The sequence below is a fragment of the Pseudomonas sp. H1_F01 genome, assembly GCF_054681425.1.
The window spans coordinates 922,747-979,343 of record NZ_CP162823.1 but is presented as its reverse complement, the minus strand read 5'-3'; the positions used below and the strand labels follow the sequence as shown (position 1 = coordinate 979,343).

52 protein-coding genes and 1 pseudogene (2 of these 53 only partly in view) are annotated in these 56,597 nt (G+C 63.3%); 23 read left to right on the top strand and 30 right to left on the bottom strand.

Features of this window, described 5'->3' with window-relative positions; all coding sequences use genetic code 11:
* The 5 genes in view from AB4O09_RS04515 to AB4O09_RS04495 are tightly spaced (at most 9 nt apart) and all read left to right on the top strand, a layout consistent with a single transcriptional unit that may run on beyond the window.
* Positions 1–1,753, top strand: partial view of a bifunctional alpha/beta hydrolase/class I SAM-dependent methyltransferase gene (locus AB4O09_RS04515; RefSeq protein WP_003205966.1) — the 3' portion only. Its footprint begins 5 nt before the window's first position; the window shows 1,753 of its 1,758 coding nt (coding positions 6–1,758); its start codon lies beyond the left edge, outside the window; it ends in the stop codon at positions 1,751–1,753.
* Entirely contained in the window at positions 1,753–3,090 is a 1,338-nt protein-coding gene (locus AB4O09_RS04510) for a phosphatase PAP2/dual specificity phosphatase family protein (protein WP_123351429.1), read from the top strand. The genes AB4O09_RS04515 and AB4O09_RS04510 overlap by 1 nt, the downstream gene beginning before the upstream one ends.
* Positions 3,087–3,542 carry a hypothetical protein gene (locus tag AB4O09_RS04505; protein ID WP_013694301.1) on the top strand — a complete coding sequence of 152 codons (456 nt, stop codon included), beginning with the start codon at positions 3,087–3,089 and terminating at the stop codon, positions 3,540–3,542. The genes AB4O09_RS04510 and AB4O09_RS04505 overlap by 4 nt, the downstream gene beginning before the upstream one ends.
* Positions 3,543–3,551: 9 nt before the next feature.
* On the top strand, positions 3,552–4,172 hold the full coding sequence (locus AB4O09_RS04500; protein ID WP_003205972.1) for a lysophospholipid acyltransferase family protein: 621 nt from the start codon (positions 3,552–3,554) through the stop codon (positions 4,170–4,172).
* A 1-nt stretch (position 4,173) separates the two neighbouring features.
* The gene (locus AB4O09_RS04495; protein WP_013694302.1) at positions 4,174–5,106 is read left to right on the top strand and encodes a phosphatidate cytidylyltransferase; all 933 of its coding nucleotides are present in this window, start codon (positions 4,174–4,176) and stop codon (positions 5,104–5,106) included.
* A gap of 22 nt (positions 5,107–5,128) precedes the next feature.
* Here AB4O09_RS04495 and AB4O09_RS04490 read toward each other — a convergent pair.
* From AB4O09_RS04490 to AB4O09_RS04425, 14 genes and pseudogenes are all read right to left on the bottom strand, one after another.
* Positions 5,129–5,254, bottom strand: a pseudogene (locus AB4O09_RS04490) (metal ABC transporter ATP-binding protein); the annotation flags it as partial.
* Positions 5,247–6,404: a glutathionylspermidine synthase family protein gene (locus AB4O09_RS04485; RefSeq protein ID WP_003205976.1), complete on the bottom strand. Its 1,158-nt coding sequence runs from the start codon at positions 6,402–6,404 to the stop codon at positions 5,247–5,249. The pseudogene AB4O09_RS04490 and the gene AB4O09_RS04485, both read right to left, overlap by 8 nt.
* A 12-nt stretch (positions 6,405–6,416) precedes the next feature.
* A complete protein-coding gene (locus tag AB4O09_RS04480) occupies positions 6,417–7,118 on the bottom strand; it encodes a DUF1190 domain-containing protein (protein WP_003205979.1) in 702 nt (233 codons plus the stop codon).
* A 19-nt stretch (positions 7,119–7,137) separates the two neighbouring features.
* On the bottom strand, positions 7,138–7,566 hold the full coding sequence (locus AB4O09_RS04475) for a DUF350 domain-containing protein (RefSeq protein WP_003205981.1): 429 nt from the start codon (positions 7,564–7,566) through the stop codon (positions 7,138–7,140).
* A 15-nt stretch (positions 7,567–7,581) separates the two neighbouring features.
* Positions 7,582–8,244: a DUF2491 family protein gene (locus AB4O09_RS04470; protein ID WP_003205983.1), complete on the bottom strand. Its 663-nt coding sequence runs from the start codon at positions 8,242–8,244 to the stop codon at positions 7,582–7,584.
* Positions 8,231–9,265: an ion channel gene (locus AB4O09_RS04465; protein WP_003205985.1), complete on the bottom strand. Its 1,035-nt coding sequence runs from the start codon at positions 9,263–9,265 to the stop codon at positions 8,231–8,233. Before AB4O09_RS04465 ends, AB4O09_RS04470 begins: the two co-directional genes overlap by 14 nt.
* A gap of 259 nt (positions 9,266–9,524) precedes the next feature.
* The gene (locus AB4O09_RS04460; RefSeq protein WP_003205987.1) at positions 9,525–10,223 is read right to left on the bottom strand and encodes a PspA/IM30 family protein; all 699 of its coding nucleotides are present in this window, start codon (positions 10,221–10,223) and stop codon (positions 9,525–9,527) included.
* Positions 10,224–10,245: 22 nt separating this feature from the next.
* Complete coding sequence (locus AB4O09_RS04455; protein ID WP_003205989.1) at positions 10,246–10,827, bottom strand: YjfI family protein; 582 nt, start codon at positions 10,825–10,827, stop codon at positions 10,246–10,248.
* 624 nt (positions 10,828–11,451) lie between these two features.
* Positions 11,452–12,285 (bottom strand): YfaP family protein, encoded by an 834-nt coding sequence (locus AB4O09_RS04450; RefSeq protein WP_003205991.1) that lies wholly within the window; start codon positions 12,283–12,285, stop codon positions 11,452–11,454.
* A gap of 3 nt (positions 12,286–12,288) precedes the next feature.
* Positions 12,289–13,908 (bottom strand): DUF2300 domain-containing protein, encoded by a 1,620-nt coding sequence (locus AB4O09_RS04445; RefSeq protein ID WP_038859012.1) that lies wholly within the window; start codon positions 13,906–13,908, stop codon positions 12,289–12,291.
* Position 13,909: 1 nt separating this feature from the next.
* Complete coding sequence (locus AB4O09_RS04440) at positions 13,910–18,478, bottom strand: alpha-2-macroglobulin family protein (RefSeq protein ID WP_460108406.1); 4,569 nt, start codon at positions 18,476–18,478, stop codon at positions 13,910–13,912.
* Positions 18,475–19,134, bottom strand: a complete 660-nt coding sequence (locus tag AB4O09_RS04435; RefSeq protein ID WP_003205996.1) for a DUF1175 domain-containing protein — start codon at positions 19,132–19,134, stop codon at positions 18,475–18,477. The genes AB4O09_RS04440 and AB4O09_RS04435 overlap by 4 nt, the downstream gene beginning before the upstream one ends.
* On the bottom strand, positions 19,119–20,828 hold the full coding sequence (locus tag AB4O09_RS04430) for a DUF2138 domain-containing protein (protein ID WP_038859011.1): 1,710 nt from the start codon (positions 20,826–20,828) through the stop codon (positions 19,119–19,121). Before AB4O09_RS04430 ends, AB4O09_RS04435 begins: the two co-directional genes overlap by 16 nt.
* Positions 20,829–20,863: 35 nt before the next feature.
* Positions 20,864–21,622: a YfaP family protein gene (locus tag AB4O09_RS04425; RefSeq protein ID WP_043042719.1), complete on the bottom strand. Its 759-nt coding sequence runs from the start codon at positions 21,620–21,622 to the stop codon at positions 20,864–20,866.
* Between the two features lie 298 nt (positions 21,623–21,920).
* Here AB4O09_RS04425 and AB4O09_RS04420 point away from each other — a divergent pair, with 298 nt between their 5' ends.
* From AB4O09_RS04420 to AB4O09_RS04400, 5 genes are all read left to right on the top strand, one after another.
* Positions 21,921–23,057 carry a Fic family protein gene (locus AB4O09_RS04420; protein ID WP_053163468.1) on the top strand — a complete coding sequence of 379 codons (1,137 nt, stop codon included), beginning with the start codon at positions 21,921–21,923 and terminating at the stop codon, positions 23,055–23,057.
* Positions 23,058–23,203: 146 nt separating this feature from the next.
* A complete protein-coding gene (locus tag AB4O09_RS04415) occupies positions 23,204–23,446 on the top strand; it encodes an exodeoxyribonuclease VII small subunit (protein WP_003185917.1) in 243 nt (80 codons plus the stop codon).
* Positions 23,443–24,330: a (2E,6E)-farnesyl diphosphate synthase gene (ispA, locus tag AB4O09_RS04410; protein WP_003206005.1), complete on the top strand. Its 888-nt coding sequence runs from the start codon at positions 23,443–23,445 to the stop codon at positions 24,328–24,330. The genes AB4O09_RS04415 and ispA overlap by 4 nt, the downstream gene beginning before the upstream one ends.
* Before the next feature lie 115 nt (positions 24,331–24,445).
* Entirely contained in the window at positions 24,446–26,344 is a 1,899-nt protein-coding gene (gene dxs / locus AB4O09_RS04405) for a 1-deoxy-D-xylulose-5-phosphate synthase (RefSeq protein WP_013694310.1), read from the top strand.
* 145 nt (positions 26,345–26,489) lie between these two features.
* Positions 26,490–28,370, top strand: coding sequence for a TonB-dependent receptor domain-containing protein (locus AB4O09_RS04400; RefSeq protein ID WP_028237114.1), 1,881 nt, complete (start codon positions 26,490–26,492; stop codon positions 28,368–28,370).
* A 139-nt stretch (positions 28,371–28,509) separates the two neighbouring features.
* Here AB4O09_RS04400 and AB4O09_RS04395 read toward each other — a convergent pair whose 3' ends face one another.
* From AB4O09_RS04395 to nrdR, 12 genes are all read right to left on the bottom strand, one after another.
* Positions 28,510–29,295, bottom strand: a complete 786-nt coding sequence (locus tag AB4O09_RS04395; RefSeq protein ID WP_003206011.1) for a cobalamin-binding protein — start codon at positions 29,293–29,295, stop codon at positions 28,510–28,512.
* Entirely contained in the window at positions 29,295–29,714 is a 420-nt protein-coding gene (locus tag AB4O09_RS04390; protein ID WP_426385846.1) for an MFS transporter, read from the bottom strand. The genes AB4O09_RS04395 and AB4O09_RS04390 overlap by 1 nt, the downstream gene beginning before the upstream one ends.
* Complete coding sequence (gene ribA / locus AB4O09_RS04385) at positions 29,711–30,328, bottom strand: GTP cyclohydrolase II (RefSeq protein ID WP_003206015.1); 618 nt, start codon at positions 30,326–30,328, stop codon at positions 29,711–29,713. Before ribA ends, AB4O09_RS04390 begins: the two co-directional genes overlap by 4 nt.
* A 109-nt stretch (positions 30,329–30,437) precedes the next feature.
* Positions 30,438–31,196 (bottom strand): substrate-binding periplasmic protein, encoded by a 759-nt coding sequence (locus tag AB4O09_RS04380; RefSeq protein ID WP_027912096.1) that lies wholly within the window; start codon positions 31,194–31,196, stop codon positions 30,438–30,440.
* An 11-nt stretch (positions 31,197–31,207) separates the two neighbouring features.
* A complete protein-coding gene (locus tag AB4O09_RS04375; protein ID WP_003206020.1) occupies positions 31,208–31,711 on the bottom strand; it encodes a phosphatidylglycerophosphatase A family protein in 504 nt (167 codons plus the stop codon).
* Complete coding sequence (gene thiL / locus AB4O09_RS04370; RefSeq protein WP_027912097.1) at positions 31,708–32,673, bottom strand: thiamine-phosphate kinase; 966 nt, start codon at positions 32,671–32,673, stop codon at positions 31,708–31,710. The genes AB4O09_RS04375 and thiL overlap by 4 nt, the downstream gene beginning before the upstream one ends.
* Positions 32,674–32,691: 18 nt before the next feature.
* Positions 32,692–33,192 (bottom strand): transcription antitermination factor NusB, encoded by a 501-nt coding sequence (gene nusB, locus AB4O09_RS04365; protein ID WP_003185935.1) that lies wholly within the window; start codon positions 33,190–33,192, stop codon positions 32,692–32,694.
* Positions 33,189–33,665 (bottom strand): 6,7-dimethyl-8-ribityllumazine synthase, encoded by a 477-nt coding sequence (gene ribH, locus AB4O09_RS04360; RefSeq protein WP_003206025.1) that lies wholly within the window; start codon positions 33,663–33,665, stop codon positions 33,189–33,191. Before ribH ends, nusB begins: the two co-directional genes overlap by 4 nt.
* 91 nt (positions 33,666–33,756) lie before the next feature.
* On the bottom strand, positions 33,757–34,848 hold the full coding sequence (gene ribBA, locus AB4O09_RS04355) for a bifunctional 3,4-dihydroxy-2-butanone-4-phosphate synthase/GTP cyclohydrolase II (RefSeq protein WP_003206026.1): 1,092 nt from the start codon (positions 34,846–34,848) through the stop codon (positions 33,757–33,759).
* 16 nt (positions 34,849–34,864) lie between these two features.
* Entirely contained in the window at positions 34,865–35,542 is a 678-nt protein-coding gene (locus tag AB4O09_RS04350) for a riboflavin synthase (RefSeq protein WP_028237110.1), read from the bottom strand.
* 46 nt (positions 35,543–35,588) lie between these two features.
* Positions 35,589–36,722 carry a bifunctional diaminohydroxyphosphoribosylaminopyrimidine deaminase/5-amino-6-(5-phosphoribosylamino)uracil reductase RibD gene (gene ribD / locus AB4O09_RS04345; RefSeq protein WP_003206031.1) on the bottom strand — a complete coding sequence of 378 codons (1,134 nt, stop codon included), beginning with the start codon at positions 36,720–36,722 and terminating at the stop codon, positions 35,589–35,591.
* Positions 36,719–37,183 (bottom strand): transcriptional regulator NrdR, encoded by a 465-nt coding sequence (nrdR, locus tag AB4O09_RS04340; RefSeq protein ID WP_013694316.1) that lies wholly within the window; start codon positions 37,181–37,183, stop codon positions 36,719–36,721. Before nrdR ends, ribD begins: the two co-directional genes overlap by 4 nt.
* Before the next feature lie 127 nt (positions 37,184–37,310).
* On the opposite strand from nrdR, the gene AB4O09_RS04335 reads away from it, so the two are divergent.
* From AB4O09_RS04335 to trxA, 3 genes are all read left to right on the top strand, one after another.
* Positions 37,311–37,775 (top strand): YbaY family lipoprotein, encoded by a 465-nt coding sequence (locus tag AB4O09_RS04335; RefSeq protein ID WP_003206033.1) that lies wholly within the window; start codon positions 37,311–37,313, stop codon positions 37,773–37,775.
* Positions 37,772–38,425 (top strand): class I SAM-dependent methyltransferase, encoded by a 654-nt coding sequence (locus AB4O09_RS04330; protein ID WP_003206035.1) that lies wholly within the window; start codon positions 37,772–37,774, stop codon positions 38,423–38,425. Before AB4O09_RS04335 ends, AB4O09_RS04330 begins: the two co-directional genes overlap by 4 nt.
* Positions 38,426–38,611: 186 nt before the next feature.
* On the top strand, positions 38,612–39,484 hold the full coding sequence (trxA, locus tag AB4O09_RS04325; protein WP_003206037.1) for a thioredoxin: 873 nt from the start codon (positions 38,612–38,614) through the stop codon (positions 39,482–39,484).
* Here trxA and AB4O09_RS04320 read toward each other — a convergent pair.
* A complete protein-coding gene (locus AB4O09_RS04320; protein ID WP_003206039.1) occupies positions 39,481–39,846 on the bottom strand; it encodes a hypothetical protein in 366 nt (121 codons plus the stop codon). The two genes, trxA and AB4O09_RS04320, sit on opposite strands and share 4 nt — an antisense overlap.
* A gap of 120 nt (positions 39,847–39,966) precedes the next feature.
* Here AB4O09_RS04320 and AB4O09_RS04315 point away from each other — a divergent pair, with 120 nt between their 5' ends.
* The 5 genes from AB4O09_RS04315 (at position 39,967) to AB4O09_RS04295 (ending at position 44,178) form a co-directional block, all read left to right on the top strand.
* On the top strand, positions 39,967–40,551 hold the full coding sequence (locus AB4O09_RS04315) for a DUF2796 domain-containing protein (RefSeq protein WP_460107951.1): 585 nt from the start codon (positions 39,967–39,969) through the stop codon (positions 40,549–40,551).
* Between the two features lie 160 nt (positions 40,552–40,711).
* Positions 40,712–41,422, top strand: coding sequence for an ABC transporter ATP-binding protein (locus AB4O09_RS04310; RefSeq protein ID WP_003206042.1), 711 nt, complete (start codon positions 40,712–40,714; stop codon positions 41,420–41,422).
* Position 41,423: 1 nt separating this feature from the next.
* Entirely contained in the window at positions 41,424–42,689 is a 1,266-nt protein-coding gene (locus tag AB4O09_RS04305) for an ABC transporter permease (RefSeq protein ID WP_003206044.1), read from the top strand.
* A gap of 11 nt (positions 42,690–42,700) precedes the next feature.
* On the top strand, positions 42,701–43,219 hold the full coding sequence (locus AB4O09_RS04300) for a DUF3299 domain-containing protein (protein WP_460107949.1): 519 nt from the start codon (positions 42,701–42,703) through the stop codon (positions 43,217–43,219).
* A 260-nt stretch (positions 43,220–43,479) separates the two neighbouring features.
* Entirely contained in the window at positions 43,480–44,178 is a 699-nt protein-coding gene (locus AB4O09_RS04295; protein WP_003206048.1) for an OmpW/AlkL family protein, read from the top strand.
* A gap of 136 nt (positions 44,179–44,314) precedes the next feature.
* Here the strand turns inward: AB4O09_RS04295 and AB4O09_RS04290 are convergent, their stop codons facing one another.
* Both AB4O09_RS04290 and AB4O09_RS04285 read right to left on the bottom strand, forming a co-directional pair.
* Entirely contained in the window at positions 44,315–45,244 is a 930-nt protein-coding gene (locus tag AB4O09_RS04290) for an NAD-dependent epimerase/dehydratase family protein (RefSeq protein WP_003206051.1), read from the bottom strand.
* Positions 45,237–46,121: a sugar nucleotide-binding protein gene (locus tag AB4O09_RS04285; protein WP_003206053.1), complete on the bottom strand. Its 885-nt coding sequence runs from the start codon at positions 46,119–46,121 to the stop codon at positions 45,237–45,239. The genes AB4O09_RS04290 and AB4O09_RS04285 overlap by 8 nt, the downstream gene beginning before the upstream one ends.
* A gap of 293 nt (positions 46,122–46,414) precedes the next feature.
* Here AB4O09_RS04285 and AB4O09_RS04280 point away from each other — a divergent pair, with 293 nt between their 5' ends.
* Positions 46,415–50,728 carry an Lhr family helicase gene (locus AB4O09_RS04280; RefSeq protein ID WP_460107947.1) on the top strand — a complete coding sequence of 1,438 codons (4,314 nt, stop codon included), beginning with the start codon at positions 46,415–46,417 and terminating at the stop codon, positions 50,726–50,728.
* Positions 50,729–50,854: 126 nt separating this feature from the next.
* On the opposite strand, the gene AB4O09_RS04275 is transcribed toward AB4O09_RS04280, so the two are convergent.
* On the bottom strand, positions 50,855–52,942 hold the full coding sequence (locus AB4O09_RS04275) for a mechanosensitive ion channel family protein (protein WP_460107945.1): 2,088 nt from the start codon (positions 52,940–52,942) through the stop codon (positions 50,855–50,857).
* A 323-nt stretch (positions 52,943–53,265) separates the two neighbouring features.
* Between AB4O09_RS04275 and AB4O09_RS04270 the strand changes: the two genes are divergently transcribed.
* The 4 genes in view from AB4O09_RS04270 to AB4O09_RS04255 are tightly spaced (each overlapping or abutting the next) and all read left to right on the top strand, a layout consistent with a single transcriptional unit that may run on beyond the window.
* The gene (locus tag AB4O09_RS04270) at positions 53,266–54,192 is read left to right on the top strand and encodes a DUF72 domain-containing protein (protein ID WP_431092956.1); all 927 of its coding nucleotides are present in this window, start codon (positions 53,266–53,268) and stop codon (positions 54,190–54,192) included.
* Positions 54,189–54,998: an endonuclease/exonuclease/phosphatase family protein gene (locus tag AB4O09_RS04265; protein ID WP_003206060.1), complete on the top strand. Its 810-nt coding sequence runs from the start codon at positions 54,189–54,191 to the stop codon at positions 54,996–54,998. The genes AB4O09_RS04270 and AB4O09_RS04265 overlap by 4 nt, the downstream gene beginning before the upstream one ends.
* Positions 54,995–56,293 carry a cardiolipin synthase ClsB gene (gene clsB / locus AB4O09_RS04260; RefSeq protein WP_003206062.1) on the top strand — a complete coding sequence of 433 codons (1,299 nt, stop codon included), beginning with the start codon at positions 54,995–54,997 and terminating at the stop codon, positions 56,291–56,293. The genes AB4O09_RS04265 and clsB overlap by 4 nt, the downstream gene beginning before the upstream one ends.
* Positions 56,280–56,597, top strand: the beginning of a protein-coding gene (locus AB4O09_RS04255) for a lysylphosphatidylglycerol synthase domain-containing protein (RefSeq protein ID WP_028237105.1). The gene runs 684 nt beyond the window's last position; only the first 318 of its 1,002 coding nucleotides appear in the window; its start codon is at positions 56,280–56,282; its stop codon lies beyond the right edge, outside the window. Before clsB ends, AB4O09_RS04255 begins: the two co-directional genes overlap by 14 nt.

The following is a 56,597-nucleotide window of genomic DNA, read 5'->3' as shown; positions in this document are numbered from 1 at the left end:
CGAAGCCCAGGAACTGACGTTCACCACCCACGATGGCGTGGAGTTGTTCTACCGGCACTGGCCGGCTGTCGACGCGGCGGCGGGTGAGCCCCGCCAGGCTGTGTTGTTGTTTCATCGCGGTCATGAACACTCCGGGCGCATTGCGCACCTGGTGGATGAACTGGACCTGCCCGGGTTCGACTTCTTTGCCTGGGACGCACGCGGTCATGGCCAGTCGCCTGGCGAACGAGGCGACAGCCCGAGCTTTGCCGCCAGTGCGCGGGATGTGCAGACCTTCTGCGATCACATCGGCGTGGCGCATCAGATCGACGAAGCAAATATCGCCGTGGTCGCACAAAGTGTCGGCGCGGTGATCGCGTCCACCTGGGTCCACGACTACGCGCCGCGCATTCGCTCGCTGGTGCTGGCGTCGCCGGCGTTCAAGGTCAAGCTCTACGTGCCATTCGCCCGTCCGGGCCTGGCGCTGATGCGCAAGTTGCGTGGCAACTTCTTCGTCAACAGCTACGTCAAGGCGAAATTCCTCAGCCATGACCCGGAGCGCGTGGCGTCCTACGACAGCGACCCGTTGATCACCAAGGCCATTTCGGTGAACGTGCTGCTGGGCCTGTACGAAGCCGCCGACCGCGTGGTGGCCGATGCCCAGGCGATCCAGGTGCCAACGCAACTGTTGATCTCCGGATCGGACTTTGTCGTGCACCGCAAACCCCAGGAGCAGTTCTTCGAACGCCTGGGCAGCCTGCACAAAGAGAAGCACATCCTGCCGGGCTTCTTCCACGACACCCTCGGCGAGAAGAACCGCGCGCCGGCCGTTGCCAGTGCCCGCCGCTTCATCCTGCAGAACTTTGCCCGACCGCTGGACCGCCCTTCCCTGCTCGACGCCGATCGCCTGGGCGCGACCTGCGCCGAAGCCGAAACCCTGGCCACGCCGCTGCCGCACAACTCGTTGCGCGACCTCTACTGGCGCATGACCCGCGCCAGCATGCGCTTTGGCAGCAAGTTGTCGGCCGGGGTGAAGCTGGGCTTCGACACCGGGTTCGACTCCGGCAGTACCCTGGATTACGTCTACCGCAACCGCCCCACCGGCACCTCGGCGCTGGGCAAGATGATTGACCAGAACTACCTGAACTCCATCGGCTGGCGCGGCATTCGCCAACGCAAGCTGAACGTCGAGGAATTGCTGCGCCTGGCGATGGCCGAATTGCGCGCCCAAGACCGCGAGGTGCGCATCGTCGACATCGCCGCCGGCCATGGCCGCTACATTCTCGAAGCGCTGCAAGGCGTCAGCCCGTTGCCCGAGTCGATCCTGCTGCGCGACTACAGCGACATCAACGTGCGCGACGGCAGTGCGCTGATCGTGGAAAAAGGCTTGGGCGATATCGCCCGATTCGTCAAAGGCGATGCCTTCGACCGCCAGGATCTGGCAGCGTTGGAACCGAAACCAACCCTCGCCGTGGTGTCGGGCCTGTACGAGTTGTTTGCCGACAACCAACTGGTCGGTGGCTCCCTCGCCGGCCTGGCCGAAGCCGTGGAGCCTGGCGGTTTCCTGGTCTACACCGGCCAGCCGTGGCACCCGCAACTGGAGCTGATCGCCCGCGCCCTCACCAGCCACCGCGCAGGTCAGGCCTGGGTGATGCGTCGACGCACCCAGGCAGAGATGGATCAATTGGTTGAGGCGGCGGGCTTCCGCAAGATCACCCTGCGGGTCGATGAATGGGGCATTTTCAGCGTTTCGCTGGCCCAGCGAGTGCAGTAATGAGCGCCGTCATCGCCCCGGCCCGCGAGCCCGCACTGCTGAAACCGGCGGTGCTGTGGCTGCTGTTGCTGGCGCCGCTGTTCTTCACCACCTATGGCTTCGCCACCTGGGTCACGTCCCAGCGTGACGACGTCGGCACGCTGGTGTTCGCCTGGGAAAGCCACATGCCGTTCATGGCCTGGACCATCGTGCCTTACTGGTCGATTGATCTGCTGTACGGCCTGTCCTTGCTGTTGCCCACCAGCCGCGAAGAACTCAAGCGCCACGCCTTGCGCCTGCTCACGGCCCAGGCGATTGCGGTCAGTTGCTTCCTGCTCTGGCCGTTGCGCTTCACCTTCCCCCGTCCGGAAATGGACGGGGTGTTCGGTTGGTTGTTCGAAGTGCTGGCGGGTTTCGACAAGCCGTTCAACCAGGCGCCGTCGCTGCACATCGCGTTGCTGGTGGTGCTGTGGGTCTGCTATCAGCGGCATCTGCAGGGCTTCTGGCGCTGGGTGATGCACGGTTGGTTCGCGTTGATCGGCGTGTCGGTGTTGACCACGTATCAACATCACTTCATTGACCTGCCCACGGGCGCGCTGGCCGGTTGGCTGTGTGTCTGGCTGTGGCCGCTGGACCGTCCGAGTCCGCTGCTGAGTGCGCGGCTGGCGGTAAATCCTGCCCGCCGACGCTTGGCCTTGCGTTATGGCTTGGGCGCGGCGGCGCTGTTCATCCCGGCGTTTGCCTTCGGCGGCGCGTGGCTCTGGCTGATCTGGCCGGCGGTCGCGGTGCTCATGGTGGCGCTGAATTACCTGTTGTTCGGTGCCGACGGTTTCCAGAAGCGTGCCGACGGCCGCTTGAGTCCGGCGGCGCGTTGGTTGCTGGCGCCTTATCTGGCGGCGGCGTGGATCAATTCGCGCAGTTGGACGCGCAGGCATCCGCAGCCGGACCAGGTGGCGGATAACGTCTGGCTGGGGCGCATCCCCACGCCGATGGAGCTGAAGGAAAGTGCGTTTACCGGGGTGCTCGACCTCTGCGCAGAACTGTCCATGGACAGCACGGGCGTCGCCTATCGCTCATTGCCGGTGCTCGACCTGACCGCTCCGACCGCCGAGCAATGCCTGAAAGCGGCAGAAGCCATCGAAAGCCTGCGCCAGCACGGACCGGTGCTGGTCTGCTGCGCCCTGGGTTATTCGCGCAGCGCCACGGCGGTAGTTGCCTGGTTGTTGCACAGTGGGCGGGCAGCGAACGTTGACGCGGCGATCGTGCAAATCCAGCGCGCTCGACCGCGTATCGTCTTGCACGCGGCGCACCGTCGCGCGCTGGAACAGTTATCCACAGCACAGGGGGAATATCCATGATCACTGATATGGAGCTCCACACCGTGGCGAGTCTGTTGCGCCGGGGCCATTCGCTGGATCAGCTGTCCACCGGGCTGACGCTGCTGGCAGCGCTGGTAGGACTGGGCCAATGGCTGGTGGGCGTTATCGATCCGTGGTTGCTGCTGTTGAGTGCCGTACTGATCGTCCTCGGCGTGCTGGAGAAATACTGGGCGCTGCGCGTGGCATTCGATGCCGATCTGTTCCAGCGCATGGCTGACAGCACCCAATCCCTGGCCGAACGCACCTATACCTTGGACCAGGCCCTCACCTCGCTGGGCCTGCAACCGGCCGCACGTGCAGGCCGTCTGTGGACCGAACGCCGGCACGGCGCGTTGTTGCTGCTGCGCCGGCAATCGCGGTTGCTGGCTGCACAAGTTGTCTTGACGCTGGGCTTCATCCTGGCCAGTCCCTGGCTAGCTTTCTCAGGATAAGGAATCCTCATGTTCGAACCCGTGGTCGCCAACCTCATCACCTCCGCCGCCCGCATGGTCACGGGCGCTCGCAGCCTGTGGCTCGGCTGCGCGCCGACGCCGGTGCAGCGGATCTACTTCGCCAACCACAGCAGCCACGGTGACTTCGTGTTGCTCTGGGCCTCGCTGCCGCCGGCGCTACGCAAGCTCACCCGCCCGGTGGCGGGAGCCGACTATTGGCAAACCAGCCCGGTGCGGCGCTACATCATCAACCGGGTGTTCAACGGCGTGCTGGTGGACCGCGAGCGCAAGGATCCTTCCTACAGCCCATTGCAGCCGATGCTCGATGCGCTGGAAAACGGCGACTCGCTGATCATCTTTCCGGAAGGCACGCGCAATCCGGAGGAAGGCCTGTTGCCCTTCAAGAGCGGGATCTATCACTTGATGAAGAATCACCCCGAGGTCGAGGTGATCCCGGTGTGGATCGCCAACCTCAACCGCGTCATGCCCAAAGGTCGGGTACTGCCTCTGCCGCTGTTATGCACCACCAGTTTCGGCGCGCCGCTGTGCATCGAAGAAGGTGAAAGCAAAGAGCAATTTCTTGAACGCAGCCGCGCCGCGCTGCTGGCACTGGCCCCGGAGCACGTCTGACATGGATCGATATACCCTGATGTTGTTTGGCGGGATCGGCGCCATTCTGGTGCTGGCTTCGTTGATCGGTTTCATTCTCAGGCTGCGGACCAAAGGCGCGCCGAATTCCGTCATCGACAACCTCAATGCGCGGATCAATGCCTGGTGGATCATGGTGCTGGTGATCGGCATCGCGTTCTGGCTCGGCAACGCGGCGGTGATCCTGTTGTTCTACGCGGTGTCGTTCTACGCCCTGCGAGAATTCCTGACCCTGACCCCGACCCGGCGCAGCGATTATCCGGCCCTGGTGGCCGCGTTCTACCTGGCGCTGCCGCTGCAATACCTGTTGATCTACTACGACTGGTACGGGCTGTTTTCGATCTTCATCCCGGTGTATGTGTTCCTGCTGCTGCCGATCCTGGCGTCCCTGGGCGGCGACAGCACGCACTTCCTGGAGCGCGCTTCCAAGGTTCAGTGGGGCTTGATGATCGCGGTGTTCTGCATCTCCTTCGTCCCGGCCCTGCTGACGTTGGACATCGCCGGTTTCGAAGGGCGCAACCTGCTGCTGATCGCGTACCTGGTGATCGTGGTGCAGCTCTCGGATGTATTGCAGTACGTCTGCGGCAAGCTGTTCGGCAAACACAAGATCGCGCCGAACCTGTCGCCCTCGAAAACCGTGGAAGGGTTTGCCGGTGGCATTTTCCTGGCCTCGCTGATCGGTGGCGCGCTGTGGTGGATCACGCCGTTCAATCCCTGGCAGTCGTTCCTCATCGCCTTGCTGATCAACTTGCTGGGGTTTGCTGGCGGCATCGTCATGTCAGCGATCAAGCGCGACCGCGGCGTCAAGGACTGGGGCCATATGATCGAAGGCCACGGCGGCATGCTCGACCGGTTGGACTCGGTCTGCTTCGCGGCGCCGATCTTCTTCCACCTGGTGCGGTACTGGTGGACCTGAAAAAGCCTGTGACGAACACCTAAACCTGTGGGAGCGAGCTTGCTCGCGATAGGGCCAGGTCAGTCAACATCGATGTTGACTGGTCCACCGCCATCGCGAGCAAGCTCGCTCCCACAGGGGTTTGGGTGTGGAGGGGGTAATCAGTCAAGGATCAGATGCGGCAAGAACCGGCTTGAATCCTTGGTGATCAGGCTGTTGTCTTCCCGCACGCCAATGCCGGCGGCCTGGTCGCCGATGACCCAGGAGCCGATCAGGGTGTAGCTATCGCCAAAGCGTGGCAGTGGCGCGAATTCCTGGAGGATGAATGGGGCGTCGGTGTAGGGGCCGTCTTCTTTTACGATCAGGCCATCAGCGGTCTGCAGCTCGATGTTGGCACCTTCCCGGGAAAAGAACGGCTTGCGCACCCAGCCCTTGGGCACCGCTTTGCTCGTGTCGGTATCCAGGTGGGCCGCGAGCAGGTTCGGATGGCCTTTATTGAATTCCCACAGCAGCGGCAGGATGCCTTTGTTCGAGATGATCGACTTCCAGGCCGGCTCGAAAAACTGCGTATCGCACTGGGCAATCGCTTCACCAAACGGCTCGTGGAAGATGAACTCCCAGGCATGCAGCTTGAACAGGTGCGGAATCCAGCGTTCTTCCAGGTCAACAAAACGCCCGTCACTGTTGAGGCCGATGTCTTCGATATCGATGTGCCGCGATTCAATACCGACTTTTTCCGCGATCAGGCGCAAGTAGTCCGTGGTGCCCTTGTCTTCCACCGAGCCTTTCATCGAGGCGAAATAAAACGGCTCTTTGAGCTGTAACTGGGCAAAGGCCTGGTGCAGCTTGGTGTCGATGCTGTTGAACTGGTCGGCATGCTTGGGCAGCAAACCGCGCTCGATGCATTGCTCCAGCCAACCCCACTGGAACGCCGCGGCCTCATAGAGGCTGGTCGGCGTGTCGTAGTTGAGTTCCAGCAGCTTGGCCGGGCCCGTGCCGTTGTAGGAGAAATCCATGCGCCCATACAGGTGCGGGTGACCTTCGAGCCATGAAGTGCGCACCAGGTCGAAGAACGGCGCGGGAATGCTCAGGCGCTCCAGCAATTCTTCGCTCTGGACCACGCGGGCCACGAGGTCCATGCACATCTCATGGATCTCGCTGGTCGGGTCTTCCAGGTCGTCCTCGATCTGCTTGAGGGTGAACTGGTAGTACGCGCTTTCGTCCCAATAGGGCTCGTCGTCGATGGTGTGGAACAGAAAGCCGAGCTGCTCGGCGGTCTGTTTCCAGTCATGACGTTCTGCGCAATGGATCTTCTTCATGGCGCTGGTTCCTCAACCGCCGGAGCTGCTCGAACCGCCCCAACCGCTGCGGGCACTGGACTGGCTGCCGAAGCCACCGCGAGACGTGGACGAAGCGACGGACATCGCCTTGCTGCTCTTGACGGAGTCGGTGTAGCTGCCATACCGCGCCTGGTTGGACTTGGTAAAGGTCGAGCCACTGGACACCCGCTGGCTGAGCGTCGAGGACCCGAAGTTGCCGCGATCATCACGGTAACGGTAGACCGGCTCGGAGTAATAACTGCTGCGGTGGCCGCTCAACATGTTGCCGATCAGCATGCCGGTCAGCAGGTTGCCGAAGCCTGAACCACCCACGTTCGCTTCCGAAGCCGGCAATTGAGCCCGGGCGGCGTCGACCTCGGTTTGCGTGACCTCGCCATCGGCGCTCAACTCGAAACCGCCCAGCTTGGGGATGAACTTGCCGGCCGAGTCCTGCTGGCACCAATCGGGAACAAAGTCGGCATCGCAATCGGCCTGGCTGTCGTATACCGGGGCAATGCGACGATGCTCAGACAAGGCGCTCATGTAGGCGTTGGAACAAATGTCCACCGGCAGCTTTTCATCGACACATTGCTGGACGGACTGGAAGTTGTACTTCTTCTGCAACTTGTAGGTTTTTTCCGTTGGCCCGCAGCCGGATATCGCCAGGGCGACCGACGCGGCCAGCGAAAGCTGGACGTACTTGCTTCGTTTCATCGGGTTCTCCGTGGCGCAATCAGTTCGTGGAAGGCGTCATGCACGCGGCGTTCAACATGCCGACGCTGATGGCCACGGCAGCGATGTAGATACCGGCGGCGATTTCACCGTTCTTGATGCGCGCGGAAGCGCCCTTGAGCACCAGGCTGGTCACCAGGAACGCCAACAACTGAACGACAGCGGCGATCACTGCCCAGACGACGAAATCCAGCAGGCTGATCGAGTAGGCAATCACGTTGCTGGCCGGGATGGCGAAACCAATGAGGGCACCGCTCAGGGCGATGGCCGCAGCCACGTTGCCCGAACGGATCAGTTCGAACTCTTTGTGTGGCGTGACATGGATGTAGATGAACTGAAACAGCGCGAACAGCACCGCGGCGCCGAGGATGTACAGGACGAAGCCGAACACGGCGGCCTTGTTCAGGGAAATGGAGAGCGCTTCAAGCATGGACTTCTTCCTTATTCAAAGAGTGTTCAGGTCAGTGGTGTACAGCGAAATACCCAGCGAAGTGCTCAGGCTGACGGTGCCTTCGGCGTCCTCTTCGACAGAGAACAGCAGGAACTCCCGGCGATCTGTCAGGCCAGTGTCGCGGGCGTACAGCATCGAACGGTGCTCGACGCTGTAGGACTCATCCGGGTTGCTCACGCGCTCGCTCAACGTCACCAGTTCTGTCTGGCCAGCCTCGGTGCCCCACTCGCGGGTGTACTCGACGCCGTCGTGGGTATAGGTCGGCAGGCCGATCAGGCTTTCGGGGCCGGCCAGGCGACGCAACTCCGCTTCACTGTTGATCGTGACGTAGCTGAGGTAGTTGAACAGGATCACCGACTCGACCTGCCCGGCGATATCGCCACTGGTGTGCACTTGCAGCCAGTAGTCCTCGTCGTTCATGTAGCAGCGCGACAGCCAGTTCGACTGCCCGAGGTCGACGATGCCCAGGCTCCAGATCTGTTGGGAGGCCGGGATGACCACGGTGCTGTTGCCGTCGAGCAACAACTTGAGCGTGGAGTCGAACATGACCTGCTTGCCGGAGGCCAGGCCCAGCGGCCCGGTGACAGGCGCGCTATTACCGGCTGCCGTGTTCGCGTTCGGGGCCTCAAGCCCCATCAACTGTTTAAACCACCCCATGGGAAATTTCCTTGAGACGCGTGGAGGCGATGTAGAAGAGTTCTCCGCCCACGACGCGGGTGGCGCCGGGCGGGTTGATCGACGGGTGTCGGGCGCCCTTGGCGCGGTAACCAATCAGCGTAGCGTTGTGCTGTTCTTTCATCCGGGCATAAAGGTCGCCGAACGTCGCTTCAAACGCCTCGGGTAGCTTCATCAGGTACTGGGTGGCGCCTTGGCCGACACAGAGCAATTCATTGATGACCACGGACGAGCCCGGGTCCTGGGAGGCACGCACCAGCATTTCGATGGCCATGCTGGAGGTGCATTCCAGGCTCGGCGCATAAGCGCTGGCGAGGGCGGCGATTTCGCTGTCATTGAAGTGCGCGACCACATGCCCGGCGGGCTCCAATTGATTGACCGCCAGCACGGTGGCCAGGGTCAGGTCGTCGGAATGGGTTCGCACCAGCACGCGTTCGGCACCCGGCACGCCGGCACGCTGCAACAGCGCGACGGAGGACAGGCTGTCGCCCTTGATGAACGAGGTCTTGCCGGGCATGGGGTTTTCTTCAAGATCGCAATCGCAGATGACGATCAGATTGTCATTGGACGTTTCGTCCTGCAGCAGCAACTCAATGACCCGCTCGCTGGAGGCGCCCTCCCAGCCGATGAGAACCGTGTGGCCGACCTTGCCGGTGAAATCGCCTTTGCCCTTCATGCCTTTTCTCCATACATCAATGACGCTGCTGGTGGTTTTGCCGATGACCGTCGTCAACAGGGCAATGCCCCCGAGCATGATCCAGGTCGCCACAAAAATTCGCCCGGCGGATGTCTGTGGCAACAGATCGCCATAGCCGACGGTGAGCGTGGTGGTGAGATAGAAGTAGATAAACGTGGCGGCGGCGATGAGGTGTTGCTCGCCCAGCAGCACCAGGCCGATCCAGGCCGTGGACAGGTGCACGCCCAACGCTATGGCCAGGCCCGCCCAGCCGAACCGATGGAAGAAGGACGCAGCGTACGTGCGCAACAAAAGGAAAATCGACATTCGTCCCTGACTCCGTGGGGCTTCGTTCCTGGCGGGATCATCGCTCTGGCGTCTGAGGGCTCGAGCGTAGTGGCCGGACAGCATTAAACCTGCTGTGCGGCTTGGATAAAAGTGCTTTGGTGACAATAAATCGGACGATTTTCTGGAAAGCAGGACTCAGACACAAAAAAACCGATGCCGAGCACAAATCCCTCGCCACAAGGTCTGTGCCTGGCCTGGCTTGCCTTGGCGGGTCTTCACCAAGGCAAGCCCCATCCGATTACTCAGCCGATTTTTTCTTCAAGCGTTCCAGGATCGCATTGGCACTGCCTTCGTTCGGCGTGATGCCGGCGTCGCGCAGCTTGCGCTCCAGGTCGGAGCCGGTCGAAGCCTCGGCCAGTTCATCCTGGGCTTGCAGCTCGGCGGCGCGTTGCTGTTGCTTGGCCTGCAGGCGGTTGAGCGTACCGACGGCGGTTTCCAGCTTGCCATTGGCGCCGCCGCTGGCGATCGAAGCACTGACCTGGGCCTTCTGCACGCTTTCGCGGGCCTTGGCCATGTCCACTTGCTGACGCAGGCTTTTGATCCGGCTTTCGGCCTTGGTGATGTCTTTGCGCATGTTGTCCGCGTAACCGCCGAATTCGGTCGCGTGCTTCTGCTCGGCGTCCAGTTCGTTGGTCAGGGTCGAAATGGCTTCGGCCACTTCCAGCGCCAGGTCTTCGCGGTTGGCCTGGATCGCGGCCAGGGCCTTGGCTTCCAGGTCCTTGATCTTGGCGTTGTATTCGCCGACGCGATCAGTCGCCAGCTTGTGCTTGGCCATGATGGTGACCAGCTCACGCTTGGCGTTGGCCAGCGCGCTGTCGGCATCGCGAATTTCCTGGTCGAGGATGCGCAGGGCCTGTTGGTCGACGATCGATTCACCGACTTCGCTGGCACCGCCACGCAGTGCGGTGAACAATTTGCTCCAGATGGACTGAGTCATTGGATAGTTCCTGTTCGGTGAATTAAATGAAGAAGCGTTCGAAGGCTTCGCTGGCGCGCTGGACGTTGTCGACGAGGGTTTTGACCTCGGTCACGACGTTGGTCAGGCTGGAGTCGGAGCTCAACGCACCGAACATGTTGTAGACGACCTGTCCGTTGGGCATGGTCTCGATGCCGATGGACGACAGCGGGAACATTTCCCGGCTGCGCAGCACGGCATCGTTGAAGGCCGCGACGTCGCTGATCGATTCGACGTCCACCAGGACGGTATCGACGATGATCTGGTCGCCCACCACCGCGATGTAGATCGGCAGGCCACCAAAATCATTCATCTCCAGCTTGATGCTGGACTCGGAACCTTGAACGAGAGAAAGAGTGATGTCGTTCGCGACCACTTCGTCCAGGGCCTGAAGGGCGCTGTAGAGGCGATCGATGTTCCAGTTATTACCTGCGCTCATGTAATCCTCCGACATGAATGAGCCAGCCAGAATCGGTTGGCGTAGCTGTTTCTCCATCTGCTTGAGCAGGCTTCGGTTTTCGGGAAGCACCCAAGTCTCGTGTTTCACATACCCGGCGGCACTCAGGCCCGCGCGCATCTGCTTCATGTAGAAGCTCGACGGTTTTTTCGCGGAGGGTTTGGCGCGCTCTCCCGTGCGGCTCGCTGAATCGGTCACAGACCCGTCTGACGGATCTGATGGAGAGCTGGTTGACATGGTACTGACCCCACTGTGAAAAACTCACGCGTGAGAAACACTACAGGTACTTTCCAAACCTCACAATAGCTCACGCGTGAGATTTTTTTAGCGACTGATCCCCCCCCTGTGGGAGCGAGCTTGCTCGCGATAGCGACCTACCAGACACCTCGATGCCGAATGTGCCGCCGTCATCGCGAGCAAGCTCGGCTCCCACAGGTTTTTTGAGCGTTCACAGATCAGGCGTCCACCATCGATCCTCTGTGGGAGCTGAGCTTGCTCGCGATGGCGGTGGGTCAGCTTGCATTGATGCTGGATGCAAGACCGTCTTCGCGAGCAAGCTCGGCTCCCACAGGTTTTTTGAGCGTTCACAGATCAGGCGTCCACCATCGATCCTCTGTGGGAGCTGAGCTTGCTCGCGATGGCGGTGGGTCAGCTTGCATTGATGCTGGATGTAAGACCGTCTTCGCGAGCAAGCTCGCTCCCACAGGGGGATCTCCCCAGGCGGCGACATCAGTTGTGACTGCTGATGGCGCCTTACGGATAGCTGAAGCTTTTGACCAACGTCAGCTCGCCCACCGCCCGCATCGGCACGACGAACGTTTCCATCTTCTCGTTCGGCGTGCCCTCTTCGGTGATCACGGTAACTTGTGCGGTGGTCAGGGCTTGTTGCGCTTGCTCTCCACCGCCCTCGCCCTCTTCGTCGACCTCCTCACTGCGATAACCGCCGCCGTAGTAGTTCACATACACCAGGTACTGGCCTTTGATCGGCGCGGGCATGGCGAAGATTTCCGGGCCGTAGCCGGTGGTGACGTCTACGTCGAGAGCGGCGCCGTTGGCGGCGGCGCGGTCGCCGTACCAGATGTGGGCACCGTCCGGGGTGACCAGGTGCAGGTCCAGGTCGGTGCCGTCGCTGTCCCAGGTCAACAGGACCCGCAGCTTGGCCGGTGTGGCGCCGCCGCTGGTGTTGAGAAATTGCGTGCGGTGGCGCTGCTGGCCATCGGCGCTGCGTACTTCAACGCTGTTGCTGCCGTTGGGGAACGAGAACGGCCGGTCGAAGCGACCTTCCTCGTCCAGCTTCAGCGGCAGGCTGACGCCGTTGACGATGAGTTGGCCCGGTACGTTGCTGTCCTTGGGTGCGCTTTTGATCTGCCCGGTAATGCGTGCGGTGTTGGCTTGGCCCGGGGGCGTGTTGACCGACGAAGCCGGGTAGTTGACGGTCTGGCTGAAACTTTCGCCTTCACCGCCCGGCGCACCGCTGCGCCAGCCGCCAATCGGAGTGTCGAGCTTGATAGTGTCGGCGGCCATGGCCGAAGGCAACGCGGTCAGGGCGCAGAGCAACAGCAAGACCTGTGGATAACGGAGTGTCATGGTCTATTCCAGCAAGAGGTGACGGGCAAGCCCTTCGATATAGGTTTCGTCCTGGCCGTTGGGATGAGCTTCGAAGGCCAGGTGCAGATATTCATGCGTCAGGTCGAGACGATCCTGCAGCGACAGCACGCCGCGCACGTAGATGCGCTGGCGCTCGCGGTCGACATAAGGCCGGCCAAAGGCGACGCGGCAGACGGCGAAAGCGCTGATTTCGTTGTAGCCCACTTCACTTTCCAGCCGCTCGCGCCAGCCCCGGCGCTGTTTCAGCAACCAGTCCTGCGCGGCGGGCAGCGCCTCGCAGGATGCCACCGGGTTGTCCCAGCGGCTGAGGCTGGCGCGCGGGTAGGCGTGCAGCAGGATGGCGTCGTAGCGCTGGCCGGCGTTGGCTTGTTCCACCGCTTGTGCCCAGGACAGTTTGTCCGGCCCAGGCTGGTCGGAGTGGTAGGTAACATCGGTGCCGGCCAGGACCAGGTCGCTGGTCCAGGCGGCAATGGCGCGGGTTTCGGGCGCCGCCGGGCGTGGCGCGACGCGCTGGCGATGGCTGCTGTCGTCGATGCTCAGGCAATCGCCGTTACGCTGGGCGTTCTGCAGCAGGTAGGTGCGGATCGCCACGGCCAGGGCCTTGGCCGCCTCGGCAGGCTCGGCCTTGGCTTCGCGCTGCAAGACCCGGGCGACGTATTCCTCCCGGTCCAGACGCGCCACCAGCTTGCCGGGCATCAGGAACAGCTCGCCATCGCTGTGGATGTCCAATTGATTGCCATTGGTAAATTCGACGCGGTAGTCGCCGCGCAGTTGACCTGGCGAGGCCGGACGGTCACCGGACATCACCCGTTGCAACGGATAGCGGGCAAACAGGCCGACTTCCACACAACGTCCGGTTTCCGCCGGCCAGCGCGCTGGCAATGCCGCCGCCAGACCTTCACCGTAGACCTTCAGGACCTGCTGGCTGGTGCCGCGGCCACCGGCCCACACCGGGGTGCCATCGGCCAGCCAACCGGCGAAACCGCCCTGTCGCGATGAAGGCCCCTGGTCACCCAGCCAGCTCCAGGTCTTGACCCGCAGGCGACTGCCCAATTCGCCGACCAGCCGCCCGTCGGCCGCGCTGAGCGCCACATCCAGCAGCACCCGCCGCGCCTGCTCCTGGGCCGGCAGCGTAGCCAGGGCCTTGAGTAACTGCGCGACGGGCACTTGCGTCTGGGGTTGCAAGGTCGGCAGATCCAACAACCATGCCGGCGCCTGACGGGCCTGCCAGTAATCGCGCCAGTTCGAGGCCGACAGCCCGAGCCGCTGTGGCTCGAAATACAAGCCACAGGATTTCACCAGGGCCTGGTCACGACCGATGCTCTGCCCGGCGTTGCAGCAATAGACTTCTTCCTTCGACTCGCCGCGGCACTCATAGACCGGTTCGCGAGCGTCGGTGTCCACCAGCCAGGCGTAGACAAACAGCTTCCACAGGCTGCCCAGTGGCGCCTGCAAAGTGTCGGGCAATGGTTGGCGATCCAGCACCTGGGTCTGACTCACGCGCAGCAATTGACCGTCGAAGGCCAGGCGCAACGGCTCGTCCTGCGCTGTTGCCAGCGCAGGGATCAAGCACAACAACCACCCAACCCACAGCCTGCGCATGTCAGTTGACCGTGATCTGACCGAGCGCCGGTTTCTGTTCCCGCGCCTGATGTTGCGGCGCGTAGACCTGGGTGAAGCGCACCGGTGGCAAGGTGAACTGGCCTTTCTGGGAGAAGCGCACCAAGTGCCGCAGGCGCAGCTCGCCACTGAGGGCATCCACCGGCACCGCATACGCCATCTGGCCGGGCTCGAAGCGGGCTTTTTCCAGGGACGTCGGCTCGCTGTCGGCCTTGCCCATCAACTGGATGCCCCAGGTAGTGCGCTCCACATCGGCGCCCGGCGGCAGCGGCACTTCGAGCATGCCGTAGCGCAGAGGCGTCGGCGCCTTGCTGTTGATGATCACTTCATCCAGGTAGAGGCTGTCGCTGGACAACGGTTTGTTGCCCACGGCTTCAAGCTTGAAGGTGAAGGCCTCGTCGCCCGGCACCAGACGCGACAGGCGACGGGTGATGGACACGGCCATCGGTGCTACCGGCGGTTGCTGGCTCTGGAAGCTCAGTGCCGCTTGCAATGGACGCTCCTGGGCGCCGGTCAGGGTCAGCATCGTTGGAAGCTGCGCGCCCTGCCACTGCCAGTAGGTTTCACCGGTCGCGCCCTGCTTGGCTACCCAGCCTTCGCCCGGTGCCAGGGCCACGGCCGGTGCTGCCTGTTCGATGCTGCGCTGCAACCAGGTCAGGGCCAGGGCCCGTTCCAGGGTGGACTGCTGCGGCAACACACGCTCCAGCAATGCCGTGGCGCGGGCCTGATCGAAGCTCTGCAACGACAGCACCAGGGCCTCGACGAACGGCTGCGAGCTGAGCTCCAGTTGCTGTTGCGCGGCATCGGCTTGACGACTGAAGGCCGCCGGCAACGGCACCTTGCCTTGTTTCGCCAGGGACGCGGTCAGGACACGGGCACTGGCCAAGCCAAGGGCCGAATCCGGGGCGTTCATGACCAGGCTGTCTTCGCCGCTGTCCAGCACGCTCTCGGTACTGTCTTCACTGGCCTTGGCCAGGTCGTCCATCAAGCCGCTGAGCAGGGTGTTCACCGGCAGTTGCATCTGCTTGGCGAACGACAGGATCAGCGCACGCTGCAGCAGCGGCGTATCGCCGGCCTGCTTGGCGTAGACCTCCAGCACCCGTTGCCAGTGTTCCGGCGGCAGGCTCAGGTCCAGGGCCTTGCTGGCGTGCCAGTCGGCGTAATAGGCATAGGCGGTGAGGAATGCATCCGGCTCACCGTCCTGGCCCCACCAGGTAAAGCTCGCCGAGGGGCCGGCCATCTGCACCAGGCGCAAGCGGCTGTTCTGCATGATCAACCGCAAGCGGTCGCGGATCTGCGGGTTCGACGCCAGGGTCGGATAGGCGATGCTCAATGGCAACAGACGGCTGGCGGTCTGCTCGACGCCACCGTACGGATAGCTCAGCAGGTCATCCAGGGCCGAACGGAACAACGCTTGCGGGCTGTCATCCAGGCGCAGGCGAATATCGCTGGCGTCGGCCGGCAGGGTCAACGGGGTGTCACCGCTCGCCACATCAAGGCGCTGGTTCTGGGTGACTTGCCAGCCATTGCCGCTGGCGTTCAAGCGCATGGCCAGGGCGTCCTGGGTTTCGCCGTTCAATTGCAACTGCACGCTCAAGTCGCCACTGCTCAGTTCCAGGGCCGGCAGCGCCACATAGTTGATGCCGTTTTTCAGGTCCACCGCCATGCGCTGTTCAGCGCCGGCGTAGCGGATCAGCAGCTCGGCCTTCAGTGGTTTTTCAGACTGGCTGAACGCGAACAGGCCCAGTTGCGGCTTGTCGCCCGTGCGGAAACGGGTCGGGCCGCTCCATTTCAGGTACAGCGGTTTTTCCGAGGCGATGAACTGCTTCTTCTGGCCCACTTGGCCGTCGTCGGCAATGGCCTTGGCCGTGATGCGCCAGCGAGTCAGCGAGTCCGGCATCTTGAAGGTGAAACGGGCCTTGCCGTTGGCGTCAGTGACCAGCTCCGGCTGCCATGCAGCGGTGTCGACGTCTTCACGACGTGGCCGCTCCAGTACCTTGACCCCGCGTTCGCTGCGGTTGGCCTTGCCCGGCGCGCCAGGGCTGCCTGGCAGTGCCACGTCGTAGCTGATGAACGACAGGCTGGCACTGGTGCGCACGTTGTTGCGACGCGGGTGATAGAAGAACTGATCGATGGTCGGGGCCACTTCTGGTTGCAGGGCGTAGACCATTTCGTCCACCACGCTGACCGTCAGGTGCGCCGGGATCGCCTTGCCAGCGAACTGGGTACTCAGGTCCACGGTCACCGTGTCGCCCGGGCGGTAGGTGGCTTTGTCAGTGACGACGGCAACGTCGATCTGCGGCGTGACCACCTTGATACCGGCGTTCTGGAAGCTGTACTGACCGCCTTTGGTGTACAGCACCGAGAAGGTCAGGTTCGGCGCGAAGTTATCCTTCACGGCAATGCGCGCGCGGTATTGGGTGTCGCTGAGCTTTTCCATCTTCAGCCAGTCGCCGCCCTTGGACAGCAGCGCCGTGGCCTCGACTTTGTCCCGCTCAAGCGACAGCAGCGCGTCGCTGACCGGCTCCGGGAAGGTGATCAGCGCCAGCGCTTCGTCACCGGTCTTGTATTCAGGCTTGTCGAAGACGATCTCGACAGTGCCCGGCACGGCCTTGATGCCTTCACCGGTCACTGCATGGGCGGCGGCGCCAATGACCCGGCCGTGGTCGTCCTTGAGCGTCAGGTTGTAGGTGCCAGGGCGATCGAAGGTCAGGCTGAAGCCCTTGTCCTTGGCCGCCAGTTTGCCTTCGCCGGTGCTCTGGTCTTCCAGGCGCACCCAGGCGTAGCTGCCTGGCGTCACGGCTTTGGCTTGTTCGTTGCCGCCTTCGTTGGCGTAGCTGAACGACACCTTCTGGCCGGTGGCGCTGAACCGCTGGGGAGCGCTCAGACGGAAATTCGCCGCGCCACGGTCGATGAGGATTTCCTTGGTGGTCTTGACCCGATACGCCGCACCATCGCTGGCGAACACGGTGAGTGTGTAGCGGCTCGGCTTGTCGGCGGCCGGCAAGTCGAGGGTCGCGTTGCCCTTGGCATCGGTGGTCACTTCGCTGCTGGTCAGCTCGACCGGGAATTGCCCCAGGTATTGCAGCTCGTTATCGACCATCGACAATTGCTGGGCGCGCAGGCTCAGGCTCACCGTGGCATTCACCACAGGTTTGCCGTCCGGATACAGCAGCACAAGGTTGCCCTTGACCGGCTCGCCGGTGCGGTAGTCCTGCTTGGCCAGGTTCAGGGCGATCTCGAAGTGCGGCTTGATGTATTCGGCGACACGAAAGGCGCTGCTGTAGAGCTGGTCCTTGTAGCTGAAACGCAGCTCATAACCGCCGGCCACGGCGTTTTCCGGCAGTTGGAAACGGCCTTGGGTGCCGGCCTTGGAATCGAGCTTCAGGGCCAGGGTTTGCAGCTCGGTGCCGGTGGCGTCCAGCACGCTGACATTGACGTCGGCCGCAGTCGGTTGCACCGAATCACGGGCGTTCTTGAACTCACGGCCGACGATTTTCAGCGATACCCAATCCCCTGGCCGGTATAGCGGCCGGTCGGTGAAGGCATAGAGCTTGGTGTCGTAGATTTCGCTGTCGTAGTAGAAGTTTTCCGAGACGAATACCCCGCCCTCCTCATCTTCACCGATGACGAAGGAACGCTCCGGGCTGACGTGCTTGAGGCGCAGCAGGCCGTCTTCATCGGTGGCACCGCTGCTCATCACGCCCAGGCCGTCGGTCCACAGCACGTTGACCTTGGGCACCGAACGCCCTTCATGCTTGCGTGCGGCCCAGACCAGCAATTCATCACCGGCAATCTTGCTTACCGCCACGGTGTTGGAGACGAAGACCATGGTGGTCGCGCGGTATTTGCCGATCAGCGCTTCCACCAGGTACAGGCCTGGCTTCAACTGGCCCAGCGGTACATAGACGTTGCCCGGCGCGACGCTGACGAAGTCACTGGACGAGCCGGCCAGGTTGACGCCCGCGGGCGGCTGGATCGGCTTGGCTTCCCAGAGCGGATAACGGAACTGGCTGACCACCGGCAAGCCCGGGATCAAGGCGAATTGCGGCGGTGCGTCGTACGGGGTCGGCGCGACCAGGGCATCACCGATCTTCAGTTCCGGCACTTCTTCGGTAACTTGCTGGCGGGACTCGTAGGAAAACGCCCGTTGCATCACCCGACGAGACTTGCGGTACCAGTTGTCCCACAGGTACGCGAGGGTGTTCGACAGGCCTTCGCCCTTGAACTGGCCGTCGCTGACCACGCGGTGCAGGTTCTTCTGGCGCTTGAGGAAATCCAGCGGCTTGTCGATGCGATAGACGCGGATATCGGCGCCGCCGTAGGGCTCCATGCGGAATCGACGGTAGTCGCGGCCCGGCGCTTCGAGGCGAACCATGGCCTGCTCGTCGCTGGCAAAGCTGCTGTCGGCCAGCAGGAAGAAACTTTCACCGGACACCGGCGTGTAGCCGCTGGGTTCCACCGTATCTTCGGCGTTCACGACAGGTGCCAGCAACAAGGCAAACAGCAGGGGCAATTTTGAACACAAGCGCAGCATGCGGGCACCGGTCATTGGGAGAGAAAGTTGAGTCGATAGACGCCGATGAAGTTGGGGTTGGCTGCGTCGGGTATCCATCGGGTGTCCTTCCAGTTCATGAGTTGTTGCAGGCTTGCGGAGCGCATGCCGTTGTCGGTAGGGGTTGTGGTGCCGGTGTGATAGGCGATGTAGCGGCCCATCCAGATCATCAGGTGCTGGTCGTCGCCCTGATCGAAGAACATCAGGTCGCCGGGACGGGCCTGGGCGACATCGCGGCCCACCAGGTGACTGTTGAACTGGATCAGCTTGATGGCGTTGACGTAGGGTCCGACCTTGCCGCCGCCCTGCTGCCATTGCTGGGCGAGGCGCCGTTGCGCATCGCTCAGTGGCAGTTCCGGCGGCAGGTAGCGATTGGACAGGCCATTGCTACGCAGCCATTTTTCATCGTGGACCTTCAGCGCTTCGTTGGCGGCAAAGCGCACCAGCCCGGCGCAGTCCTGCTGATACCAGCGCGGGCTCGGGCCTTTGGTCAGCTGTTCCTGGGCGATGCGCACGAACCAGGCACGAAAGACCTGGGATTGCTGCACGTCCAACGCCGGCGCCTCGACGGCAAGCGCAGGCCCGCCGAGCAGCAACGCCAGCAGCAGCGTCAACGCGGGGTTGCGGATCAGTGCTGTCACAGCGCTTTCCATTCCAGCGGCAGCCACTGCCAGTGGCCATCCGGCTCGCTGCCTTCAGGCAACGTCAGGGCGTATTTGCCGTAGCCGCCGAGGGTGCGCAGTTTCGGGATCAGGTAGGTTTGCGCGGCGTTGTAGAACACCGGCTCCATGTCCTGGGGCAAGCTGTCGAGGGTTTCGCGCTGCATCAGTTGCGCCATGGAGTCCGGGCCGAAGTAGACCGGCATCAGCAGGTCCTTGGGCACCACGTCGGCCATGGGCGGGAAGCGTTTGTCGAGGGTGCCGAGGGCCTTGTCCACCAGTTTGTCATCGAGGGAGAACAGCAAGGTCGAACCATGGCGCGCCAGGCTGACCCGCAGGAAGGCCTTGCCGGTAATCGCGTCAGGCTGTTCCGCTTCCTTGGCCAGGTAGGGACCGAAATTGGAGCTGACCTGACGCAGCCACTGGTGCGTCGGGCCTTGCTGCTTCTCGACCACCGGGAATGCATGCTCGGCAACGTTGTTTTCATAGGCGCCGACCATCGAACCGAACAGGTTGCCCAGGTCGGTGTCGAGCTTGCCGTCGTCTTCATTCAGGCTCGCCACCAGCAGCGGCGTGTACAGGCGCGAATCGGCGTACCAGCACAGGCCTGCTGCGCCGGCCACATGGTCGACCATGGCCTGGGCGGCTTTTTCGTCGGCGCCGAGTTTTACCAGCAACGGTTTCTGTTGCTCGGCGGCCAGGGGCAAGGCCACGCAGGCACTGGCGCCCATGGGCATGGCTTGCCAGATCGGCTTGAAGTCGAAGTCCGGCTGGTTTTCCAGCTCGTCCATCGCCAGGAAGCTGTGCCAACCCTTGTCGTCCATGTCGAAACGCAAGCCGGCGAAGTTCGGGATGAACCGCTGGTAGCCCATGGCGAGCACGCTGGCGTTGACCGAGATGCGTTGCTTGACCTCCGGCGCCTTGGGCGGCAGGCCGAAGGCTTCGGGGAACAGTTTGTCGCCATTGAGCAAGGCAGCCAGGGCGGTCGTCGAAACGCTGCCCGGCTCAACCGCGGAGCCGCTGGCCGGGTCATACAGCTTGGTCGGGTTGGACAGCACCACCAGCTTGTCGCCATGGGAGGCGAAGACCAGGGATTTGCTGGCGTTGTAGCTGAGCTGGTAGAGCGCGACGTCGTCACCGCCTACCTTCAGGTCGCTGAGCTTGCTCAACTGAGTGTCGTCCAGGGCGACTTTCGCCAACGGTTCCAGGACCTTGGCCAGGCCACCGCGATCCATCACCAACAGGAAATCCTTGAGGCGACCGTCCGCACCGCGCCACAGCGCGACATCGGCCGGCTGGTCGAAAAGTTCTTCGATCAGGCTGTCCTGCAGATTGAGGTCATGCTCGTAGATGATCCGGCGCAGGCTGCCGATCAGCCCGAGACGGTCGGCATGGGCCTCGTAATAGAAGACGAAGTCCTCGGTGAGCGTGGCCTTGAGGAACGGCACCGCCAACAGGTCCTTGGGCAACTGGCTCAGGGAATGGGCCTCGAGCAAGCCGTCGGGACGGCTCAAGCCGAGTTTCTCCAGCGCCAACTCCATGGGCGGCGCCTTGGGCTTGTTCATGAACCAGCCCAGCCCGGCGGCCACACCGCCTACCAGGCACAGCCCGATCAGTATCGCCGGCCAGCGGCGCACAGGTTTGGCGACAGGTGTCGGCGTGGTCGGGGAAGCAGTGTTGTCGCTCATATTCACAAGGGCCTGTTCATCCGTGGAGCGGATACTTAGTAGTTGAAAGTCTTGACCAGCAACAGATCGCCAATGGCGCGCAGGGGCACGACAAAGGTCTCGCGTTTTTCATCGACGGTGTTTTCGTTGAGCACCAGGTTGATCTGCGAGGTGATCACCTCGTTCTCGTTACTGGTCTCATCGAAGTTGTAGCCACCGCTGCCGTAGTTGCCCCAATAGTTCACGTAGACCAGGTAGGTGCCGTGCATCGGCGCGGTCATGGTGAACATTTCAGGGCCGGGGCCATCGACGCCATCCGGGTCGAGACCACCGCCGTTGCTCAGCGCCGGCTGGCCGAAGAACGCATGTTGGCCGTCGGGTGTGACGATATGCAGATCGAGTTCGGCCTTCGGATCGTCCCAGCCCAGCACCACGCGGATCTGCGCCGGGGTGCGCAGGTTGTTGGCTTCATAGAATTGCACGCGCTTGAGGGACTGGCCTTCTGAGCTGCGCACCTCGACGCTGTTGGAGCCGGCGCCGAACGCATACGGCCGGGCGAAACGGCCGTCGTCGTCGGTATAGAGATTCAGTGGATTGCCGTTGACCGCCAGGCTGTGGGGCTGGCGAGCCGTGCCCATGGCCTTGAGCCGGCCCTCGATCATTGTGCGATTGCGCTGCACCCCCCGGTCGATGGGCGGTGTGGGATAGGCGACTTGCGGGTTTTCGGTGCGATCAAGCAAGCCGCTGTAGCGCCAACCGCCCACCGGCTCCGACATCTCGGCAGAAGGCTGCGCCCACGCCAGCGGCGCGCCCATCAGCACGATCAATAAAGAAAGAAAACGCACGTATGCCTCCTGCCATGCACGACGCAACCCGGCGCCAATCCTCAGCGCGCTTGTCATTATTCAGGTTTCGTCTGAAGGCCCCGTCGCAAGGGGGCCGTAGATGGCGCGAAGGTTAGCGATTCGGCGGATTATTAACAATCGGGGAACGCACGATTCTGTGTGGGAAATCACGTACTGAGGGGGGCGTGAGCCGAATAGAGGGTCTATTCGGCTCACAAAATGAGCCGAATAGCGCTATTATTCGGCTCATTCATCTTTGGACAGGCGCATGACACCCCATTGGATCTGGCAACAGCCCGACTGGCCCGACTTCCGCTGGCAAGCTGAAGCATTGGCCCCCCTGCTACGCGAATGCGTGCAGACACAAGGTCAATTGCTCGGAATGACGGCCGCGGTCACGGCTTCGCTCAGTGCCCAGAACGAACTGGATGCCTTGCTGCAAAACATCGTGACCTCTTCGGCTATCGAAGGAGAACAATTGAATGTCGGCTCGGTGCGCTCGTCCCTCGCTCGCCGCCTGGGCCTCGAGCACGTCGACGACACGCCGGTCAACCAACGCAGCGAAGGCTTGGCGAACCTGTTGCTGGACGCGACCCGGCACTTCAACCAGCCCCTGACGGTCGAACGCTTGCTGGAATGGCACGAGTGGTTGTTTCCTGATCAAACAAGCGACCTTGCCTATCGACAGATCCGCGTAGGCGCGCTGCGCGGTGACGAACCGATGCAAGTGGTTTCGGGCAGGCTGGACCGACCTATCGTTCACTTCGAGGCGCCGCCTCGCCAGGGCCTTGAACAGCAATTGCAAACGTTCGTCGACTGGTTCGAAGCCAGTCGCCATCAGGTCAGCCTCGATCCGCTACTGCGTGCCGGCATTGCTCATTTCTGGTTTGTTACTCTGCATCCATTCGACGATGGCAATGGTCGCCTGACCCGCACCCTGACCGATTTGGCATTGGCCCAGGGTGAGGCTCAGGCGATCCGTTTCTACGCCATGTCCGTGAGCATCCTGGACGACCGCGCCGGTTATTACCGAATCCTGGAAAACAGCCAGAAAGCCACGCTGGATATCACCGGCTGGCTGACTTGGTTCCTGCAGACACTGTTGCGCAGCCTGCATAAAGCGATGACACAGATCGAAAGCGTGCTGGGCAAGACCCGGTTCTGGCAGGCCCATCGCGCTTCGGCACTCACGCCTGAACAGTCCAAAGTGCTGAACCGGTTGCTCGATGGCGGCGAAAAAGGCTTCGGGCAGGGGATCAGCGCCACTCAATATCAAGCCGTGGCCAAGGTCTCCAAGGCGACAGCAACGCGACACCTGGCGGAACTGCTGGAGAAAGGTTGCCTGGAGCGGATGCCCGGCGGCGGGCGCAGCACCCGTTACCGAATAAACTATCCCGCTGATTGAGATCATTTGTGGCGAGGGGATTTATCCCCTCGCCACAGGTTCCGACATCCTTGCTGATCGAGGTGACGCCCGGCGGTCCTGATTTGCCCCAATACCCCATGTCTGCTAGTGTCGCGCCGGTTTAACAGTCAACCGGAATAGCCGCCATGGCCCGCAAAAAAGCTGCACTGGATTTCGAACAATCTCTGGCCGACCTGCAAACGCTGGTCGAACGCCTGGAGAACGGCGAATTGTCGCTGGAAGACTCGCTGACCGCCTTCGAGCAAGGTATCGGCTTGACTCGCGACTGCCAGGCGGCGCTGGCCCAGGCCGAGCAGAAGGTGCAATTGCTGCTCGAACGTGACGGTGAGCTGACCGAAGAGCCTTTCGACGCGGAACAGCCTGAATGATCGGCGCCTATCAGGCCAGCAGCCAGGCCCGGGTCAATGCTGCACTGGAGACGTTGTTCAGCGCCCCGAGCCCGGAGCTGGCGCGCCTGTACGAAGCCATGCGCTACAGCGTGATGAACGGCGGCAAGCGTGTGCGGCCGCTGTTGGCCTACGCCGCGTGCGAAGCCTTGGGCGGCCAGGCCGAGCAGGCCAACGGCGCCGCCTGTGCGGTGGAGTTGATCCACGCGTACTCGCTGGTGCACGACGATTTGCCGGCCATGGACGACGATGACCTGCGGCGCGGCCAGCCCACTACTCACAAGCAATTCGACGAAGCCTGCGCGATCCTGGCCGGCGACGGCTTGCAGAGCCTGGCCTTCACCGCCCTGTTGGATCCAGCCCTGAGCGATTGCCCGGCGCAGGTTCGCCTGGACATGGTCAGCGCCCTGGCGCTGGCGGCAGGCCCTGCCGGAATGGTCGGCGGCCAGGCCATCGATTTGGGCTCAGTGGGCCTGAAGCTGGACCAGAGCGCCCTGGAATACATGCACCGGCACAAGACCGGCGCCTTGATCGAGGCCAGCGTCCGGCTCGGTGCCCTGGCCAGCGGCCGGGCCACGCCCGCCCAGTTGCAAGCCTTGCAGACCTACGCCCGAGCCATCGGCCTGGCGTTCCAGGTGCAGGACGACATCCTCGACGTCGAAAGCGATACCCAGACCCTGGGCAAACGCCAGGGCGCCGACATCGCCCGCGACAAGCCAACCTATCCGGCCCTGCTCGGCCTCGACGCCGCCAAGGCCTACGCCCTGGAGTTGCGCGACCAGGCGCTGGCCGCGCTGCGACCCTTTGACGCGGCGGCCGAGCCGTTGCGCGACTTGGCGCGCTATATCGTCGAACGACGCAGCTGATACAGGGTCAACCCATTCATAAGTGCGTATCGGCCAAGTTCCGGCCTACGCGTGGGCAGCTTGCGATGCATAAGGTAAACTGCCGCCTCTTTCTATACCTATAACGATTCGCCTGATGCCCACGACGTTTCAAGAGATTCCCCGCAAGCGCCCGACCACGCCCCTGCTGGACCGCGCCAACACGCCGGACGGCCTGCGTCGCCTGGGTGAAGCCGAGCTGGAAACCCTGGCCGATGAGTTGCGCCTGGAGCTGCTCTACACGGTCGGCCAGACCGGTGGGCACTTCGGCGCGGGCCTGGGCGTCATCGAGCTGACGATCGCGTTGCATTACGTGTTCGACACCCCGGACGACCGGCTGGTGTGGGACGTTGGGCACCAGGCCTACCCGCACAAGATCCTTACCGGTCGTCGCGAGCGTATGGGCACGCTGCGCCAGAAGGACGGTATCGCCGCCTTCCCGCGCCGCTCCGAGAGCGAATACGACACCTTTGGCGTCGGCCACTCCAGCACCTCCATCAGCGCCGCCCTGGGCATGGCGATTGCCGCACGCCTGCAAAACAGCGAGCGCAAGGCCATTGCCGTGATCGGCGACGGCGCACTGACCGCGGGCATGGCCTTCGAGGCGCTGAACCACGCGCCGGAAGTCGACGCCAACATGCTGGTGATCCTCAACGACAATGACATGTCGATCTCGCGCAACGTGGGCGGGTTGTCCAACTACCTGGCGAAGATCCTCTCCAGCCGCACCTACGCCAGCATGCGCGAAGGCAGCAAGAAAGTGCTGTCCCGCCTGCCCGGCGCCTGGGAAATCGCCCGCCGCACCGAAGAATATGCCAAGGGCATGCTGGTCCCCGGCACGCTGTTCGAAGAACTGGGCTGGAACTACATCGGCCCCATCGACGGCCATGACCTGCCTACGCTGATCGCCACCCTGCGCAACATGCGCGACCTCAAGGGGCCGCAGTTCCTGCACGTGGTCACCAAGAAAGGCAAAGGCTTCGCCCCGGCGGAAGTCGACCCGATCGGCTACCACGCCATCACCAAGCTCGAACCCCTGGACGCTCCGGCGGCCGCGCCGAAAAAGGCCGGCGGACCGAAATACTCCGGCGTCTTCGGCCAATGGCTGTGCGACATGGCCGCCGCCGACCCGCGCCTGGTGGGCATTACCCCGGCGATGAAGGAAGGCTCGGACCTGGTGGCCTTCAGCGAACGCTACCCGCAACGCTATTTCGACGTGGCAATTGCCGAGCAGCACGCCGTGACCCTCGCCGCCGGCATGGCCTGTGAAGGTGCCAAGCCGGTGGTGGCGATCTATTCGACGTTCCTGCAACGGGCCTACGACCAACTGATTCATGACGTCGCGGTACAGAACCTCGACGTGCTGTTCGCCATCGACCGCGCCGGCCTGGTGGGCGAAGACGGCCCGACCCACGCCGGCAGCTTCGACCTGTCGTTCCTGCGCTGCATCCCCGGCATGCTGGTGATGACCCCGAGCGACGAAAACGAGCTGCGCAAGATGCTCACCACCGGCCACCTGTTCAATGGCCCGGCGGCAGTACGCTACCCGCGCGGCACCGGCCCGAACGCGCCGATCTCGACCGACCTCGAGCCAATCGAGATCGGCAAGGGCGTGATTCGCCGCCAGGGCAAGCAAACCGCCCTGCTGGTGTTCGGCGTGCAACTGGCCGAAGCCCTGAAAGTCGCCGAGACCCTGGACGCCACCGTGGTGGACATGCGCTTCGTCAAACCCCTCGACGAAGCCCTGGTGCGCGAGATGGCCGGCAGCCACGACCTGCTGGTAACGGTCGAGGAAAACGCCATCATGGGCGGCGCCGGTGCGGCGGTCAGCGAGTTCCTGGCCCGGGAAAACATCCTCAAGTCGGTGCTGCACCTGGGCTTGCCGGACAGCTATGTCGAACACGCCAAGCCGGCGCAGATGCTCGCCGAATGTGGGTTGGACGAGGTGGGAATCGAAGCGGCGGTGCGCCAGCGGTTGCTGTTGCTGGGCCTGTAAGTTCAGCCCACACAAGCCCCTGTGGGAGCGAGCTTGCTCGCGATAGCGGAAGATCAGTCAATAAACCCATTGGCTGACACACCGCTATCGCGAGCAAGCTCGCTCCCACATTGGTTTTGTGTGAATCAAGCATGATTGGAACCCCATGAAACTCCGCCTCGCCCTCACCCTCTCCCTGCTACCCACCCCCGACCTGCTGGCCGACACCTTCGAGCGCGACCAGGCCCTGAAGCTGCCCGACATCGTGATCAGCGCCAACCGCCAGGTCGAGGCCCGCAACGACAGCAGCGCCGCCAACACGGTGTTCACCCGCGAGGACATCGAGCGCTTGCAACCGGCCAGTGTCACTGACTTGCTCAGCCGTGTGCCAGGCGTGCAGGTGGCACCACTGGGTGGGCGCGGCAGCCTTCCGGGGATTTACATTCGCGGCACCAAATCGGCCCAGAGCCTGGTGCTGGTGGACGGTCAGCGCATCGGCAATGCCACCTCCGGCGACAGCAACCTGCAACGCCTGAACATCAACCAGATCGAGCGCGTGGAAGTGCTGCGCGGTTCGCGTTCGGTGATCTACGGTGCCGATGCGGTGGGTGGGGTGATTCAGATTTTCACCCGTCGCGGCAACGAGCAAGGTCTGCAACCGCGCCTGCATGTGGGCGTTGGCAGCCACCAGACCTGGGAACGCAGCCTGGGCCTGTCCGGCGGCGACGACCAGACCCGCTTCAACCTCGGCGCCAGCCTCGACGAGAGCGCTGGAAGCAATCGGACCCGCGAGTCCTATGCCAGCGACCGCGACGACGATGCCAACCGCAACCAGTCTTTCAGCCTGAGCCTGAGCCATGCCGCCAGCGATGACCTGGAAGTCGGCCTGAACGTGCTGGATAACCGCGGCAAAAGCGAATACGACAACCCGTTCGGCCGCTTCGACCCAGCCACCTTCGAATCCCTGCCCCAGCAACCCTACAGCGAGTTTGCGGTGAGCAGCTTCAGCACCTATGTGGACGGGCGAATCAACGAGGCCTGGAAGTCACGCCTGGAACTGGGCCACAGCGAGAACCGTGAAAAGACCTTCGACAAGCTCAGCGACGTCCGCGAAGTCTTTAACACCTACCGCGATTCAGTGACGTGGCAGAACGACGTGACGCTGGACGAGCGCAACAGCCTGATCGTCGGCGGTGACTGGTATCAGGACCGGGTCAACAGCAGCACGCCGTTCGACGAAGACAGCCGCTGGAACCGTGCCGCGTTCATCCAGCATCGCTTCCAGGCCGAAACCTTCTCCACCGAACTGGGCCTGCGTCGCGACCAGAATCAGCAATTCGGCGGCCAGAACAGTTGGAGCGGCACGATCACCCTACCAATCAATCCGGACAACGACGTATTGCTGACCTACAGCGAAAGCTTCCGCGCCCCGACCTTCAACGATCTGTACTACCCGGACTTCAGCAACCCTGACCTGAAACCCGAAACGGCAAAAAGCTACGAGCTGCAATGGCGCAGCCAACTGAGCGAGAGCGCCCGCCTGGAGACCTCGCTGTACCGCACGGACCTGGAAGACGCGATCATCTTTGGCAGTAACTCACGTCCACAGAACGTTGCCTCGGCGCGGATCAACGGTTTTGAGATGGCCTACCTGCAGGATGTGTTCGGCTGGCAGGGCAACCTGGGCCTGGCCATCATCGACCCACGTGACCGCGACAGCGGCCACACCCTGGCCCGCCGCGCCCGGCGGACCTTGAGCCTGGACCTGGACCGGCAATTCGGCCGCCTGGGCCTGGGCGCCACCTGGCAAGCGGTGAGTGGCAGCTATGACGATGAAAACAACCGCCATGCCCTGGGCGGCTATGCCCTGCTCGGGTTGCGCGGCAACTGGGCGCTGACTCGGGAAGTGAAGCTGGAGATGAAGGTGGATAACCTGCTGGACAAGGGTTACAGCCGGGCGCTGTATAGCCATGATGGGGGCCAGTATGGGTATCGGGAGGAGGGTCGGACCTGGTTGTTTGGGGTTACTTGGACCCCCTCTCTCTGATCCAGAACCTGTGGTGCCTGGACTGACCTCATCGCGAGCAAGCTCGCTCCCACAGTTGATCTTCAGTGGCCACAGGTTTTGTGTTCACAACAAAATCCCATGTGGGAGCGAGCTTGCTCGCGATTGCAGGCGCCACGGTCTAACGATCTGGCGCAATCAACTCGCACAACCGCGCCGTCGCCTCGATCATCTGTCCACTGGGCCGCTCCAGCCCCTTGTCATTGACCAGCAACAACCGCCCCTGCGCCACCGGCCAGGTTTTCCAGGCGTCGAGCTGCGCCTGTTCCGTGGCGAGGATGACCTGCGGATTACGTTGCAGCACCGCTTCCACACTCACCTGCGGGGCCGGCACGCTCAGGTCGGCAAAGACGTTGCGGGCCCCGCACACCGCCAGCGCATCACTGATGATCTGGCCGCCCCCGATGGTGTACAGCGGCCGGTCCCAGACCTGGTAGAACACCGGCAACGGCGGGTCCCGTCGATAGCGCTGGCGTAACGCCGCAAGACGCACACGCAACTGCGCCGCCCGTTGCACGCCCCGCTCCGGGCGGCCGAGCTGCGTGGCAATGTCTTCAATTTGCACGATGAGTTGGTCGAGGCTGCGGGGCTCGGCGACATAGACAGAAATGCCCAAGCCCTTGAGCTGCTCGCGCTGGGCCGGGCCGACACTGCCGGGCCAGAGCAGGAGCAGGTCGGGCTGGAGGCTGAGCAAGCGCTCCATGTCCAGCTGGCCGTAACGGCCTACGGAAGGCAGGTCTTTAAGGATTGGCGGACGATCACCGCCATCCAGCACGCCCACCAAGAGGTCGGCGGAGCCCAGCTCAACGACGATTTCCGACAGCGACGGCGCGAGGCTGACAACCCGCGAAGCCGCCATCGTCGAGGCGCTGACGGCCAGCAGCAAGACCGCCAGCCAGCGGTTCATCAGCCGAGTTGGCGCGGGATGCGGTACAGGTAGAACAACACGGCGGTCGACAAGGCCAGCAGCATCAACGGCACCGCTTCCAGGCCAACGAACACCGCAAGGGCACCGACCCAGGCCGGTAGCCCGGCCACCAGGAAGGCGGCGCGACGACGGGCCGCCAGGTCAATCCAGGCCTGGGGTTCTTCGGGCGTGTCGAGGGCTTTCTGGGTGGCGATCAGGGCTTGCTTGTACGGCCCGAAGAATCGCAGGCTGACAAACATCGACGCCATGCCGGCAATGAACAACGGCATCGCCAGCACCGGCAGATTCGCTTCGCCCTGGCCGAACACCGCGTTGATCACGAACAGTGGCAGCAAGGCCAGGGCCAGGTATTTCCACCAACTGACGGACAGCCGCCGCCGGACCTGACCGCGCGTCACGCCCGGTCAACCTCGCCTTGGTGCTCGTTACCCATCATGTGGTCGAGCTTGCTGGCCTTGGTCGCCAGGTAGAGTTTGTTGTGGGGGTTGTGACCGGTGTGCAGCGGCACACGCTCGGCCACCACGATGCCCATGTCGGTCAAGGCCTTGACCTTGCGTGGGTTGTTGGTCATCAACCGCAGGGACTTGATACCCAGGTGTTCGAGCATCGGCAGGCAAATGCTGTAGTCCCGCAGGTCGGCCGCAAAGCCCAGGCGTTCGTTGGCCTCCACCGTATCGGCGCCGCCATCTTGCAGTTCATAGGCGCGGATCTTGTTCAACAGGCCAATGCCACGACCTTCCTGGCGCAGGTACAGCAACACGCCACGGCCTTCACGGGCGATGGCCTGCAGCGCGGCCTCGAGTTGCGAACCGCAATCGCAGCGCTGGCTGAACAGGGCGTCGCCGGTCAGGCATTCGGAATGCAGGCGGCCCAACACCGGAGAACCGTCGGTAAAATCACCCAGGCTGAGCACGACGTGCTCGCGGCCGGTGGCCTCATCGAGAAAACCATGCATGGTGAATTGCGCAAACGGCGTTGGCAGCTTGGAAGCGGCAACAAAAACGACAGGCACCGGTGTGCTCCTGATCTAGTACTGGAGTTTCGCAGAGGCGGGCATTGTAACAGCACGCTCCTGTAGACGCTTAGGCTGAATTGTCGGCCATAACCATCGAAAAGTTTGATTACGGCTTCGGTGGATTGCCATTCTCGTCGAAAGGATAGGGTTGCTTCCAGCGTTCGAAAATCGGTTTCAACTCGCCGCTCTTCACCAGTACTTCCATGCGTCGGTCGAACAGCGCACGCAACGTACGGCCGTTTTCGTTGTTGGCGAAGCCCAGGTACAGCGGCAAATTGATCAGCGGCGAAAGTTTGAATTGCTTGGGATCGTCGGCCTTGGCGAGCACTTCTTCGATTTCCATCGATGCATCGATGTAAAAGTCCGCTCGCTCATGAATCAGCATCGGCAAGATACCCACCGACCGGTGGATCTCATTGAAACGCCGGATGTTGGGCAGGTAGTTGTTGTATTCGTAGCCGCGCATCCATACCAGCCGATAGCTGCCAATCGTCGCCAGCGTCGGTGACGGCTTGGACGCCAGCCCCAGGGCATAGATGTGATCGACGTCATAGTGCCACTTCGGGTAAAGCACGCCTTCGGACTCATCCCGATAGGCACCGACCTGCACATCGACCTCGCCGCGCTGCACCAACCCGATTGAGCGGGTGTAGGGCACACTGCGGATCTCCAGCTTGACGCCTTCAGGCTCGAACACTGCACGCAAGATGTCCCAGCCCATGCCCTGGCCATCGGCCTGGGTGTAATCGGCCCACTCTTCGCTGGCCGCACGGATCTTGTCAGGCAGCGGAGCCGACTCGGCCACCCTTGCACCCACACAGGCTCCTAAACACAGCAACAGCAGTAGTGCGCGGCTTACGCCCATGCCTGACTCCCTCAGGTGAAACACCACACCAATCCTTGCATTGCCAGCCAGGCGAAAACCCCGGCCAATACATCATCGAGCATGATGCCGACACCTCCGTGTACGTGCCGGTCGATCCAGCGGATCGGCCACGGCTTGAGGATATCGAAGAAACGGAACACCAGGAAACCCGCCAGCAACCAATACCAGCCTTCCGGTACCAGCCACAAGGTGATCCACATGCCGACCATTTCGTCCCAGACGATGCCTTCATGATCGTGCACCCGAAGGTCGTCCGCCACTTTGCCACACAGCCAGAAGCCAAACAGCATGGTGATGCCCAGCATCAACCAGTAGCCCCAGTCCGGCAACATCTGCCACAACGGTATGAAGGGTAGCGCAACCAGCGAGCCCCAGGTGCCCGGGGCTTTAGGCAAAGTACCCGAACCGAAGCCAAATGCCAGGAAGTGCCAGGGATTGCGCCAGACCGAAGGCGGAACGAATTCTGCCGGGACCTGGTTGGGATGATCTGTCACGGTGTCTCCCGAAAATGTTGATAGCCCCGCACTGGCGGAGTGATGTCGTGCCCGACGCTGTCGACCAGCGTGACGCCTTGCCCGGCCAGTACGCTGCCGATCACGTGGATCGGCCAGCCGGCGGCCTGCAACGTCGACAACCGGTTCGGTGGCACGGCGAATAACAGCACGTAATCGTCACCGCCGCTCAGGGCCACCTGCTCGGCATCCGCCCGGCCAAGAAACGCTACCAGAGCGTTGGACAACGGCAGTCGGTCCCGTTCAACCTGCAAGGCCACCCCGGACGCCAGGGCGATATGCCCGCAATCGGCCAGCAGGCCATCGGAAATATCCATCGCCGCACTGGCCTTGCCACGCAATGCCAGGCCCAGGTCGATCTGCGGACGTGGCGACCAGTAATGGGCCAGCAACGGCTCGACAATCGCAGGTTCGGCGCCGCGCTGGCCGAGCACCAGCGGCAGTGCGCCAGCGGCATTGCCCAGCTCGCCGCCCACACACAGCAGGTCGCCGGGCCGTGCGCCGCTGCGGGTCAGGGCTTGGCCGGACGGCACGTGGCCGAACACGGTCATGGTCAGGCTCAGGGGCCCACGTGTGGTGTCCCCACCCACCAGCGCCACGCCACAGGCCTGGGCCATCTGGTTCAAACCGCGGGCATAGGCTTGCAGCCAATCGGTGGTCACCGTCGGCAAGGTCAGGGCAAGGGTAAAGGCGTAAGGGTTGGCGCCCATGGCAGCCAGGTCGCTGACCGCCACGGCCAGCGAGCGCTGGCCGAGCAGGAACGGGTCGCACGGGTCTGGAAAATGCACACCGGCCACGAGCGTGTCGGTGGACACCGCCAGCTGTTCCCCGGCAGGAACGGCCAGCAAGGCGCAGTCGTCGCCAATCCCCAGCGCAACGCCCTCGCCGCCCTGCGCACAAGGCGCGGCAGCGAAGTAATTACGGATCAGCTCGAACTCACCCATGCGGATATCAAGCGCTGACTAGCGCTTGAACGCCTTCACTTCAGCTTCACGCAGACGTGGGGCGAGCTTGTCGAGCACACCGTTGACGAATTTGTGGCCATCGGTGGAACCGAAGACTTTCGCCAGCTCGATCCCTTCGTTGATCACCACGCGGTACGGTACGTCGACGCGCTTGAGCAGTTCCCAGGTGGACAGGCGCAGCACTGCCAGTTCAACCGGATCCAGCTCTTCGATGGTCAGGTCCAGGCAAGGCGTGAGCGCGGTGTCGATTTCAGTCTTGAACTGCGGGACCCCGTGCAGGATCTCGCGGAAGTAAGCGCCATCAACATCACTGAAGTCGTTGTCGACCCGAAACTGCGCTTCGATCTCGTTCAGCGATTGCTTGGCCATGTGCCATTGATACAGCGCCTGGGTCGCGAGCTGACGAGCTTCGCGACGCTTGACGCTTTTCGACGGCTTGCCGGCATCCGCAGGCTTTGGATCGCGCGGGTTGAAACGATCGCTTTCGTCGCTAATCACTTGGCCTCCAACTGCGCCAGCAGGCTGACCATTTCCAGGGCGGACAGGGCAGCTTCGGCACCTTTGTTACCGGCCTTGGTGCCGGAACGTTCGATGGCTTGCTCGATGGAGTCAACGGTCAGTACGCCGAAAGCGACTGGCACGCCGAATTCCATGGACACCTGGGCCAGGCCCTTGGTGCACTCGCCGGCCACGTATTCGAAGTGCGGAGTACCGCCACGAATGACCGCGCCCAGGGCGATGATCGCCGCATATTCGCCCTTTTGAGCGACTTTCTGCGCAACCAGCGGAATTTCGAAGGCGCCAGGGGCACGGATGATGGTGATGTCGCTTTCGCTCACGCCATGGCGAACCAGGGCATCGACCGCACCGCCAACCAGGCTCTCGACCACGAAACTGTTGAAACGGCCCACTACCAGAGCGTAGCGGCCTTTGGGGGCGATGAAGGTACCTTCGATGGTCTTCAGGGTCATTCGTCAGATCTCTTAAAGAGCCGGAGCACGTTCTATAACGCGCTCCTCAGTGATATTAGCCACGAATACAGGGCCGGAAAATCCCGGGCTATTATTCGGAGGGCACGTATTCTACAACTTCCAGATCGAAACCGGATATCGCATTAAATTTCATCGGCGCGCTCATCAGGCGCATTTTACGCACGCCCAGGTCACGAAGGATCTGCGAACCGGCACCGACAATGCTGTAGGTGGTCGGTTTTTTCACCGCCGCCTGGTCACCGGTTTCACGGATGTGCGCCAACAGCACGTCGCCATCGAGCGGGTGGCCGAGCAGCAGCACCACGCCGCTGCCGGCCTCGGCCACCGCAGCCATGGCGGCCCGCAGGCTCCAGCGACCGGGTTGCTTGACCATCAGCAGGTCGCGCAGCGGGTCCATGTTGTGCACGCGCACCAGGGTCGGCTCTTCGGCGCACACGGTGCCCAGGGTCAGCGCCATGTGCACGTCGCCTTCCACCGAGTCGCGGTAGGTCACCAGGTTGAACTGGCCCAGTTCGCTGTCCAGCGGCTGCTCGGCAATCCGCTGAACGGTACGTTCGTGGATCATCCGGTAGTGGATCAGGTCGGCGATGGTGCCGATCTTGATGTTGTGTTCGGCGGCGAAGGTTTCCAGCTCCGCACGACGGGACATGGTGCCGTCGTCGTTCATCACTTCGCAGATCACGCCGCTGGGTTCGAAGCCCGCCATGCGCGCCAGGTCGCAGGCCGCTTCGGTGTGGCCGGCGCGGGCCAGGGTGCCGCCAGCCTGGGCCATCAGCGGGAAGATGTGGCCGGGGCTGACGATGTCTTCGGCCTTGGCGTCCCGGGCGGCAGCGGCCTGCACCGTGCGCGCGCGGTCAGCGGCGGAGATACCGGTGGTCACGCCCTCGGCGGCCTCGATGGACACGGTGAACTTGGTGCCGAAGCCCGAGCCGTTGCGCGGCGCCATCAGCGGCAGCTTCAGCAGCTCGCAGCGCTCGCGGGTCATCGGCATGCAGATCAGGCCACGGGCGTGCTTGGCCATGAAGTTGATGTGTTCGGCCTTGCAGCACTCGGCGGCCATGATCAGGTCGCCTTCGTTCTCGCGGTCTTCGTCATCCATGAGGATGACCATCTTGCCTTGGCGGATGTCTTCAACCAGTTCTTCGATGCTATTGAGCGCCACGCGGCACCCCCTTGGGTCAGGATTTGAGGTAGCCGTTGGCGGCCAGAAAACTTTCAGTGATGTTACCCGCCCGCCGTTGTGAAGAGTCAGGCTCTGCGGCCTTGTCTCCCATAAGCAGGCGCTCCAGGTAACGGGCCAGCAAGTCGACTTCCAGGTTGACCCGGCGACCTGGCCGGTACGAGGCCATGATGGTTTCGCTCAGGGTGTGGGGAATGATCGTCAGCAGGAATTCGGCGCCATCCACCGCGTTGACCGTCAGGCTGGTGCCGTCGACGGTGATCGAGCCTTTGTGGGCGATGTACTTGGCCAGTTCCTTCGGCGCGCGGATGCGAAACTCCACGGCCCGAGCGTTATCAGTGCGCGACACCACTTCACCGACGCCGTCCACGTGGCCGCTGACCAGGTGCCCGCCCAGGCGAGTGGTGGGGGTCAGGGCTTTTTCCAGGTTGACCGGGCTGCCGCTCTTGAGGTCGTTCATGGCCGTGCAGTCGAGGGTTTCGCGGCTGACGTCCGCCAGGAAACCGTTGCCTGGCAATTCGACGGCCGTCAGGCACACGCCGTTTACCGCGATGCTGTCGCCCAACTTGACGTCGCTCAGGTCGAGCTTGCCGGTTTCGACGTAGACCCGCACATCGCCGCCCTTGGGGGTGAGTGCACGGATGCTGCCGATGGATTCGATGATGCCGGTAAACATGGAGTCCTCCTCGAGAACAGGCCGCCGCTTGCGCGAAAGCCGGGAATTATACGCTCGCCTGCGCAACGGGAACGGCGATGACTCGCCAGTCATCGCCCACGGCGCGGATTTCGGTGATTTTCAACTGCGGGGCGTCTTTCATCTGCGCCAGCGGCCAGTCCAGCAGTGGCCGCGCCGAAGAACCGAGGAACTTGCCGGCGATGAAAATCTGGAACTCGTCGACCAGCCCTTGCCGGGCAAAAGCCCCCGCCAGGCGAGGACCGGCTTCCACCAGCACCTCGTTGACGCCACGGCCCGCCAGTTCCACCAGCAGGCGATACAGATCGACCTGGCCGTCATCGCCCGCCACGATCATGCATTCGGGACCGTTGGCGTACTGTTCTTCCACCGCCATGCAGGTAGCGACCAACGCCGGGCCGGCTTTGAAAAACGCGGCATCCAGCGGCACCCGCAGACGCCCGTCCACCAGCACCCGCAGCGGAGGACGGCTCATGATCAGCGCGGTCTGCTCGGCATCGAGCCCCAGTTCATCGGCGCGCACGGTCAGCCGGGCGTTGTCCGCCAGCACCGTGTCGGCGCCGGTCAATACCACGCTGGCCTGGGCGCGCAGGCGTTGGACCGCCGAGCGTGCGGCCGGGCCGGTGATCCATTGGCTTTCGCCGCTTTCCATGGCGGTGCGGCCATCGAGGCTCATGGCGAGCTTGACCCGCACGAACGGCAGGCCCTGCTCCATGCGCTTGAGAAAACCTTCATTGAGCTTGCGCGCTTCGCCCTCCAGCACGCCGCTTTCGGTGGCGATGCCGGCCTGGGCCAGCCGTTGCAGGCCACGCCCGGCGACTTCCGGGTTGGGGTCCTGCATCGCCGCCACCACCCGCGCCACGCCGGCGTTGACCAACGCATCGGCACACGGCGGCGTACGCCCGTGATGGCTGCACGGCTCAAGGGTCACGTAGGCCGTGGCGCCGCGGGCCTGTTCGCCAGCGGCGCGCAGGGCATGGACTTCGGCATGGGGCTCGCCGGCGCGGATGTGCCAGCCTTCGCCGACAATCTGCCCGTCACGCACGATCACGCAACCGACCCGGGGATTGGGGTGGGTGGTGTAGTGACCGCGCCGCGCCAACTCCAGGGCACGGGCCATGTAGTGGGCGTCGAGGATGGCCTGCTGCGCCGAGGCGGTCATTCTTTCACCGGTTCGCGGGCCAGGCGGTCGATTTCTTCGCGGAACTCGTTCAGGTCCTGGAAGCGCCGGTACACCGAGGCGAAACGGATGTAGGCGACTTCATCGAGCTTCTGCAGCTCGGCCATCACCAACTCACCGACCACCAGGGATTTGACCTCGCGCTCGCCGGTCGCCCGCAGCTTGTGCTTGATGTGCACCAGCGCCGCTTCCAGGCGCTCGACGCTCACCGGGCGCTTTTCCAGGGCGCGCTGCATGCCGGCGCGCAGTTTTTCTTCATCGAACGGCTGGCGGCTGCCGTCGGTTTTGATCAGGCGCGGCAACACCAGTTCAGCGGTCTCGAACGTCGTGAAACGTTCGCCGCAAGCCAGGCATTCGCGGCGGCGGCGGACTTGTTCGCCCTCGGCGACCAGTCGCGAGTCGATGACCTTGGTGTCGTTGGCACCGCAGAAGGGACAGTGCATGGTGGCAGGCAACAAAAAAAGGGAGGGCCATGGTAGCGCATCCCACTGGCAAGACAAGCCATAGGGTTTACGGTATACAGACGGGCCTACCGTCAGATCCATGGAATTCACCTTGCTGGAGCCACACATGCCGCTACGATCGCTCGTTTTGCTCAGTCTTTTCAGCCTGCTGATGGCGTGCAGCAGCGACGCCCCCAAGCCCGCGCCCCCCGCCCCGGCCCCAGCGCCGAAACAGGCCCAGGAAAAAGCCCGCCAGGCGGCCGAACTGGGACCTCTGCCGGCGTATCAGCGCGAATTGAGCGGCACCTTGCAAGGCGTGCCGGCCGGGGCCGAGGTCGAACTGGCGTTGCTGGTGATCGATGACAAGGACCGCCCACAGCAATTGCTCGCCAGCTCCAGCCTGATCGGCACCAACCAGGCCCTGCCCTTCCGCCTGCGTTTCAACCCCGATGCCTTCCCGGTCGGCGCCCGCGTCGAACTGCGCGGCCGCGCCAGCCAGTCAGGCCAGTTGATCCTGCACCTGCCGGAGCAACGCATCGGCCAACCGACCACCCAGGCCCTGGGCACCCTGCAATTCGTCAAAGCGCCATGAGTGCACCGCAAGACCTGCAACGGGCGTTGAGTGAATTACTCGGTGACGCGCGCCTGGTGGCCTGCCCGCTACCCGGCGCTGACTTGAAGTTGTGGCTGATCGACGGCGACAACATGGACCGTGCCTTCAGCCCGGAAGAAACCCGCCGCATTCTCCACGAGCCGCCCTATTGGAGCTTCTGTTGGGCCAGCGGCCTGGCGATGGCCCGCTACCTGGCCGAACAGCCGCAGTGGGTCGAGGGCAAGCGCATATTGGATTTTGGTGCCGGTTCCGGCGTGGCGGGCATCGCGGCGGTCAAGGCCGGGGCGCTGGAAGTGGTGGCCTGCGACCTCGACCCGCTGGCGATTGCCGCGTGCCAGGCCAATGCCGCACTCAATGGCGTAGAGCTGGGTTATTCGACGGACTTCTTCGCCGAGGCCGATCGCTTCGACCTGATCCTGGTCGCCGATGTGCTCTACGACCGGGCCAACCTGCCACTGCTCGATCAATTCCTCAGCCGTGGCCGTGAGGCGTTGGTGGCCGACTCTCGGGTACGGGATTTCCAGCATCCGCTGTACAGACGCATCGACATGCTCCAGGCCATGACCTTGCCGGACCTGGCTGAGCCTGAAGAGTTTCGGCATGTGAGCCTGTACCACGCGCGGCGCTAGCCTTAAAAGCATCGCGAGCAAGCTCGCTCCCACAGGGGTCGCCTGAACACTTGAGATCCCTTGTGGGAGCGAGCTTGCTCGCGAAGGCGTCCTATCGGACACCACAAGACGAAAGACCTCCCCGGCTTTCAGCCACCCCCACCAAGCCGTATAGTTGCTCCATTCAAGCGCTCTACGAGATTGCCCATGACTCAGGAAACGCCCTACATCTTCGACGCCACCACCGCCGATTTCGACCAGTCGGTGATCGCGAACTCTTTCCACAAACCGGTGCTGGTGGACTTCTGGGCCGAATGGTGTGCGCCGTGCAAAGCCCTGATGCCGATGCTGCAAACCATTGCCGAGAGCTATCAGGGCGAACTGCTGCTGGCCAAGGTCAACTGCGACATCGAACAGGACATTGTCGCCCGCTTCGGCATTCGCAGCCTGCCAACGGTGGTGTTGTTCAAGGACGGCCAACCCGTCGACGGTTTTGCCGGCGCCCAGCCGGAATCGGCGGTGCGGACCATGCTCGAACCCCATGTGCAGATGCCGCCTCCGGCTGCCGCCGACCCATTCGAACAGGCCCAGGCGCTGTTCGACGACGGTCGTTTCGCCGACGCCGAAGCCGTGCTCACGGTATTGCTGGGTGAAGACAACACCAACGCCAAGGCCCTGATCCTGTATGCCCGCTGCCTGACCGAGCGCGGTGAGCTGGACGAAGCGCAGACCGTGCTCGACGCGGTGAAAAGCGACGAGCACAAGGCCGCCCTCGCCGGCGCCAAGGCGCAGATCCAGTTCCTCGGCCTGGCCAAGCACCTGCCGGACGCTGCCGACCTCAAGGCGCGCCTGGCGAAAGACCCGCAGGACGATGAAGCGGTGTACCAACTGGCGATCCAGCAACTGGCACGCCAGCAGTACGAAGCGGCCCTCGATGCACTGCTCAAGCTGTTCATGCGTAACCGCAGCTACAGCGAAGGCTTGCCCCACAAGACCTTGCTGCAAGTGTTCGAACTGCTGGGCAACGATCATCCGCTGGTGACGACTTATCGGCGCAAGCTGTTTGCGGCGTTGTATTAAGCCTCAGCCCCAACCCAGCTATAGAGCGGCGTATCGGCGCCGCTCAGTACCTTGACCTCGGCACAGTGGCGCAAGCGCACCAACAGGCGCTTGCCCGCCGAGGCGCTGCCGCTCAGGCCTTCGAGCTGTTCCAGCAAGTCCGGGCCGCTCAGTTGCCCGGCCTTGCGCAGCAGTTCCTTGGCAATCTGCCACTGGGCATCGTCCTGACTCACTGGATTGGCCACCGGTTTGGTCGCCGGTACCGCCACACCTTCTGACTTGGCCACTTGCAACTGCGCGCCGAGCTGCGCCCAGTCGCCCTCATCCATTTCGATCGACAAGTCCACCGGCCAATCGCCGACGGTTCCGCGTATCCGCAACATCACCGTGCTCCTGAATATTTCATGTTCGCATGCTCCCATGGCCCTTGCGCGACGCCAAGCAGACGGTCAAACTCTCCGCACTTTCGTTATAAGATTACATAACCTTTTCGGAGACTCGTCATGTGTCGTCTGCTTCTCGCTTTGCCGTTCGCCCTGCTGCCATTGGCTGTCGCTCACGCGGCGGTCGAGCATGATCATGACCACGAACACGGCAGCCTCGGCGCCCATGAACACGGTGTGGGCCGGTTGAACGCCGCCCTGGACGGCCAGACCCTGGAGCTGGAACTGGAAAGCCCGGCGATGAACCTGGTGGGCTTCGAACATGCCGCCACCAGCGATGCCGACAAGGCCAAGGTCGCCGCCGTACGGGCGCAGCTGGACAAGCCGCTGGCGCTGTTCAACCTGCCCGCTGCGGCCAAATGCACCGTGGCCCAGCAGGAACTGGAAAGCCCGCTGTTCGGCGATGAACCGGACCACGAAGACCATGACGACGACGGCGATGGCGACGAGCACCACGGCGAGCACAGTGAGATCCATGCCCACTACCAGTTCACCTGCGCCGCCCCGGGTGCACTGAAGAACCTGGACCTGGCGACCCTGTTCAAAACCTTCCCGGCCACCCAGAAAATTCAGGTACAACTGATCAGCCCGAGCGGACAGCAAGGCGTGGAAGTGACGGCCAAGGCGCCTGCCCTGAAATTCTGATCCACCGCAAAACCCAATGTGGGAGCAAGCTTGGTGGGAGCAAAGCTTGCTCGCGATAGCGGTCCGACAGTCAACATCCAAGTTGAACGTGATGGCCTCATCGCGAGCAAGCTCAGCTCCCACAGGTGTTCCACAGGTTCCACTATTTGAAGCGGCAAACATGACCCAAGCACTCATCGAACTCTCCGACCTGGGCTTCAGTTGGCCCGGGCATCCGCCGTTGCTGGATATCCCGGCGTTTCGCCTGGAGGCCGGTGAGACGCTGTTTCTCAAGGGCCCGAGCGGCAGTGGCAAGACCACCTTGCTGGGGCTGCTGGGCGGTGTGCAGACGCCGGATCGCGGCAGCATCCGCCTACTCGGCCAGGAACTCACCGAACTGGGCGCCGGCAGTCGCGACCGCTTTCGCGTCGACCACACCGGCTACATCTTCCAGCAATTCAACCTGCTGCCGTTTCTCTCGGTACGCGAGAACGTCGAGCTGCCCTGTCACTTTTCCAAGCTGCGTGCGCAACGGGCGATCCAGCGCCACGGCAGCGTCGATCAAGCCGCCGCCACGCTGCTGGCCCACCTGGGGCTGACCGATCCAAACCTGCTGGAGCGGCGCGCCGACTCGTTGTCTATCGGCCAGCAACAACGGGTCGCCGCCGCCCGGGCGCTGATCGGCCAACCGGAACTGGTAATCGCTGACGAACCGACCTCGGCCCTGGACTACGACGCCCGGGAAAACTTCCTGCGGCTGTTGTTCGCTGAATGCCGCGAGGCCGGGTCGAGCCTGTTGTTCGTCAGCCACGACCAGAGCCTGGCGCCGCTGTTCGACCGCAACCTGTCGCTGGCCGATCTCAATCGCGCCACCACGCCACTCGAGGTTTGAGATGTATTTGTTCCGTCTAGCCATGGCCAGCCTGGCGAACCGCCGTTTCACCGCGATCCTCACCGCGTTCGCCATCGCCCTTTCGGTTTGTTTGTTGCTGGCAGTGGAGCGGGTACGTACCGAGGCGCGGGCCAGTTTCGCCAGCACCATCAGTGGCACCGACCTGATCGTCGGCGCCCGCTCCGGCTCCGTGAACCTGCTGCTGTATTCGGTGTTTCGCATCGGCAACGCCACCAACAACATCCGCTGGGACAGCTTCGAACACTTCGCCAGCAACCCGAAAGTGAAGTGGGCGATCCCCATGTCCCTCGGCGATTCCCACCGCGGCTATAGGGTGATGGGCACCACCGAGGCCTACTTCGAACATTACCAGTACGGCCGCCAGCAGCATCTGGAACTGGCCGACGGCCGGGCTTTCGCAACCGATCCGTTCGAAGTGGTGCTCGGTGCCGAAGTGGCCGAGGCGCTGCACTACAAGCTCGGCGACAAGCTGGTGCTGGCCCACGGTGTGGCGGTGGTCAGCCTGGTCAAGCACGACGACAAGCCCTTCACCGTGGTCGGGATTCTCAAGCGCACCGGCACGCCGGTGGACCGCACGCTGCACATCAGCCTCGGCGGCATGGAGGCGATCCACATCGACTGGAAGAACGGTGTGCCGGCCCAGGGCAATGGCCGCATCAGCGCCGACCAGGCCCGCAACATGGACCTCACGCCCCAGGCGATCACCGCGTTCATGCTCGGCCTCAACAGCAAGATTTCGACCTTTGCCTTGCAACGCGAGATCAATGAGTTTCGTGGCGAACCGCTGCTGGCCATCCTGCCCGGCGTGGCGCTGCAGGAGTTGTGGAGCCTGATGGGCACGGCGGAAAAAGCCTTGTTCGTGATTTCGTTGTTCGTGGTGCTCACCGGGTTGATCGGCATGCTCACGGCGATCCTCACCAGCCTCAACGAGCGTCGTCGGGAAATGGCGATCCTGCGTTCGGTGGGCGCGCGGCCGTGGCACATCGCGACGCTGCTGGTGCTCGAAGCCTTCGCCCTGGCGCTGGCCGGGGTCACCGCCGGGCTGGCCTTGCTGTACATCGGTATCGCCGCCGCCCAGGGTTACGTGCAGTCGGCCTACGGCTTGTACCTGCCGCTGAGCTGGCCGAGCGAATATGAATGGACGCTGCTGGCTGGCATTCTAGTCGCTGCCCTGCTGATGGGCAGCGTGCCGGCCTGGCGCGCTTATCGCCAATCGCTGGCCGACGGCCTGTCGATCCGTTTATGAGGACGTTGAAGATGCCCCGCGCCCTGCTTGCGCTGTTGATGATGGTCGCCCTGCCGCTGTGGGCGGCCGATCCGAGGGACCTGGCCTGGTCGGAAATGATCCCGCCGGACGCGCCGCCAGAAGTGCCGAACATGACCCCGCTGCACGACTTGTCGAAGATGAGCGACGCCCTGGCCGCCGAGTCCGCGCCAGCCGCCAAGCAGGATTTGCCCAACGCCCCGGTAGTCAAGGCCCTCGATGGCCAGCAGATTCGTTTGCCGGGCTACATCGTTCCGCTGGAAGTCAGCGAGGAAGGTCGCACCACGGACTTCTTGCTGGTGCCCTATTTCGGCGCCTGCATCCACGTACCGCCACCGCCGTCCAACCAGATCGTGCATGTGAAAAGTGAAGTCGGGGTCAAGCTCGACGAGTTGTACCAGCCGTACTGGGTCGAAGGGCCGATGCAGGTCAAGCCGTCCACCAGTGAACTGGCCGATGCCGGGTATCAGATGGAGGCCGAGAAGATTTATGTGTATGAGCTGCCGGAGTGAGTCCGGTAGTGATGTGTTGTTGATGAGATAGCTATCGCGAGCAAGCTCGCTCCCACAGTTGATCGCGTTTCTTCAGAAAGAATACGGTCGAATAATGTGGGAGCGAGCTTGCTCGCGATGGTTCCCTCAAATTTTCCCATCAGCGCTTTTATTGAGCTGAGTCAATTAAACACCCCCTGACTCATTGAGCTGTGTCAAAAGACCGGAGCAGACGGCTTCGTACCATGGGACATCAAATTTCGATGCCCTCTGGAGCCCTCATGAACAAGTCCTTGCTCTGCGCTTCCCTCGCGGCCCTCGCGCTCGCTGCCCCACTCGCCCAGGCCCACACCGCTGGCGATATTATCGTTCGCGCCGGTGCCATCACCGTCAACCCGGAAGCCGACAGCTCCAGCGTCAAGGTCGACCGTGGCCCGCTGGCCGGCGCCGACCTGGGTGGCAAGGCGACCATGAGCAGCGACACGCAGTTGGGCTTGAACTTCGCCTACATGATCACCAACAACCTGGGCATCGAACTGCTGGCGGCCTCGCCGTTCGAGCACGACGTGAAAATCAAAGGCACCGCCCTGGGCGCGGCCAATGGCAAGCTCGGCACCCTCAAGCACCTGCCGCCGACCTTGAGCCTGGTCTACTATCCGCTCGACGCCAAGTCGGCGTTCCAGCCTTATGTCGGCGCCGGCATCAACTACACCTGGATCTACGACGAACACGTCGGCAGCGAAGCCAGCGCCAACGGCTTCAGCAATTTCCGTGCGAGCAACAGCTGGGGCATGGCGTGGCAAGTGGGCGCGGACTACATGTTGACCGACAACATCATGATCAACGGCCAGATTCGCTACATCGACATCGACACCACCGCGTATGTGGACAACAACGCCGTGGCCGGCGGTACCCGGGCCAAGGTGAATGTCGATGTGGACCCATGGATCTACATGGTGGGGTTGGGCTACAAGTTCTAAGCCGAACCTGAAGGTACGAAAATCCCTGTGGGAGCGAGCTTGCTCGCGATGACGGTGGATCAGCCAGCAATCACGTTGACTGACCCGCCGCTATCGCGAGCAAGCTCGCTCCCACAGTTTTTGGGCGGTGAGAATCTCAGCGTCCCAGCAACCGCGCCAGCCCCACGCTCATCGGGGTTTGCGGGGGAAAGCTGAAGCGCTGCAACAGCCGATGATTGTCGGCCCGCGAATGGCGGATGTCGCCGGAGCGTGCCGGGCCGTAGCTGATCGGAGGCAGATCGCCCACCACGGCGGCCAGGGCCTGGAGCATCTGCTTGAGGGTCGTGGCCTGGTTCCAGCCGACGTTCACCGCGCCCACTTCCACCTCGGGCTTTTCGATGGCCTGCACCAGCAAATCCACCAAATCTTCGACGTAGACAAAATCCCGAGTCTGCTCGCCATCACCGAACACCGTGATCGGCAGGCCTTTCTGCGCCCGTTCGCTGAAGATACTGATGACCCCGGAATACGGCGAGGACGGATCCTGGCGCGGACCGTAGATGTTGAAGAAGCGGAACACCACCGGCTCCAGGTCGTGCTGGCGGCGATAGAAGTCGAAGTAGAACTCGCTGGCCAGTTTGTCCGAGGCATACGGCGTGAGCGGGGCCTTGGGGGTTTCTTCGTCGATGGACTCGCCTTCGCCGTTGTTGCCGTAGACCGCTGCGCTGGAGGCGAACAGCACCCGTTTCACACCGCTCTGGCGCATGGCTTCGCAGACATTCAGGGTGCCGATGAAATTGCTCTGGTGGGTGCGCACGGGGTCGTCCACCGAGGCTTGTACCGAGGCCACCGCCGCCAGGTGCGCCACGGCGCTGCAACCGGCCATGACCCGCGCCACCAGCGCGGCATCGGCGACGTCACCTTCGATCAGTTCGAGCGCCGGGTTGTCCAGCGGCAGGTTGCTGCGCTTGCCGGTGGACAGATCATCGAGGATGCGCACCGAATGTCCCTTGGCGAGCAAGGCGTCGGTCAGGTGCGAACCAATGAAACCCGCGCCGCCGGTGATTAAAACAGGGCCTTCAGCCATGGCGATAAAACCTATCCAGTAAGCTTGGGAGTGCCGCGCGCCAGGCGCGGGGCTTGATCCCGAAAGTGTGCAGAATTTTCTTGCAGGCCAGCACCGCGTGCTGCGGTTCTTCCGCGGCGTCCGGCCGTGCGGCGTGGGCCTGGGGGGTGGGCGACTCGATGGCCAGCGGATGCAGGGCGCGGGCTTCGGTGAGGATCGCCTGGCCCAGCGCCAGCGGCGTAGTCGCCTCGTGGCCGGCGTAATGGTAGGTGCCCCACAGCGGCGCCGCGCAATCGAGTTGCTTGAGCACCGAGATGATCACGCGCGCGGCATCGTCCACTGGCGTCGGGTTACCGCGGCGGTCGTCGGCCAGCAACAGCTCTTCGGGCTGTTCGGCCCGGGCCAGGAAACGCCCGAGGATGCCATCGGCGCTGTCGTCCAGCAGCCAGCCGAACCGCAGCAGCACGTGTTGCGGGCAAGTGGCGCGCACGCTTTGCTCGATCCGCCACAGCGCCTGGCCGCGCACGCCCAGGGGCACGGGCTCGTCTTTCTCACTATAGGCCGTGGCGCGGGAGCCATCGAACACGCGATAGCTCGACGGTTGCAGCAAGACGATGTTGTGATGCTGGCACAGCTCGGCCAGGCGCTCGACAGCGCGCTCCTGGCTGGCCAGGCGCTGCTCGCTGACGGCCTCGGCCTGGAACCAGTCGAAGTAGTACGCCAGGTTGATCAAGGCGTCCGGGCGAGTGTCGTCGAGCAGTTGCGTCAGGCTCGCGGCATCCCAACCGTCTTCGGGCGGGCGGGGGGCAAGAAAACCGATGTCTTCTTCTGCACCGAGGCGAATCAGCGCCTGCCCAAGGGCATTTCCGCCGCCCAGTAACATAAGGCGCATTCGCATAAAGTCAGCAGGCCCAGTCTATTGGCACAAGAATTTGGTCGACAACGCCCGCAGGCGTTGTCGGAATCGTTGCATTTTGCGGGTTTAGTGCGCAACCGTCATCCGTAAAGTGCAGATCGCCGGGTTTGGGTGGGACTTGAGGCCGCTATCGCGAGCGAGCTCGCTCCCACAGGGGATCTCAGGTGCCCATGCTATCCCTGTGAGAGCGAGCTTGCTCGCGATGGCATTCTGGCAGGCAATGAAGGTCTCAAGTGGTACTTGCATCTTGCCCAACCCACCCGCATAACTGCCCCATGAATCTGCCTCTCCCAGCCAACCACGCCATGGCCGGCTTTCACCCCGCCGTTCGCGCCTGGTTCAGCCAGACCTTCCCGGCGGTCACGGCCGCCCAGGCCCGGGCGTGGCCGTTGATCGGCCAGCGTCGTTCGACCCTGGTGGCGGCGCCTACCGGCTCGGGCAAGACCCTGACGGCTTTTCTCGCCGTGCTCGATGACCTGGTGCACCGCGGCCTGGAACAGGGCGGCCTGCCGGACCAGACGCTGGTGGTCTACGTCTCGCCGCTCAAGGCCTTGAGCAACGATATCCAGATCAACCTGCAAAATCCCCTGGCCGGCATCACCGAACAGCTGCGGCAAATGGACCTGCCGCCCCTGCACATCACCACCGCCGTGCGTACCGGCGACACGCCGCAGAAAGAACGCTCGGCGATGCGCAAGACCGCGCCGCACATCCTGGTGACCACTCCCGAATCGCTCTACGTGCTGCTCGGCTCCGACTCCGGCCGACAGATGCTCGCCAGCACCCGCACGGTCATCGTCGACGAAATCCACGCCATCGCCGCCAGCAAGCGCGGCAGCCACCTGGCCTTGAGCCTGGAGCGTCTGCAAGCCCTGTGCGCCGAACCGCTGATGCGCATCGGTCTGTCCGCCACGCAAAAGCCCATCGAAGCGGTTTCACGTTTTCTCGTCGGTGAGGGACGCACCTGTGAAATCGTCGACATCGGCCACGCCCGCCCCCGGGACCTGGACATCGAAGTGCCACCAGTACCGCTGTCGGCGGTGATGGCCAATGACGTATGGGAACTGGTCTACAACCGCCTCGCCGAGCTGGCCGGGGAACACCGCACCACCCTGGTGTTCGTCAATACGCGGCGCCTGGCCGAACGCCTGAGCCGTCATCTGAGCGAGCGCCTGGGCAAGGACGCCGTGGCCGCTCACCACGGCAGCCTGGCGAAGGAGTTTCGCCTCGACGCCGAACAACGCCTCAAACGCGGCGAGCTGAAGGTGCTGATCGCCACCGCGTCCCTGGAGCTGGGCATTGATATCGGCGATGTCGACCTGGTGTGCCAGATCGCCTCGCCCCGCTCGATCTCGGCGTTCCTGCAACGGGTCGGTCGTTCCGGTCACCAGGTCGGTGGCATGCCCAAGGGACGCCTGTTCGCCACCACCCGCGACGACTTGATCGAGTGCGCCGCCCTGCTCGACTGCGTACGCCGTGGCGAACTCGACATCCTGCACATCCCCAAGGCGCCGCTGGATGTACTGGCCCAGCAGATCGTCGCCGAAGTCAGTTGCCAGGAATGGTCGGAGCAAGCACTGCTGGAAACCTTGCGTCGTGCCTCGCCCTACGCCGGGCTGGACGAAGGGCATTACCAGGCGCTGTTGCAGATGCTCGCCGAAGGCCTCAATGGTCGCCAGGGCGTACGCAGCGCCTACCTGCACCGCGATGCCGTGACCCGGACCTTGCGCGGGCGCCGCGGCAGCAAGCTCACGGCGGTGACCAGCGGCGGCACCATTCCGGACAATGCCGACTACGCCGTGCTGCTCGAACCCCAGGGCTTGAACATCGGCAGCGTCAACGAAGACTTCGCGGTGGAGAGCATTGCCGGCGACGTGTTCCAGTTGGGCAATACGTCGTATCGCATCATTCGCGTCGAGACCGGCCGCGTGCGGGTCGAGGACGCCCAGGGACAGCCGCCGACCATCCCGTTCTGGCTCGGCGAAGCGCCGGGGCGCAGCGCCGAACTGTCCCTGGCCGTGGCGCGCCTGCCAGCCCAGCTCGATCAACTGCTCGGCGCCACGCCGGGCAACCTGCAACCGGCCCTCGATTGGCTCACCGGCACCCTGCAACTGAACCTGGCCAGCGCTGAACAACTGGTGGATTACCTGGCCCCGGCGCGCCTGGCCTTCGGCGCCCTGCCGTCCCAGGACACGCTGCTGATGGAGCGGTTTTTCGACGAGTCCGGCGGCACGCAACTGATCATCCACACGCCCTTCGGCAGCCGTATCAACCGCGCCTGGGGCCTGGCCTTGCGCAAGCGTTTCTGCCGCACCTTCAACTTCGAATTGCAGGCCGCGGCCAGTGAAGACGCCATCGTGCTCTCGCTGTCCACCAGCCACAGCTTCGAACTGGACGAAGTGTGGCGCTACCTCAACAGCCACAGCGCCGAGCAGATCCTGGTCCAGGCGGTACTGGATGCGCCGCTGTTCGGCGTGCGCTGGCGCTGGAACGCTGGCGTGGCCCTGGCCTTGCCGCGTTACGCCGGCGGACGCAAAGTCGCCCCGCAGATCCAGCGGATGAAAAGCGAGGACCTGATCGCCAGCGTGTTTCCGGACCAGATCGCTTGCCTGGAAAACCTGGCCGGCGAGCGTGAGATCCCCGACCATCCGCTGGTGGAACAGACCCTCGACGATTGCCTGCACGAAGCCATGGACAGCGAAGGCTGGCTGACGCTGTTGCGGCGCATGGAAGCGGGCGAGATTCGCCTGATCAGCCGCGATCTGCCGGCGCCCTCGCCGTTGGCGGCAGAAATCCTCAGCGCCCGCCCCTACACCTTTCTCGATGACGCGCCGCTGGAAGAACGGCGCACCCAAGCGGTGATCAATCGGCGCTGGAGCGATCCACAGGCCACCAATGACCTTGGCGCACTGGACGCCGAAGCCATTCAGTCGGTCCGCGATGAGGCCTGGCCGACGCCGGCCAATCTCGATGAGATGCATGAAGCGTTGATGAGCCTGGCCTGCATCGCCGACAGCGAAGCCGACGCCCACGCGCCGTGGCTGGATTGGTTGCAGGCATTGGCCGCCAGTGGTCGCGCCAGTCACCTGCAGATCAGTGCCGAGCGGGGTCTGTGGGTGCCGCTGGAGCGCCTGACCTGCCTGCAAGCCGTTTATCCACAGGCCCGCTGGCAACCGCCGCTGACGCCCCTGGCCGGTTTCGATGAAACCTGGGACAGCGACGAAGCCCTGGTGGAAGTGCTCCGCGCCCGGCTCAGTGCCTTTGGCCCGCTGCCGTTGAAGGCCATCGCCTACCCGCTGGGATTGTCGACCCCGCAGGTCACCCAGGCCCTGGCGCAGCTTGAACAACAAGGCTATGTGCTGCGCGGGCGGTTCACGCCGGGCACCGGCCAGGAGGAATGGTGCGAGCGGCATTTGCTGGCGCGGATCCATCGCTACACGGTCAAGCGTCTGCGCCGGGAAATCGAGCCGGTGATGTTGCAGGACTTCATGCGCTTTCTGTTCGACTGGCAACACCTGTCATCGTCCACCCAGGGCCGGGGCAATGCCGTGCTGCCGTCGATACTCGGCCAGTTCGAAGGCTTCCCGGCCGCTGCGTCAGCCTGGGACAGCGACCTGTTGCCAGCGCGGATCAAGGACTACTCGCCCAGTTGGCTCGATGAGTTGTGCCGCAGTGGCAAGTGGGTATGGACGCGCCTGAGTGCGCGCCAGAAGCCTTCCGCCAGCGCCCTGCGCAGCACGCCGGTGGTGTTGTTGCCGCGCAGTCAGGTGGCGCTGTGGAGCAGCCTGGCCGGGCAAACGGCCCTGGATGAGTTGTCGCCCAAGACGCAAAAAGTCCATCAGGCCCTCAGCGAACACGGCGCGCTGTTTTTCGACGAACTGGCCCACGAAGCCCACCTGCTGCGCAGCGAACTGGAAATCGCCTTGCAGGAACTGGTGGGCGCCGGGTTGGTGAATGCCGACAGCTTCGCCGGCCTGCGCGCGCTGATCACCCCGGCCAGTAAACGCCAGGCCCGCAGCAGCCGGCGCGGGCGCGGAGCGTTTGTCGGTGGTATGGACGACGCCGGGCGCTGGGCCTTGTTGCGCCGCAGTCAACCGGCGCCCGTGGACGGCAACCGCGCCGCGCCCACACCGCCCGACACCCTGGAGCACATCGCCATGACCCTGCTGCGCCGTTACGGCGTGGTGTTCTGGCGCTTGCTGGAACGGGAAGCCGATTGGTTGCCGAGTTGGCGCGAGCTACTGCGCACCTTTCATCGCCTGGAGGCGCGGGGCGAGATTCGCGGCGGGCGTTTTGTCAGTGGGCTGGCGGGCGAACAATTCGCCCTGCCCGAAGCCATCCCGCTGCTGCGCGAAACCCGCCGCCGCCCTACCGATGGCAGCCTGGTGGCGGTGTGCGGCGTCGACCCGCTGAACCTGGCGGGCACCTTGCTGCCGGGGGCGAAAGTGCCGGCACTGGCGAGTAATCGGCTGGTGTATCGCGATGGTTTGCCGGTGGCGGCGCAGATTGCCGGCAAGCAGCATCTTTGGGTGGAGTTGGATGCTCAAGGGATGGCTGAGGTCAGGAACAAGCTGATTCAGAAAGGTTGAGGGCGTCTGGGCCGGCCCTATCGCGAGCAAGCTCGCTCCCACAGGGATTGTTCATTCACCACAAACCTACTGTGGGAGCGAGCTTGCTCGCGATGAGGCCATAAGCCCCACCACAGCCCCAGGCAATCATTGAGCTTGATCGGTCAGTTCATCCCCCGCTTTTTGCTCCTCGACCAACCGCTTGGGCAACACCACCTGCTGTGGATAAGTCTGCGCGAAGTGCACCGCCGGATGGTTATCCACAAGCTTCTTCAACTGCTGGTTGAACGCCCGGCTCACCGCATACTGCCCGCCGGATACGGTGCGGAACTGCGCCGTGAGCACCACGCCGTTGAGATCCATCTTGTCCACGCCAAACACATCCAGCGGCCCTTGCAGGTTGAATTTCAGGAACGGGTCTTCGGCGATCGAACGCCCGGCCTCGCGAATCAGCTCGATGGCCTGGTCGACATCGGTGTCGTAAGTGAACTGCACGGAGAAGAACGCAAAGGCGAATTGCCGGGACTGGTTGGTCACGGCCTTGATCTGGCCGAACGGCACCGAATGCACGAAGCCCTTGCCGTCGCGCAGGCGCAGGGTGCGAATGGTCAGGCCTTCGACGGTGCCGGCGTGGCCGGAGCTGAGCACCACCCAGTCGCCGATGGACAGCGTGTCTTCAATGATGATGAACAGCCCGGTGATCACATCCTGCACCAGTTGCTGGGAACCGAAACCGATCGCCAGCCCCACCACCCCGGCACCGGCCAGCAACGGTGCGACGTTGATGCCCAGGTTGGCCATGGTGGTGATTGCGCAAATCACCACCAGGATGATTTTCGCGGCGTTGCGCAACAGCGGCAGGATGGTTTTGACCCGGGTGCTGGGCTGACGGGCCCCGCGCTTGTTCAGCGGCGGTTTCAGGGCTTCCTGGATCGCCGTGTCGAGCACCACCCACGTGAGCCAGGTCATCAGGAAGATCAGGCCGATGCGGCTCAAGGAATCACTGATCGCCCGGCCTATGGCATTGCGCGAGGCGAACTCGAACAGGGAAATCCCCCAGATCCGTCCGAGGACCTCAATGAATACCACCGCCATGACGATGCGCAGCAACGCGTGCAGCAGGCTCAACAGGCGGCCCTTGTAGGCGCTGTCGCGCTGGATGGCCTCGGCCTTGGGCGACTTGAAGACATGCTGGAACACGGTGCTGAGGAACACCGTGGCGATCAGCAGGATGGTGGTGAACAACGCACAGCGCAGGGCTTTCTGGTTGTCCTCGCCGACACCGATCAGGCTCACCGCCGACACCAGCACCATCAACAGGATCGGCCAATACCAGAGCCCGGAGAAAATCCGCAGCGACTCCTGCAAGGCCGGTTGCTTCAAGCGCTGGGCCAGCGGGCGGTTGCGGATCAGGTGCGCCACGGGCCGGCGCATGCGAATCACCAGCCAACCAAAGACCACCGAGGCGAACAGACCGGTGAACACCGCGATGCTGCTGGTGATGTTGCCGCCCAGTTGCCGGGCGATCTGCGGGCTGGTCAGGGCATCGCTGAGGGCGGCGAGAAAACCGATCATGAACAATGGCCGGGGGCTGAAGCGCCGGATCATCGCCACCGCCCGGCGTTTGTGGCCGGCGTTGAACATCACGATCACGCACAGCAACACCGAGGTGGAGAAAATGCCGCTGCTGGTGGCATAGGCGAAGCACAGCGCCAGGGCGCGACCGACCGAGACCTGCAGGAAGTGGCTGACGTACAGGGTCAGCGGCAGGCAGATCAACGCCGCAGCGGTATACGGCAGCAGATAACCGAGCAGGTCGCGCACGCGCTGGTGGGTGCGCAGCCAGCGGCGCCGGCCCAGATGGCGCAGCAGCAGCCGCGCCCCCGACCAGATCAGTGCAAAAGCGCCGATCCAGACGCTCGACAACAACAGGAAATCCCCCGCCACGCGCCAGGACGAACGGGACGTCTGGTCCACCAGCCGGTCCACCTCATCCGCCGCCCGGTCCGCCCGCAGGCGCCAGGCATCCACCAGGCTCTGGTTGAGATCAAGCTTGTCCTGGACGTCATCGATGCTCGAACTGATGGCCCCCAATAAACCGCCCTGCACCAGCGGCGCGGGTTCGGCGGGCGTTTCACTGGGCTGGGAGGTGCCGGGGACAGCGGCGGTCCCGTAGGCGCTGGTGCCGGTCATCGCCAGCAGGAACAGCAGCAATACAGTGCTCAATCGAGACAAAACGCGAGGCTCCTTCACACGGGATCGGTAAGGAACTGATCAACAACGGGCGGGCAAGTTCGCTCGAATGATCAATACAACCCCTGTGGCAAGAGGATTATGTGGGAGCAAGGCTTGCCCGCGATGGAGGCGCTGCGGTCTTTCAGAAATCGAGGCGCCTCCTTTCGCGGGCAAGCCTTGCTCCCACATAGCGGGGATAAATCCCCTCGCCACAGTACTTCACCGTCTGCTCCACCGTCGGTAAGACCATCGAAACTTTCCGGGCCGCGCAACAGTCATCACAAGACACAGGCAGTACGAGGTCATTGGCACGGGAGGGATACATGACGGCGATCCACATTGGTATTTCCGGCTGGCGCTACACGCCTTGGCGGGGGGATTTCTACCCCAAGGGGCTGACCCAGAAACGGGAATTGCAATTCGCCTCGCGAGCGGTCAACAGCATCGAAATCAATGGATCGTTCTACGCCCTGCAACGCCCCGAACGGTATGCCCAGTGGTACGCCGAGACACCGCCCGGCTTCGTGTTCAGCGTCAAGGCCCCGCGTTTCATCACCCACATCAAGCGCTTGCGAGACATCCGCAGGCCCCTGGCCAATTTCTTCGCCTCCGGTGTGCTGGAACTCAAGGAGAAGCTGGGCGCGATCCTCTGGCAGTTTCCGCCCAGTTTCAAATTCGACCCGGAACTGTTCGAAGACTTCCTCAAGCTACTGCCCCACGACACCGAAGGTGCCGCCGCCCTGGCCCGCGAGCACGAGCCGCGCCTGGACGGCCACGCCAGTACCACGACCGATAAAAAGCGCCCACTGCGCCACGCCGTGGAAATCCGCCATGACAGCTTTATCGACCCGCACTTCGTCACGCTGCTCAAGCGCTACGACGTGGCCCTGGTCATCGCCGACACCGCAGGTAAATGGCCCTATCGCGAAGACGTCACCAGCGATTTCGTCTACCTGCGCCTGCACGGTGCCGAGGAACTGTACGCCAGCGGCTATACCGACGAGGCGTTGAAGCGCTGGGGCGACCGGATCGAGGCCTGGAGCCACGGCAAGCAACCCGCCGACGCCCACCTGATCGATCCCGACAAGAAGCCCCGGGCCCGCAAAAGCCGGGAAGTGTTCTGCTATTTCGACAACGACATCAAAGTCCGCGCGCCCTATGACGCACGCCACTTGCTGGAACACTTCCATCTGGACAAGGACCTCGCCACCGCGCCCGGCGAACGCCCGGCCGAAGGGGTGTTGCCATGAACAGCCCGGAAACCAGCGAAGCGACCCACGAGCCGACTCAGCAACAGGCCCAGGATCTCGACCGGGTCAGCCGTTTCACCGTGCTGACGGTCAACACCCACAAGGGCTTCACCGCCCTGAACCGGCGCTTCATCCTGCCGGAATTGCGCGAAGCGGTGCGCAGCGTGTCCGCCGATGTGGTGTTCTTGCAGGAAGTCCACGGCACCCACGAACACCATCCCCAGCGCTACAGCAACTGGCCGAGCATGCCGCAATACGAGTTTCTGGCCGACAGCCTCTGGCCGCAGTTCGCCTACGGGCGCAACGCGGTGTACCCGGCGGGTGACCACGGCAACGCGCTGTTGTCGAAATTCCAGATCATCCGCCACGACAACCTGGACGTGTCCATCAGCGGCCATGAGAACCGCGGCATGCTCCACAGCGTGCTGCGCCTGCCGGGCGATGGACCGCAAGTGCATGCCATTTGCGTGCACCTGGGGCTGCGCGAAGGTCATCGTGTCGAGCAACTCAAGCTGCTTTGCCAGCGCTTGAGCGAACTGCCGCCCGACGCGCCAGTGATCGTCGCTGGCGACTTCAACGACTGGCGCGGCAAGGCCAGTGAACTGCTCGAACCCTGCGGTCTGCGGGAAGTGTTCGCCGAACAGTGGGGCAAACCGGCCCGCAGCTTTCCGGCGCGCCTTCCGATCCTGCGCCTGGACCGCATCTACGTGCGCAATCTCAAGGCCCATCATCCCAAGGTGTTGAACGTACGACCCTGGTCGCACCTTTCCGACCACGCACCGCTGTCGGTGGAGATCGAATTATGAGCGCGACGATGAACAAGGCGACAGTTGAGCAGGTCGAGGCGCCACCCACCGAGCGCAACCCGGCGCTGACGGATATCGAATACGGCTGGCACGGCAACAATCGCGTCACGCTGCTGGAAAACGGTGAAGAGTATTTCCCCAGGGTCTTCGAAGCGATTCGCCGGGCCGAGACAGAAATCCTCCTGGAGACCTTCATCCTGTTCGAGGACAAGGTCGGCAATGAACTACGGGACCTGTTGGTCGAAGCCGCCGCGCGTGGCGTGCGCATCACCGTCAGCCTCGATGGCTTCGGCTGCGGTGAGCTGACCACCGGTTTCCTGGCATCGCTGAGCGACGCCGGGGTGCGCTTGCAGATGTTCGACCCGGCGCCCCGGCGTCTGGGGATCCGCACCAACTGGTTCCGCCGCCTGCACCGCAAGATCGTGGTGGTGGACGGGGTGATTGCGTTTATTGGCGGGATCAACTTTTCCGCCGACCACCTGGGCGATTTCGGCGCCGAGGCCAAGCAGGACTATTCCGTGGAGGTCAAAGGCCCGGCGGTGGTGGATATCCACCACTTCGCGCTGTTGCAGAGTGGCCGGCCCGCCCGGGCCAAATACTGGTGGCAACGCCGCCGTAGCCGCCGCAACGAGCTGGCGTTCAGCGACCACGACGGCCAGGTGCGCCTGGTCTACCGGGATAATCACGAACACCAGACCGACATCGAAGAGGTCTATCTGCATGTGCTGCGCAGCGCCCAGCGGCGGGTGGTGATCGCCAATGCCTATTTCTTCCCTGGCTACCGGTTGCTGCGCGAGATCCGCAACGCGGCACGGCGCGGCGTGGAAGTGCGGCTGATCTTGCAGGGCCAGCCGGACATGATGATCGCCAAGCTCGCCGCACGCATGCTCTACAGCTACCTGCTCAAGGCCGGCGTGGTGATCTACGAATATTGCGAGCGACCGCTGCACGGCAAGGTCGCCCTGGTGGATGAGGACTGGAGCACGGTGGGTTCGAGCAACCTCGACCCACTGAGCCTGTCCCTGAACCTGGAAGCCAATGTGCTGATCCGCGACCGGGCGTTCAACCGCGAGCTGTTCGAGCGCCTCGACTACCTGAGCCGCAACCATTGCACCGCGATGCCCAAGGACCACGCCCCCCGGGGCCTGTTGTGGCGCATGACCATCGGTTTCATGGTGTTCCACTTTTTGCGCCATTTCCCGGCCTGGGCCGGCTGGCTGCCGGCCCATAAACCGCGTCTGAAACCATTTTCGCCGCCGACGGCGGTCCGGAGCGAACCCCATGAACCACTCTGAAGCGCACGCCGCGCCGAGAGATGCCCATGCGCCGGAACAGTCCAAGTCCAAATCCCGCTGGAGCCGCTGGAAAAGACCGCTGACCCTGGCGTTTTTCCTGCTGTTGATCGTACTGTTCACCACCTTGGCCCGACGCATCGACTGGTCGGAAGTGTTCGCCACCCTGGCGGACTTCAAGGTGCGCACCTTGATCATCGCCGCCGCGCTGACCGTCACCAGCTTCATCACCTATGCGTGTTTCGATCTGATCGGTCGCACCTACATCCGCCAGAAACTGGGTTGGCGGCAGATCTTGCCAGTGGGG

Excerpts from the sequence above, each read along its gene's own strand:
- AB4O09_RS04510 (WP_123351429.1), top strand. The coding sequence starts at position 1,753 with ATGAGCGCCGTCATCGCCCCGGCCCGCGAGCCCGCACTGCTGAAACCG.
- AB4O09_RS04505 (WP_013694301.1), top strand. The coding sequence starts at position 3,087 with ATGATCACTGATATGGAGCTCCACACCGTGGCGAGTCTGTTGCGCCGG.
- AB4O09_RS04500 (WP_003205972.1), top strand. The coding sequence starts at position 3,552 with ATGTTCGAACCCGTGGTCGCCAACCTCATCACCTCCGCCGCCCGCATG.
- AB4O09_RS04495 (WP_013694302.1), top strand. The coding sequence starts at position 4,174 with ATGGATCGATATACCCTGATGTTGTTTGGCGGGATCGGCGCCATTCTG.
- AB4O09_RS04485 (WP_003205976.1), bottom strand. The coding sequence starts at position 6,404 with ATGAAGAAGATCCATTGCGCAGAACGTCATGACTGGAAACAGACCGCC.
- AB4O09_RS04480 (WP_003205979.1), bottom strand. The coding sequence starts at position 7,118 with ATGAAACGAAGCAAGTACGTCCAGCTTTCGCTGGCCGCGTCGGTCGCC.
- AB4O09_RS04475 (WP_003205981.1), bottom strand. The coding sequence starts at position 7,566 with ATGCTTGAAGCGCTCTCCATTTCCCTGAACAAGGCCGCCGTGTTCGGC.
- AB4O09_RS04470 (WP_003205983.1), bottom strand. The coding sequence starts at position 8,244 with ATGGGGTGGTTTAAACAGTTGATGGGGCTTGAGGCCCCGAACGCGAAC.
- AB4O09_RS04465 (WP_003205985.1), bottom strand. The coding sequence starts at position 9,265 with ATGTCGATTTTCCTTTTGTTGCGCACGTACGCTGCGTCCTTCTTCCAT.
- AB4O09_RS04460 (WP_003205987.1), bottom strand. The coding sequence starts at position 10,223 with ATGACTCAGTCCATCTGGAGCAAATTGTTCACCGCACTGCGTGGCGGT.
- AB4O09_RS04455 (WP_003205989.1), bottom strand. The coding sequence starts at position 10,827 with ATGAAGCAGATGCGCGCGGGCCTGAGTGCCGCCGGGTATGTGAAACAC.
- AB4O09_RS04450 (WP_003205991.1), bottom strand. The coding sequence starts at position 12,285 with ATGACACTCCGTTATCCACAGGTCTTGCTGTTGCTCTGCGCCCTGACC.
- AB4O09_RS04445 (WP_038859012.1), bottom strand. The coding sequence starts at position 13,908 with ATGCGCAGGCTGTGGGTTGGGTGGTTGTTGTGCTTGATCCCTGCGCTG.
- AB4O09_RS04440 (WP_460108406.1), bottom strand. The coding sequence starts at position 18,478 with ATGACCGGTGCCCGCATGCTGCGCTTGTGTTCAAAATTGCCCCTGCTG.
- AB4O09_RS04435 (WP_003205996.1), bottom strand. The coding sequence starts at position 19,134 with ATGGAAAGCGCTGTGACAGCACTGATCCGCAACCCCGCGTTGACGCTG.
- AB4O09_RS04430 (WP_038859011.1), bottom strand. The coding sequence starts at position 20,828 with ATGAGCGACAACACTGCTTCCCCGACCACGCCGACACCTGTCGCCAAA.
- AB4O09_RS04425 (WP_043042719.1), bottom strand. The coding sequence starts at position 21,622 with ATGGGCGCGCCGCTGGCGTGGGCGCAGCCTTCTGCCGAGATGTCGGAG.
- AB4O09_RS04420 (WP_053163468.1), top strand. The coding sequence starts at position 21,921 with ATGACACCCCATTGGATCTGGCAACAGCCCGACTGGCCCGACTTCCGC.
- AB4O09_RS04415 (WP_003185917.1), top strand. The coding sequence starts at position 23,204 with ATGGCCCGCAAAAAAGCTGCACTGGATTTCGAACAATCTCTGGCCGAC.
- ispA (WP_003206005.1), top strand. The coding sequence starts at position 23,443 with ATGATCGGCGCCTATCAGGCCAGCAGCCAGGCCCGGGTCAATGCTGCA.
- dxs (WP_013694310.1), top strand. The coding sequence starts at position 24,446 with ATGCCCACGACGTTTCAAGAGATTCCCCGCAAGCGCCCGACCACGCCC.
- AB4O09_RS04400 (WP_028237114.1), top strand. The coding sequence starts at position 26,490 with ATGAAACTCCGCCTCGCCCTCACCCTCTCCCTGCTACCCACCCCCGAC.
- AB4O09_RS04395 (WP_003206011.1), bottom strand. The coding sequence starts at position 29,295 with ATGAACCGCTGGCTGGCGGTCTTGCTGCTGGCCGTCAGCGCCTCGACG.
- AB4O09_RS04380 (WP_027912096.1), bottom strand. The coding sequence starts at position 31,196 with ATGGGCGTAAGCCGCGCACTACTGCTGTTGCTGTGTTTAGGAGCCTGT.
- thiL (WP_027912097.1), bottom strand. The coding sequence starts at position 32,673 with ATGGGTGAGTTCGAGCTGATCCGTAATTACTTCGCTGCCGCGCCTTGT.
- ribH (WP_003206025.1), bottom strand. The coding sequence starts at position 33,665 with ATGACCCTGAAGACCATCGAAGGTACCTTCATCGCCCCCAAAGGCCGC.
- AB4O09_RS04350 (WP_028237110.1), bottom strand. The coding sequence starts at position 35,542 with ATGTTTACCGGCATCATCGAATCCATCGGCAGCATCCGTGCACTCACC.
- ribD (WP_003206031.1), bottom strand. The coding sequence starts at position 36,722 with ATGACCGCCTCGGCGCAGCAGGCCATCCTCGACGCCCACTACATGGCC.
- nrdR (WP_013694316.1), bottom strand. The coding sequence starts at position 37,183 with ATGCACTGTCCCTTCTGCGGTGCCAACGACACCAAGGTCATCGACTCG.
- AB4O09_RS04335 (WP_003206033.1), top strand. The coding sequence starts at position 37,311 with ATGCCGCTACGATCGCTCGTTTTGCTCAGTCTTTTCAGCCTGCTGATG.
- AB4O09_RS04330 (WP_003206035.1), top strand. The coding sequence starts at position 37,772 with ATGAGTGCACCGCAAGACCTGCAACGGGCGTTGAGTGAATTACTCGGT.
- trxA (WP_003206037.1), top strand. The coding sequence starts at position 38,612 with ATGACTCAGGAAACGCCCTACATCTTCGACGCCACCACCGCCGATTTC.
- AB4O09_RS04320 (WP_003206039.1), bottom strand. The coding sequence starts at position 39,846 with ATGTTGCGGATACGCGGAACCGTCGGCGATTGGCCGGTGGACTTGTCG.
- AB4O09_RS04315 (WP_460107951.1), top strand. The coding sequence starts at position 39,967 with ATGTGTCGTCTGCTTCTCGCTTTGCCGTTCGCCCTGCTGCCATTGGCT.
- AB4O09_RS04310 (WP_003206042.1), top strand. The coding sequence starts at position 40,712 with ATGACCCAAGCACTCATCGAACTCTCCGACCTGGGCTTCAGTTGGCCC.
- AB4O09_RS04305 (WP_003206044.1), top strand. The coding sequence starts at position 41,424 with ATGTATTTGTTCCGTCTAGCCATGGCCAGCCTGGCGAACCGCCGTTTC.
- AB4O09_RS04300 (WP_460107949.1), top strand. The coding sequence starts at position 42,701 with ATGCCCCGCGCCCTGCTTGCGCTGTTGATGATGGTCGCCCTGCCGCTG.
- AB4O09_RS04295 (WP_003206048.1), top strand. The coding sequence starts at position 43,480 with ATGAACAAGTCCTTGCTCTGCGCTTCCCTCGCGGCCCTCGCGCTCGCT.
- AB4O09_RS04290 (WP_003206051.1), bottom strand. The coding sequence starts at position 45,244 with ATGGCTGAAGGCCCTGTTTTAATCACCGGCGGCGCGGGTTTCATTGGT.
- AB4O09_RS04285 (WP_003206053.1), bottom strand. The coding sequence starts at position 46,121 with ATGCGAATGCGCCTTATGTTACTGGGCGGCGGAAATGCCCTTGGGCAG.
- AB4O09_RS04280 (WP_460107947.1), top strand. The coding sequence starts at position 46,415 with ATGAATCTGCCTCTCCCAGCCAACCACGCCATGGCCGGCTTTCACCCC.
- AB4O09_RS04270 (WP_431092956.1), top strand. The coding sequence starts at position 53,266 with ATGACGGCGATCCACATTGGTATTTCCGGCTGGCGCTACACGCCTTGG.
- AB4O09_RS04265 (WP_003206060.1), top strand. The coding sequence starts at position 54,189 with ATGAACAGCCCGGAAACCAGCGAAGCGACCCACGAGCCGACTCAGCAA.
- clsB (WP_003206062.1), top strand. The coding sequence starts at position 54,995 with ATGAGCGCGACGATGAACAAGGCGACAGTTGAGCAGGTCGAGGCGCCA.